This window comes from Cellulosimicrobium sp. BMG9.23, from assembly GCF_059159985.1.
Genome location: NZ_JBZGBZ010000012.1, coordinates 110,441 through 167,399, shown reverse-complemented (window position 1 = coordinate 167,399; position 56,959 = coordinate 110,441). Strand labels below are relative to the sequence as shown.

The window sequence follows — 56,959 nt, the reverse complement described above, 5'->3', positions numbered from 1 at the left end:
GAGAAGGCGGGCTACACCGCCCGCATCACGACCCGCCGCGCTCTCACACCGCCCGACCGCGGAACTACTTCGCCAGACCACGGTGCCACCTCACCCGACCGCGGTACTACCTCGGCGACGGACCCGGGCGAGCCGACCGCCGCAGCCGCGCCTCCGCCGTCGGGCACGACGGCCCGTGCAACCGCCCGTGGCGAGACGGCCGCAGAGGCGGGGACGGGGGCGGCGTCGGAGGCGAAGGGCGTGGTGGGCCTGGCGGGAGCGACGCGAGGAACGAGCGGCGCGGAGGGTAGCCCGAGCCCCGACGCCGCCCCCGTCCGCGCCGACCCGACACCGACACCGACACCGACACCGACACCGACACCCGACACCTCCGCCCCGACGCGCGACCGCGGCACGGATCTCCTGCGCCGCCTGCGGGTCGCGTCGCTCCTCACCGTCCCGGTCCTGGCCCTGTCGATGATCCCCGCCTTGCAGTTCCCGGCGTGGCAGTGGGTCGTCGCGGTGCTCGCGCTCCCGGTCGTCACGTGGGCGGCGTGGCCGTTCCACCGGGCGGCGTCCCGCGCGGCGCGCCACGGGGCGTCGACGATGGACACGCTCGTGTCGCTGGGCGTGGTCGCGGCGACGCTGTGGTCGCTGTGGGCGTTGCTGCTGGGCGGTGCGGGCGAGATCGGGATGCGCATGCAACCGTCGCTCATCCCGTCGCGCGACGAGATGGGCACGCCGGAGCTGTATTTCGAGGTCGCGGCGGTCGTCACGACGTTCCTCCTCGCGGGGCGCTACGCCGAGCACCGGTCGCGGCGCCGCGCGGGCGACGCGCTGCGGTCGTTGCTCGAGCTGGGCGCGAAGGACGCCGAACGCGTCCTGCTCGCCGCAGACGGCACGCCGCGGACCGGGCCCGACGGCGCGCGCGTGACCGAGCGGGTCCCGGTCGCCGCGCTCGGGGTCGGGGACGTGTTCGTGGTGCGGCCGGGCGACAAGGTCGCGACGGACGGCGTCGTGCTCGAGGGGTCGAGCGCCGTCGACACGTCGCTCCTCACGGGCGAGCCGGTGCCGGTCGACGTGGCCCCGGGGGACGACGTGACGGGCGCGACGGTGAACTCGTCGGGCAGCCTGCTCGTGCGCGCGACGCGTGTGGGGGAGGAGACGACGCTCGCGCAGATCGGGCGGCTCGTGTCGCAGGCGCAGACGGGCAAGGCCCCGGTGCAGCGCCTCGCGGACCGCATCTCGGCGGTGTTCGTGCCGATCGTGCTGGTGCTCGCGGTCGCGACGCTCGTCGGCTGGCTGCTCGCCGGCGCCGGGACGCAGTTCGCGTTCACCGCCGCCGTGGCGGTGCTCATCATCGCGTGCCCGTGCGCGCTGGGGCTCGCGACGCCGACGGCCCTGCTCGTCGGGACGGGTCGCGGCGCGCAGCTCGGCGTGCTCATCAAGGGTCCGGAGATCCTCGAGTCGACGCGGCGCGTGGACACGGTCGTGCTCGACAAGACCGGCACCGTCACCCAGGGTGCGATGGCGCTGGAAGCCGTGGTCGCGCCGTCGGGCACGCTGACGCTGCGAGACGTGTCAGCAGACGGCCGGTCCATGGCGCGTCCAGGCGCTGACAGGTCGTCCGACGCGGAGGCGCTCGACGCCCTGCGCCACGCGGGCGCGGTCGAGGCGCTCAGCGAGCACCCGATCGCCCGCGCGATCGCCGCTGCCGCCCGCGACGTGTCAGCGCTCGGCCGGGCCGTGGGGCGGCCGGATGCTGACAGCTCCGACGCCCCGATCGGGGCCGACGGCGTCCGCATCGGTTCCCTGCAGGCGTTCGACTTCCGCAGCACGGCGGGCGGTGGCGTCGAGGCGGTCGTGCGGATGGCCCACTCGGGCCTCTCGCTCGACTCCGGCGCGGCGGAGGGGCTCAACGCGCGGCGCGTGCTCGTCGGCCAGCCGGCGTGGCTCGCGGGCCAGGGCGTCACGACGTCGCCCACGCTCGACGACGCCTTCGCCGACGCCGAGCGCACGGGGGCGAGCGCCGTCGTCGTGGCGTGGGGCGGCGTGGCCCGTGCGGTGCTCGTGCTGCGCGACCCGGTGAAGCCCACGTCCGCCGAGGCGGTGCGCGAGCTCCAGGAGCTGGGACTGCGGCCCTACCTCCTCACCGGCGACGGCGAGGGCGCGGCCCGCGAGGCGGCGCGCGCCGTCGGGATCGCGGAGACCGACGTCATCGCGCGCGTCCTCCCGGACCAGAAGGTCGACGTCGTCGCACGCCTCCAGCGCGAGGGCCGCGTCGTGGCGATGGTCGGCGACGGCGTGAACGACGCCGCCGCGCTCGCCACCGCGGACCTCGGGCTTGCGATGGGCACAGGGACGGACGTCGCGATCGAGGCGAGCGACCTCACGCTCGTGCGCGGCGACCTGCGCAGCGCCGCGACGGCGATCCGGCTCTCGCGCCGGACCCTGCGGATCATCCAGCAGAACCTGTTCTGGGCGTTCGCGTACAACGTCGCGGCGATCCCGCTCGCCGCGGCGGGGCTGCTCAACCCGATGATCGCGGGGGCGGCGATGGCGGCGAGCTCGGTGCTCGTCGTCGGGAACTCGCTGCGTCTGCGTCGCGCGGGCGCGAGTTAAATCTGCAGCTACTTGATGCTCATCCCTTTATGCGCCGAGCTGGCAGAACGCGGAAGGTACGTACCGATCTTGAACTTCTTAGTCTCAAGCTTTTCGATGTATTTCCTGCAGCGATCGATGAACCATTGGCCATCACCGATCTCGGGGTCAGGATGCGACCAGGGGTGCAGTTCAGCAAAGCGCATTCCCATTCCCGCGAGGACCGCGTCTTCCAATCTTGTCAACTGCCCTTGCAGTCGGCCATGTATAGCACGGCTGATCTTATTCGGATCATAGGGCTCGATACACTCGTCGACCTGCTCGATCGTGTTAAACCCAAGTTCCTTCAGCAGTTTTGCCGTCCAACTGTAACTCCAAACGCTGATCCGCCCGTCCGATCCAAACTTTCTATCCAGATATGCCCGCAACGAGTCTGGCGTCACTTCGACGCCCTCGAATTCACCTGAGTCGATTGACTCGCGCGCCTCAACCTGAAGGCGTTCGTGAGCATTGGCCATCGCTTGAAACTCGCGGTCGCCGATTTCGATCATGCCCGCAAGGGCCATAAATCGACGCCGAATCTCTTCTGGTAACAGCCCGACTGATTTGTATTGAACGTCGTGCTCAATCTCTGCCCACGCGTGCTGGAGAATCGTGCGAACTTGTATCTCCGCTTCGAGAGATGAGTAGTCCGAGTATTCGGGCAACTGGCGACGCGGGGCATCGAGTTTGACGATGTAGTGCATGCTCTCATAACCAAGGTGACCACCGCCCGGCCTTGCGAAGGATGATCTGTTTGCCCTCTCGAGCACCTCAAACTGCTCTCGAATTATCTCGTCAACCTCCTCGACATCCTTAAGGAAGAAAGTGATGACCCGACACCCCGAAAGATCCTTTACCTCGGACATCGGATCGGAGTACTTCGGAGCACCGGCGTCATCCTCGCGAGGACGCACAGCTTTAGCGACAAAAGATTCCACAGATTTTGGCCGCGCTTCGATGGAATGAGCCTTGACACCGTGAGATTCGATCGCCTTTGCAAGTATCGACCTGATGGTGGCCGAGAATTCTGCGTATCTCTCGAAGACTCTTCGGTATGCATTCTCTGCATGCATACCGTGGGTTTCGAAGTCGAATTCGGGATCGCCGTTGTTACTACTCGCCATTGAGATGCTCCCTCGGGTGTCCCATGGACATTACACAGGAGGCGTGCGGTCAACCAGTACATGAGGAGGTGAAGTACAAGTCTGGCGCTGACCGGCATGGCTCGTGGCCCTCTGCACCAGGCTGCATTGTCGGTAGGACCGCGCGTTGCGCGTACGTGCTCACCAAGGTCAGGTTCAGGCGGCGAGGAGCGCGACGTCGATCCGGGCGAGGCGGTCGGGGTCGCCGACGACGTCGATCTCCGTGACGAGCCCGTTGACGACCGTGAGGCGCAGCGCGACGGCGAGGCGGCCCTCGTGCAGCATGACGAGGCCGGGCTCGCCGTCGACGAGGGCCACCGCGGTGAGGCGCGCGCGCTCCGCCGAGGCGAGCGCTCCGAGCGCGACGGGGTGCGCACCGCGGACCTGGACGGGCCGGCCGGACGGCAGCGCGCCGGCGTCGGCCCGGAGCACGACCTCGGGTGCGAGCAGCGCGACCAGACCCTCGAAGTCGCCGGAGCGCGTGGCCGCCAGGTACGCCTCGACGACGCGCCGACGTCGGCCGACACCCGCGTCGGCGGGCGGCCCGCTGCCCCGGACGCGGCGACGTGCCCGACTCGCGAGCTGGCGCGTCGCCTCCGTGGTCCGGCCGACCACGGGCGCGATCTCCTCGAACGGCAGGTCGAACATGTCGTGCAGGACGAAGGCGAGGCGCTCCGCCGGGGCCAGGGTGTCGAGGACGACGAGGAGCGCGAGCCCGACCGAGTCGGCGAGCACGGCCTCCCGCTCCGGGTCGACGGCGTCCGTCGGGGCGAGCAACGGGTCGCCGCCACCGCGCGGCGAGGCCTCGGGCGCGTCGTCGAGCGGCGCCTCGCGCCGCCGGTCCCGCGCGCGCAGCATGTTCAGGCACACGCGCCCCACGACCGTCGTCAGCCAGCCCTGCAGGTTCTCGACGTCGTCGGCCCCGCTGCGGTGCAGGCGCAGCCACGCCTCCTGCACGGCGTCGTCGGCCTCGCTGGCCGACCCGAGCATGCGGTACGCGACCCCGCGCAGGCGCGGGCGCTCCTCCTCGAAGCGTTCTGTGAGCCAGGTCACGTCGTGCACGGTCACGTTCCTCTCGTCGTCGGGGTCAGTCCGGTAGACCCGCGAAAAACCGCGGACCTGACCGGGAGGGTCCCGGGGATCCGTCCCCCCGCCCTGCCGACGATGACGAGAAGGAGACCATCATGACCGCTCCCCTGCTGGTGACCGGCGGTACCGGGACGCTCGGACGTCGTGTCGTCGCCCGTCTGCGCGACGCCGGGTACCCGGTGCGCGTGCTCAGCCGACAGGTCCCGAGCGTCGCCCCCGACGGCGACGCGTCCGTCGACCCGATGGTCGAGCACGTCGCCGCCGACCTCTCGACGGGCGAGGGGGTCGACGCCGCGGTGGCCGGCGTGGCGACGATCGTGCACTGCGCCGGGTCGACGACCGGCGACGAGGACAAGGCCCGCACCCTCGTCGAGGCGGCCCACCGGGCGGGCACGCGCCCGCACGTCGTGTTCGTCTCCGTCGTCGGGTCGGACCGCGTGCCGATCGTGAGCCGGGTCGACCGCGCGATGTTCGGGTACTTCGCGGCCAAGCTCGGCGCCGAGCGGGTGATCGAGAGCTCCGGCCTCCCGTGGACGACGCTGCGCGCGACGCAGTTCCACGACTTCGTGCTCGCGCTCGCCGAGCCGCTCGCGAAGATGCCCGTCGTACCCGTCTTCCGGGGCGTGCGCTTCCAGCCCGTCGCCGCCGACGACGTCGCGGACCGGCTCGTCGAGCTCGCCCTGGGCGCGCCCGCCGGCCGGGTCCCCGACCTCGGCGGCCCGACCACCTACCCGATGATCGACCTGGTCCGCGACCACCTCCGCGCGACGGGACGCCGCCGACTCGTCGTCCAGGTCCCCGTCCCCGGCGCCGCGGGTGCCGCCTACCGGAGGGGTGCCAACCTGGCGCCCGACCGCGCCGTCGGGCACGGGACCTGGGAGGAGTTCCTCGCGGACCGCTTCCCGTCCTCGCCGGATCCGACGACGGCTCGCACCGGACAGCACGCGCGCCGCTGACGACCACGTGCTGGGCGACCGCCGAACACGGGATCAGCGACCGGATCTGGACGATTCCGGTGGCTGATCCCGTGTTCGGCGGCGAACCGGGCGGCGCTCGGCGCAAGGCGGGTCAGCGGAAGCGGCGGCCCTCGTCGCGGCGGTAGGCCCCGACCGCGAGCGCCGCGAACAGCACCGTCCACCCGATGAGCACGGGCCACGCGAGCCCGTACGCCGGCTCGCCCGTGAGCGCCTGGACCAGCAGGTCGCGGCCGGCGCGCGTGGGCGTGGCCATCGAGATCGCGTCGAGCCAGTCGGGGAAGAGGAACGGCGGGAGGAACAGGCCGCCGGCGAACGCGAGCGGGAAGAGGATCACCTGGACGACGGGCAGCGCCGCCTTCGCGGACAGCGAGTACCCGATCGCCATGCCGAGCAGCACGAAGGGCACGGAGACCAGCAGCACCGTCCCGACCCCGGCAAGGAGCTGCGACATCGTCACGCTCGCGTCGGTGAACAGCCACGCGATGAGGATCAGCGGCACGACCCCGAACAGCGAGAAGATCCCACCGTTGAGGATGCGGGCGATCATGCGCGGGGCGGGACCGGCGGGCAACGACCGCACGAACGGGTCGAACGGGAGCTGGCGGTCCTCCGCGACGCCGAGCCCGTAGGTGAACAGGCTCGCCGAGCAGATCGCGAACAGCCCCAGCGACGCGACGGCCGTGGTCGCCGCGACAGGGTCCTGCGCGACGGCACTCTGCGGCACGACGAAGAAGAACATCGCGAGCGCCGGGAACAGCAGGTTGCCGAGCACCGCGATCGGCACGCGGACCGTCTCGAGGAACTGGTAACGCAGGTGCAGCCAGGTCAGCCGCAGCGGTCCGGGCAGGGCCGCGCGGCCGCTCGTCGTGCCCGACGCCGGGCCCTCGCCCGGGCGGGTCGTGCTCGCCGTCGTGCTCATCGTGATCCCTCCACCGAGTTGTCAGCCGCTGCTCGCACCGCCGGACGGCCTGGCGCTGACACGTCTCGCGCGACCATCTGCTCGAACGCCTCCTCGAGGCTCGCGCCCCGGATCTCGAGGTCGTGGAAGTCCACGCCCGAGGTGACGAGCTCGCGGACGAGCGCGTCGGCGTCGGGCGTGTACAGCTCCTGCCGGCCGTCGCCCGCACGCTCGGCCCGGACCACGCCGGGCCACCCCGCGAGGTCGGTCGCGGAGCCCACGACGACGCGGCGCAGCGACACGCGTCGGAGGATCGCGTCGAGCGAGTCGTCGGCCCGGACCACGCCCTCGTCGATCACGACGACGCGCTCCGCGAGCGCCTGCACCTCCTCGAGGTAGTGGCTCGTGAGCAGGACGGTCCCGCCGTCGGCGTGGTACGCGCGGATCGCGTCCCACAGCGCCTGGCGCGCGCCGACGTCGAGCCCGGTCGTCGGCTCGTCGAGCAGGACGACGCGCGGCCGGCCCACGAGCGACAGCGCGACCGCGAGGCGACGCTTCTGCCCGCCGGACATCGCGCCCGTCTGACGGCCCGCGAGGTCGGTGAGGCCGAACTGGTCGAGCAGCTCGGCCGTCGGGACGGGGTCGGGGTAGTGCCCGCCCACGAAGTCCACGACCTCCCGGACCTTGAGCGTCGCGGGCAGTCCCGTCTCCTGCGGCGTGATGCCGAGCGAGACGCGGTTGCGGGCGTTGCGCGGGTCGCCGTCGAACAGACGGACGGTGCCCGTGTCGGGCTTGCGCTGCCCGCTGATCAGGGACAGCAGCGTGGACTTCCCGGCGCCGTTGGGCCCGAGCAGCCCGACGAGCTCGCCGGCGCCCACGGTGAGCGACACGTCGTCGAGCGCGACGACCTGCCCGAAGCGGCGCGTCACGTGGTCGGCGACCACGACGGGTCGCTGGTCCTCCGTGCCCGACGACGCGGGGGCGGGTCGTGCGGTGGCCGCGCCCGACGGCGCCCCACCGGTCTCGGCTGGTCGGGTCCCGGGCGGTGCGCCGGGCCCGGTGCGTGGGGTGCTCATGCTCCGGCTCCTCTCAGGAGGGTGTTCAGGGCGGTGGTGTAGTCCTCGAACGCGTCGCGTCCGCGCCGCGTGAGAGCGAGGTAGGTGGCCGGCGTGCGGCCCTCGTGGGTCTTGGTGACGCGGACGTAGCCCGCGTCCTCGAGCTTGCGCAGGTGGGTGGACAGGTTCCCGGCCGTCATGTCGAGCAGCTTCTGCAGCTTGGGGAAGGACAGCTCGTCCCCGGCGCCGAGCGCGGCGAGCGTCGCGACGACGCGCAGGCGGGCGGGGGCGTGGATGACCGCGTCGAGCTCGGTGTCAGGCATCGACCGCCTCCCCCGTCCCGGCCGAGGTGCCGACGCAGCGGGCGGCGATGCTGCGCCGTCGGGCGCGCAGCCCGTGCTCGATCCCGGCCATGACGAGGAAGCCCCCGCCACCGAGCGCAGCCATGACGAGATAGGTGAGCGGGAGCCCCGCGAAGGTCGCGACCGCGGCGACGAGCAGGATCCACACGCCGAGGGTGAAGAACCGCACGTCCTGGAACGCCGCCGCACCCCCGAGATACAGCAGGCCCACGACGACGCACGCGAACGCGTTGCTCGCGAGCGCCATGACCTCCTCGGAGGCCCCGGCGCGTCCGAGGCCGCCGAGGACGAGCCCGAACGCGAGGAACCCGAGCATCCACGACCAGCCGTACATCGCGCCGGTGCGCGCGCTGACGCCGCGGGTCCCGGCCGTGCGCGTCACCGAGTGGACGATCGTGAACGCGACGGCCGAGATGATCGCGCCCGAGAAGACGAAGAACGCCCACGGCGCGGCCTGGCCGTCGGTGTCCGCGCTCAGGTAGAGGCAGAGGTAGCCGACGACCCACGCGAGGCCCCACGCGAGGAACAGGAGGCGGCCGTCGGGCTCGGTCGCGGCGCGCGCACGGTCCTGCTGCTCCTGGATCATCCGCAGCATCGCCGCGGGGTCGAGCGCGGACGCCGCCTCACTGCTCGGTTCGTCGTGCTCGCTTGCCATGTCGCTGTCCTCGCAGAGTAGTTTGTGCTGCAAACCTGTTTGTAGCGTTCCACACACGCGACCGGATGACAACCCCCTCAGGCGTCGAACACGACATGGAGGTCGCCGACGGCCGCAGAACGACTGTCACGTCGTGCTCGGCGACCTGGCGTGCTGCGTGGACGGTCGTCGACTGGCCCGACGTCGACAAAATGTGATATCACTTTGCTATACATCCACGAGCGGCCCGCCGGCCGCGAGAGAGGCGGACACCGTGACCGAGAGCGCAGCACCCCCGCAGGACTCCGTGGGCGGCGAGCCCGTGGGCCGCCCGGTGGGCCACGCCGGGACCCGGGTCGACGTCACCGAGCGTTCCGCCTGGTCGCTCGGGGCGGGCGCCGCGGCCGGCCTCATCGCACTCAGCGCCCTGCTCGTCCTCGGCGGCGTCGGCCTCGTCGTCGCGGCGGCCGCCGAGCTCGGCAGCCCCGGCGTCCTCATCACCGTCGGCATCGTCCTCTTCCTCGTCGGGATCTTCCTCCCGACGGGCGTCGCCGTGGTCAACCCCGGCGAGACGCTCGTCGTCCAGTTCTTCGGCCGGTACCTCGGCACGGTGCGCCGCACGGGCCTCGTCGCGACCGTCCCGTTCAGCACGCGCCGCCGCGTCTCCGTGCGCGTACGGAACTTCGAGACGAGCGAGCTCAAGGTCAACGACGCCGACGGCAACCCGATCAACATCGCGGCGATCGTCGTGTGGCAGGTCGCGGACACCGCCAAGGCGAGCTTCGCCGTCGAGGACTACGACGACTTCGTCGTGGTCCAGTCCGAGTCCGCGCTGCGCCACGTCGCGATGTCGCACCCCTACGACGACGCCGACGCCGGCGAGGAGTCGCTGCGCGGCGCCACCGAGCTCGTCTCGGCGGAGATCGCCGCGGAGGTCGCGGAGCGCGTCGTCGTCGCGGGCGTCGAGGTCATCGAGGCGCGCATCTCCAACCTCGCCTACGCGCCCGAGATCGCCCAGGCCATGCTGCAGCGCCAGCAGGCCGGCGCGATCATCGCCGCCCGCTCGCGCATCGTGGAGGGCGCGGTCTCGATGGTCGAGGACGCGCTCTCCCGCCTCGAGGCCGACGACATCGTCACGCTCGACGACGAGCGTCGCGCCACGATGGTGTCCAACCTGCTCGTCGTGCTGTGCGGCGACAGCCGCGTGACCCCGGTCGTCAACACGGGGTCGCTGTACCGGTGACGCCCGCTCCGCCCGAGCGGCGGCCGGACGCGCCCGGCGACGGCGAGGGTCCGTCGTCGGGCAGCGGCGTGCCCGACGACGCCACGGCGGACCGGCCGCGCAAGCCCTCCCGCAAGTCCGTGCTGCTGCGGCTCGACCCGGCCGTGCACGACGCGCTCGCCCGCTGGGCGGCCGACGATCTGCGCAGCGTCAACGCGCAGATCGAGATGCTCCTGCGCCAGGCGCTGGCCGACGCCGACCGGCTCCCCCGCGACGTCCGTCCGGTCCGCCGCCCCGGTCGCCCGCCCCGCGACACCTGACGTCGTCGCCGAGCACGGGATCAGCCACCGGATCCCGCCCGATCCGGTGGCCAGTCGCGTGCTCGGCGGTGGGCAGACCCGTGCTCGACGGACACCCGGCGTCCAGCGGACGTCGAGGCCGCACCCGGGCGACGGTGCTATAACCGGACGGTGCCCACCCCTGATCCGACCGCGGTGCCGGTCGCGACGGCGACCGCCGTCCCGACGACCGTCGCTCCGGCGCGCCCGGACCGCGCGACGCGCCGCCGCATCGGCGCCGAGATCTGGATCGTCCTCGGCCTGAGCCTCGGCAGGTCCGCCGTCTACGCGGTCATCAACATCGTCGCGCGGCTCACCGCGGACACCCCGCTGCGCGACCAGTCGACGAGCCTCAACGTCAGCCAGTCGGCGCGGCCGTACCTCGACCTCACGTACCAGCTCGTCGGGATCTTCTTCGCGGTCCTGCCCGTCGCGCTCGCGCTCTACCTGCTCAGCGCGCGCGGCCGGTCCGCGGTCCGCGCGATCGGGCTCGACGGCGCCCGCCCCCTGCGCGACGTCGGCTGGGGGTTCGCGCTCGCCGCCGCCATCGGCATCCCGGGACTCGCGTTCTACCTCGCCGGACGGGCCATGGGCATCACCGTCGAGGTCCAGGCCGCGGCGCTCAACGCGGCGTGGTGGACCGTCCCCGTCCTGGTCCTCGCGGCGCTGCAGAACGGGCTGCTCGAGGAGGTCATCGCCGTCGGCTACCTGTACGAGCGGACGCGCGACCTCGGGTGGGGACGCGTGAAGTTCGTCGTCGCGAGCTCGCTCCTGCGCGGCTCGTACCACCTGTACCAGGGCATCGGGCCGTTCGTGGGGAACGTCGTCATGGGCGTCGTGTTCTCGTGGTTCTACACGAGCCGGTGGGGACGGCACCGGGTCATGCCGCTCGTGATCGCGCACACGCTGCTCGACGTCGTCGCGTTCGTCGGGTACGCGCTGCTGCCTCTCGAGTGGAAGCAGTCGCTCGGACTGGCGTAAGGCCAGGGCTCTACGTCGGCGACCGGCGCTCTACGTCGGCGACCCGGCAGAGCTCTCGACGCGGGTCAGTGGCCGGGCATCTCCAGGCAGCCGCCGTCCGCGATCGGCCCGCCCGCCTCGAGCGTGACGCCGTCGGGGCCGACCGCACCGTAGACGCAGCCGCCCGGCACGCCGACCCCGACCCCGACGTGCGTCGAGGCCTCGGACGCGAGCGCAGACCCGTCGTGCACCTGGACGTGCTCGAAGCCCGCCGCGACCAGCGCCGAGACCACGTCGTCCTGGTCGACCGCGTCCCCGGAGACGAGCGGCTCGAGCGCAGCCTGCACGTCCGGCAGCGAGAGCGCCGCCTGCTCGTGGCCGGACGACCCGACGCGCTCGCGGTACGCCTCGTTCGAGAGGTCGAGCCCTTCCGCGGAGACGCCCGGACGATCGGCCGACGGGGAACCTGACGCCGTCGGGGTCGACGCCGGAGCCGCCGTCGGGGTCGCCGTGGGGGTCGACGCCGGCGCGGACGTGCCGGCCTCTGTCGAGGTGTCGTACTGCTCGGCCCAGCCGCTGACGAGCACCTGGTACCCGACGACGGCGACGACGAGGACCACCAGCCCGAGCCCGACCACCCCCACGACCACCCCGGTGACAGCGCGCCCGATCCGCTCGGAACGATCGGTCCCGCCGCCCTGTGGTGTCGTCACGCGGCGAGTCTCGCGCGCGGCGGCCCGGACCGCGCGCCACGCCGCAGGACCTCACCGAGATCTCCACACGGCAGCGACCGCAGGCCGGCGGCAGAGCTTCGAAGCCGCAGGCCGGTCACGGGCGTCGAGGCCGCAGACCGGTCGCGCGCGACGACTGCCCCGCCCCCCGGGCGTACCGCGATCCGTCAGCTCCGGGACCCGTCAGCCCCGGTCGGCGTAGGCCCCGAGCACGGTCCGCGCGACGTCGGCGAGCAGCGCGTCGTCCGGCTCGGCGTCCGGCGCGGCGCGGTCGGTGAGCACGGCGAGGACGATCGGCGCGCCGTCGGGCGGCCAGAGGACCGCGACGTCGTTCCGCGACCCGTAGCGGCCGGCGTTGCCGGTCTTGCTCCCGACCACCCAGCCGTCGGGCGCGCCGGCCCGGACCGTGCCGTCCCCCGTCGTGCTGCCCGTGAGCCAGCCGACGTACTCCTCCCGGACGCCCGGCTCCAGCTCGTCCCCGAGCGCGAAGGCCGCGAGGCCGTCCGCGAGCGCGCGCGGCGTGCTCGTCCGTGCGGGCTCGCCGGGCGTGAACCGGTTGAGCTCGGGCTCCCAGGCGTCCACGAGCGTCGTCGCGTCCCCGAGGTCGACGAGCGCGGCCTGGAGCGCCTCCGGTCCGCCGAGCCGGCGCAGGAGCGCGTTGAACGCGCCGTTGTCGCTCTCTGAGACGGCGGCCGCGCCCAGCTCGCGCACCGTCGCGTCCGCGCCCACGAGCGACTCGGTGACGGGCGACCACCCCGCGCCCGACACGTCCTCGGGCGTGACCGGCACGGGCTCGTCGAGGACCTCGACCGACTCGCCCCGCAGCACGAACCCCGCGGCGAGCGCCTTGATCGTCGAGGCGTACGCGAAGCGCTCTTCGGCCCGGTACCCGACCAGGTCGCCCGTCGCGGTGTCGACCGCGTAGACGCCGACCCGCGCGTCGTAGGTGCTCTCGAGCGCCGCCAGGTCGGCCGCGACCACCGTGCCGAGGTCCACCGGCTCCGGGCTCGGCTCGGGCTCGGTCGTCGCCGAGTCCGACGGCGACGCGCTCGGGGAGGTGGCCGACGGCGCGGCGTCCGGCCCGGCCGGTGCCGCGCCGCATGCCGCGAGCAGCAGCACCCCGACCGCGGCGGCGAGCGCCGCGACGCGGCCGGACGGCGTCGGGCGGGGGTCGACGGACGTCACCGCAGCTCGGAGCACGGGGCGAGCATGTCAGACGTTCCCGGCCAACCCCTCACCGCGTGCCCTGCGTACCGGTGTCCGCCTCCGGTGTCCGCCCCTCACCCCCGGGGACCGTCGGGACCGCCGGGTCGCTGGTCGGCTCGGCACTCGGCTCACTGGACGGCTCGGCGGACTGCCCGGCGGTCGGCTCGACGCTCGACGAGGGTGCCGGACCCGCGGTCGGCTCGGTGGTCGGCTCGGTGCTCGACGAGGGCGCCGGACCCGCGGCGGGAGGCGCGACGTCGGGCCGTGCGGCGGCCGCGCCGAGCACGGACCCGCCCGTCACGACGACGCCCGCGGCGACCGCCTGGGAGCGCAGGTCCGCGAGCTCGCGCGCCACGGCACGCACGGCGAACCCGGACACGACGTGGATCGACCCGGCGACGAACGCGTACAGCGCAAAGACGACCGTCACGAGGCGCAGCACGTCGAACGCGTCCAGCGGACGCGTGACGAGCAGGATCCCGAACAGCACCGACACGATCCCGAACGCGAGCATCCACGCCCACCCGAGGTCGCGGTTGCGGGCCAGGGCCGCGGCACCGGCGATCGTCGTGATGCCGAGCACGAGCACCCACACGGCGAGGACGTAGTAGAGCGCCGTCGGCGTGAGGTCCGGCCAGAACGCCACGACCACGCCGAACACGACGTTGACCCCCGCCTGCGCGAGCCACCACGCCGACCCGACCTGCTGCCGGTGCACGAACCCCTGGACGGCGACCAGCACGCCGTCGGCCACGAGGAACGCGCCGAGGACGAGACGCAGCGTCTCGAGCTGCTCGAGCGGCTCGATCATGAGGAGCAGGCCCAGGACGACGAGCAGGATCCCGCGCACCACGGGCAGCCACCACACCCTGCGGAACGGGTTGCGCTCCTGCACGGCCGCCTCCGCGGCGGGGACTCCGCCGGCGGCCACCCCACCGGCGTGCGCCGGGTCGTCGCCCGCCGTCTCGCGTGCCGACCTGTCGTGTGCCATGCCGACCTCCCGCTCCGAGCCGCCCGATGCGCCGCCGATCGCCGCCCGGGGCCCGCCCGATCGCGGCGACGGACGGCAGGATCCCCTCCATGCTAGGGAGGGCTTGCTCACACTCGCGCGTCCAGGCCTGCCGCGTACCGGTCGCCGCCCGGATGAAAGGGTCGAATCGCCCGGAGGAATCGGCCAAATACCGCGCCCGCGGCGGCGCCCCGCCCTAGACTCGCAGCCATGCCCGTGACTTCCCACGAGACGCCTGAGGGCCGCCCGGCCACCGGGTCCGTCGTGGAGGTCGGCAGCCTCGCCGAGAGCCCGCGGCCAGATCTCCGGCCGCAGACCGGCGCGTTCGAGGCCCTCCTCGCGCGTCCCGCGCCGGTGGACGAGGGCACGGTCCGCGTCGTCGACACCGCGGAGCAGCGCGTCCGGCACCCGAGCGACCTCGTCAACCTCGTCCTGTGCGCGGTCGGCGTGGCGCTCGTCATGCTCATGTCGGTCTTCGCGCACGGCACGACCGAGGGCGTCGCGGAGGACGTGCAGAACTTCTCCGACATCCTCGCCCGCGTGCTGTTCGTCCCCGTGGCCGTGCTCGAGGGGCTCGTCACGCTGTTCGTCCCGACGGCCGTCCTCATCGAGCTCGGGGTCCGCCGGCTCGGGCGGCAGGTCGTGGAGTCGATCGTGGCCGCCGCGCTCGGGCTCCTGCTCGGCATCCTCGTGACGCTCGCCGTGACGGCGTGGGGTACCGACGAGCTCGTGCGCGGGCTGTCGATCTTCACGCAGGGCGAGTGGCGGCTCACGATCCCCGGCTACGTCGCCGCGCTCGGCGGTCTGCTCACCGCGGCAGGGACCCGCACGAGGCGCCGGACCGTCGCGTGGTCGTGGAACCTCATCTTCGTCGCCATCGGCGTCGTGCTCGTCACGGGCCAGGTCTCGCTGCCCGGCATCCTCATCGCGCTCCTGCTCGGGCGCGTCGCCGGTCTCGCCGTCCGGTACGTGTCCGGCGTGCGCAGCGAGCGCGCGTACGGCCCGGAGCTCGTCGCCGGCGTGCGCCGCGCCGGTTTCTCCCCCGCCGCGCTCGTGCGCGTGCGGGACGTCACCGACGACGACGAGCTCGCCGAGGCGGCCGACGACCCGATCACCGAGGTCGACGCCGAGGGCCACATCACCTCCGAGGTCCACGTCGGCGTCCTGCGCGCGCCGGGTGCGGGGCACGACGCCGGGACGGTCCTCACCGCCGACGCCGCCCTCGCGCGGCACCACCTCGGCGGCACGGCGCCCGGCGAGGAGACCGCGGGCGGGCGTCCGGACGAGGCCGGGGACCCGGCCCGGGCGGGCGAGGCGGCGCCGTCCGACCCGGCCGCGATCGCGCTCACGCGCGCGGGCGACAACCGCGTCTACGCGATGCTCGGCGAGGACGGCGGCCGCCGCGACGTCGTCGTGCTCGACGGCGACCGGCAGGTCGTCGGCTTCCTCACCCGGTTCTGGCGCTCGCTTCGGCTGCGCGGCCTCGAGGGCCGTACCGCGATCTCGCTGCGCGCCGCGGCCGAGCGGACCGCGCTCCTCACCTACGCCGCCCGCGCGGCCGGCATCCGGACGCCGCGCCTCCTGGGCGTCGCCGAGGCGGCGGACTCGATGGTGCTCGTGCAGGAGCACGCCGAGGGCGCCGTGTCCCTGCGCGACCTGCCCGCCGACCGCCTCAGCGACTCCGTGCTCAACGAGGCGTGGCGCCAGCTCACGCTCGCGCACTCCGCGGGCATCGCGCACCGGGCGCTCACGTCCGACGTGGTGCTCGTCTCGCGGGAGCCTGCCACCGGCGCCCCGCAGGTCTGGCTCACGGGGTGGGACCAGGGCGACATCGCGTCGTCGCAGCTCGCGCGGCGCATGGACCTCGCGCAGATGGTCGCGCTGCTCGCGCTGCGCGTCGGCGCGCGCCGGGCCGTCGAGTCCGCGGTGAGCGTGCTGCCCGACGACGACATCGCCGCGATCGGGCCCCTGCTGCAGTCGATCGCGCTGCCCCCGAGCACGCGCGAGGAGATGCGACAGGACAAGGAGCTGCTCAAGGAGCTGCGCGCCGCGCTCGTCGAGCGGCTGCCCGAGGCGGACGTGGAGCCGCAGCGCATCACCCGGTTCGGCGCCCGCACGGTCATCACCCTCGCGCTCGCCGTCGTCGCGGTGACCGTCATCGTCACGAGCATCAACTTCGCCGAGATCACGGAGGCGGTCTCGCAGGCCAACCCGTGGTGGGCGGTCGTCTCGTTCGCGCTCGGCGTCCTCACGTGGGTCGGCGCGGCCCTGACCTTCGTCGCGTTCTCCCCCGTCCACCTGCCGATGATCCGGGCCACGCTCACGCAGGCTGCCGGTTCCTTCGTGGCCCTGGCGGCGCCCGCCGGCATCGGACCGGCGGCGCTCAACCTCCGCATGCTGCAGAAGCGCGGGATCTCGACGCCGGTCGCCGTCGCGACGGTGGGCCTGGTCCAGGTGTCGCAGTTCGTCGTGACGATCCTGCTGCTCGTCGTCCTGTCGATCTTCACGGGCGACGGCGGCCTCGTGCAGCTCCCGTCGACGACCGTCCTGCTCGCGATCGGCGGCGTCGCCCTCGCGGTCCTCGCGACGCTGCTGGTCCCGGCCGTCCGCAACTGGGTGCTCGCCAAGATCCGGCCCACGCTCCAGCAGGTGTGGCCGCGCCTGTCGGAGCTGCTCGGCCAGCCGGGCCGGCTCGCGCTCGGGTTCGGCGGCAACGTCGTCATGACGCTCGGGTACGTGCTCGCGTTCGACGCCGCGCTCGCCGCGTTCGGCCAGGAGCTCTCGCTCGTCGACGTCGCCGTCATCTACCTCGTCGGCAACGCGGCAGGGGCGGCCGTGCCCACCCCCGGCGGCCTCGGCACGATCGAGCTCGCGCTCACCGCCGGCCTCACCGCCGCGGGGGTTCCCGTCGCGCTCGCGACGTCGGCCACCGTGCTGTTCCGCGTCGCGACGTACTGGGGGCGCATCCCGTTCGGCTGGGCCGCGATGCGCTACCTCCAGAAGAAGGGCGATCTGTAGCCCGCGGTCAGGCCTTGGGCTCGTCGGCGACCTGGACGTCCACGTGGTAGTCCGTGCCGTCGACCTCGGACAGCGTGACCGTCAGGTCGAAGAGCGTGCCGGTCACGGGGTCCGTGAGCTCGCACTCGACGATCTCGCCGTCCACGAGGTCGATGCTCTCGTCGCCGCAGTCGACGTCCGACTCCCCGATCTCGGCCAGCGCGCGCTCGGCGTCCGCCGCGATCGTGGACGCGGGCACCGTGAGGTTGGCGCTGAACGAGCAGGCGCTGAGGACACCGGCGCAGAGCACGGTGGCGGGCGCGAGCAGGAGCGCGCGGACGGGACGGACGGACGTGCTGCGGTGCATGGATCCCCCAAGATCGGTTGATGTCGGGCCCGAGCATGGCGGACGGGGGCGACATGCCGCCACCTTCCACGATGGGGAGAGCTCCCCGTCCGGGCGGTCCGCGCCAGGTCCGGGACGTCGGACCCGGTCGGCTCCGCACGCCGACTCGGTAGGCTCACGGCGCACCCGTCGACAGCGAGGCCGACGGGCTCGGTGATGCTCGGCGATGTTCGGTGTTCGGCGATGTTCGGCGATGTTCGGCGATGTTTCGACGAGGCGAGGAGCCCGCACGTGAGGATCGGTGTCCCCCGCGAGGTGAGGGACGGGGAGCGGCTCGTCGCCGCGACCCCGAGGACGGTGGAGCGCCTACGCGCGCTCGGGTACGAGGTCGTCGTCGAGCACGACGCCGGGGCGCGGGCCACGTTCGCCGACGCCGCGTACGCGGAGGCGGGAGCGTCGGTCGTCGACGGCACGACGGCGTGGGGCGCCGACGTCGTCGTCGCGGTGAACGCACCGACCGACGACCAGGTCGCGTCACTGCGCCCGGGGGCGACGCTCGTCGCGATGCTTTACCCGGGCAGCCGGCCCGCGTTTGTCGAGCACCTCGCCGCCGCCGGCGTCACGGCCCTCGCGCTCGACGCCGTCCCGCGCATCTCGCGCGCCCAGGCGCTCGACGTGCTGAGCACGCTGTCCAACGTCGCGGGCTACCGCGCCGTCGTGGAGGCGGCCCAGGAGTACGGCGGGATGTTCGCCGGGCAGGTCACCGCCGCCGGGAAGACGCCGCCCGCGAAGGTGTTCGTCATCGGCGGCGGCGTCGCCGGGCTCGCGGCCGTCGGCACGGCGTCGAGCCTCGGCGCACAGGTGCGCGCGTTCGACGTGCGCACCGAGGCGGCGGAGCAGATCGAGTCGCTCGGGGGCGTCGCCGTGCGCGCGCCCGAGGCGCAGCAGCACATGAACGCCGACGGGTACGCGCGTCCGCTCACGCCCGAGCAGGAACAGCATGCGCTCGAGGTCTACGCGCGCGAGGCGGCCGACGCGGACGTCGTCATCACGACGGCGCTCGTGCGGGGCGTCGCTCCGCGCACCCTCACCGCGGCGGCGGTCGCGGGCATGCGCCCCGGGAGCGTCGTCGTCGACCTCGCCGCGTCGGGCGGCGGGAACTGCGAGGTCACCGTCCCGGGCCGGCGCGTCGTGACCGACGGCGGCGTCGTCGTCCTCGGGTGGACGGACCTGCCCGGACGGCTCCCGCAGCACACGTCGCAGCTCCTCGGGACGAACGTGGTGCACCTGCTCGAGCTGCTCACGCCCGGGAAGGACGGCGTGACCGTCCTCGACCTCGACGACCCGGTGCAGCGCGGGATGACCGTCGCGCGGGACGGTGAGATCCTGTGGCCGCCGCCGCCAGTGGCGGTGAGCGCGGCGCCGCCGCCCGGAGAGGCGGTACCGCCCGAGGACCCGGCCGTGGTCGCCGAACGGGCGGCCGCCGCGGCGGCACAGGCGGAGCAGCAGCGCGCGCTGCGCGGTCGCCGGCGCCTCGTCGGGGCCGCGCTCGCCGCGGTGCTCGTGACGCTCGCGCTATCGTTCGCGCCGCCGTCGCTCGTCGGGCACATGACGGTCTTCCTGCTCGCCGTCGTCGTCGGGTACTACGTCATCTCGCACGTGACGCACTCGCTGCACACGCCGCTCATGGCCCAGACGAACGCCATCTCCGGGATCATCCTCGTCGGCGCGCTCCTGCAGATCGGCTCGGACGACTGGCTCGTCACGACCCTCGCGTGCGTCGCCGCGGCCGTCGCGAGCATCAACATCTTCGGTGGCTTCCTCGTGGCGAACCGCATGATCCGCATGTTCCGACGGGATGCACCGGCGGGTCCGGCAGCCGGCACGAGCGCCAGCGCGGGGGCGGTCCGATGACGCCCACGTCCGTCGCGCAGGCCGTCTACGTCCTCGCGGCGCTGCTGTTCGTCCTCAGCCTCGCGGGCCTGTCCCGGCAGGAGACCGCGCGGCGCGGCAACGTCGCGGGCGCCGTCGGCATGGCGCTCGCGCTCGGCGCGACGATCGTGCTCGCGCTCGACACGAGCCGGCGCCCGGCCCTCGTCACGGGGCTGCTCATCGCGTGCGTGCTCCTCGTCGGCGCGGTCGTCGGGACGTGGCGGGCGCGACGCGTCGAGATGACGCAGATGCCCGAGCTCATCGCGATCCTCCACAGCTTCGTCGGCCTCGCGGCCGTGCTCGTGGGGTACAACTCCTACCTCTCGGAGGGACACGACCCGGCGCACCTCGTCGAGGTGTACCTCGGCGTCCTCGTCGGCTCCGTGACGTTCACGGGGTCCGTCGTCGCGTACCTCAAGCTCTCGGGGCGGGCCCGGTCCGCGCCGCTGCAGCTCCCCGGACGGAACCTCCTCAACCTCGCGGCGCTCGTCGCGAGCGTCGGTCTCCTGGTGTGGTTCGTCGGGGCGCCGTCGGTCTGGCCGCTGCTGCTCATGACCGTCGTCGCGCTCGCGCTCGGCTGGCACCTCGTCGCGTCGATCGGCGGCGGCGACATGCCCGTCGTCGTCTCGATGCTCAACTCGTACTCCGGCTGGGCCGCCGCGGCGGCCGGCTTCATGCTGAGCAACGACCTGCTCATCGTCACCGGCGCGCTCGTCGGGTCCTCCGGCGCGATCCTGTCGTACATCATGTGCCGCGCCATGAACCGGTCGTTCGTCTCCGTGATCCTCGGCGGGTTCGGCACGGAGGAGGGCACCGTCTCGGCGTCCGCAGGCGAGCAGGGCGAGCACCGCGAGACCCACGCCGACGACGTCGCACGCCTCCTCAGGGACGCGCGCACCGTCGTCATCACGCCGGGCTACGGCATGGCCGTCGCGAAGGCGCAGTACCCCGTCGCGGAGCTCGTCGAGCTGCTGCGGTCGCGCGGCGTCGACGTGCGGTTCGGCGTGCACCCGGTCGCCGGACGTCTGCCGGGCCACATGAACGTGCTGCTCGCCGAGGCTCGCGTCCCGTACGACGTCGTGTTCGAGATGGACGAGGTCAACGACCGCTTCCCCGACACCGACGTCGTGCTCGTCATCGGCGCCAACGACACCGTGAACCCCGCCGCGCTCGACGACCCCGGCTCACCCATCGCCGGCATGCCCGTGCTGCACGTGTGGGAAGCGCGCGACGTCGTCGTGTTCAAGCGGTCGATGGCCACCGGCTACGCGGGCGTGCAGAACCCGCTGTTCTTCCGCGAGAACACGTCCATGCTGTTCGGCGACGCGAAGGACCGGGTCGAGGGCATCGTCGCCCACCTGCGGGTGGGGTGAACCCAGGGTCGCTCACGCGGGCGACAGAGCGCTCAGCGCTCATCGAGGGAGAGCGCGACGCAGCACGGTTTCCGCGTGGCGGAGCACAGGACCGTCGACCATGCGGCCCTCGAACGTGAAGACGGTGTCCGGCCCGCCGGGATTTGCAGCGGCGGCGTCGAGCAGGGCCCGGGCGGACTCGACCTGCTCGGCCGTCGGAGCGTACGCGGCGCGGATCACCGGGACGTGGCTCGGGTGGATGCACGCCGTCGCGGCGAAGCCGCTCGCCGCGGCGTCCTCGGCCTCGGCGCGCAGCCCGTCCAGGTCCGCGATGTCGACGTGCACGGCGTCGATCGCCCCCTTTCCCGCCGCGCCCGCCGCGAGGAGCACCGACGCGCGGGCATGCCGCGCGACGTCCCGGTAGGAGCCGTCCGCGCGCCGGCTCGACGTGCCCCCGAGCGACGCGACGAGGTCCTCCGCACCCCACATGAGCGCGACGACGTCGTCCCGGCGCGCCAGCTCGGGCGCCGCGAGGACCCCCGCCGCGGTCTCGCACAGCGCCACGACGCGGACGCCGGGGAGCGTGCTCGCGAGAACGGGCAGCGACGCGAGGAGCTCCGGCCCGGCCTTCGCGACCATGACCGTGCGCAGCCGTGTGTCCGCGAGCGCCGCGACGTCGAGCGCGTGCTCGCGCGTCCCGACGGCGTTGACCCGCACGATCGTGCGCGCGGGGTCGAGGGTGGTGGACGCCTCGACGACGGCCCGGCGCGCGGTGTCCTTCGCGGCGGGCGCCACGGCGTCCTCGAGGTCGAGGATCACGGCGTCCGCGCGGTCCGCCGCCTTGGCGAACCGGTCGGGCCGGTCCCCGGGGCAGAACAGCAGCGCGGGCCCCAGGGCGAACGGTTCCCGCGCCTCGGGCGGGGGTGTCGCGTCGGTCCCGTGCCCGACGGCGCCGCTCACCACGCGCCCTCCTCGTCACCGGCGGCGAGACGCGGGTCGGTGCCGGTGCCGATGCGCGTGCCCGTGCCGGTGCCGGTCCCGGTCCGGGTGCCGGTACTGGTGCCGAACCCTGGGTTGTGCGGCGCTGAGGGCTCCGATGGCCGCACAACCCGGGGTTCGGCAGACCCCGACTGCCCCGCGACCCCGGGCTCGGCAGACCCGGCCTGACCCGCGAGCCCGGCTTCGGCCCCGGCCCCGGTCTCGGCGGACGAGGGCGGGTCGGCCGACCCCGCGCCGTCGGGCACGACGACCGCCGCGTGCGCCGCGCCGTCGGGCACGACGGCGGCATCGTGGGCCGCGCCCGTCCAGAACAACGCCGTGCGGACCGCCCGGGCGACGAGCTCGCCCCGCTGGTTGAGCCCGCGGTGCTCGAGCGTGACGACACCCTGCCCGGGGCGGGACCCGGACAGCCGCTTGTCGACCACCTCCGTCTCGGCGTAGAGCGTGTCGCCGTGGAAGACGGGCTTCGGGAACTCGACCTCGCGGAAGCCGAGGTTGGCGACGATCGTGCCCTGCGTGACCTGTCCGACCGACAGCCCCACGAGCGTCGAGAGCGTCATCATCGAGTTCACGAGCCGCTGCCCGAACGGCTGCGTCGCGGCCCACGCGGCGTCGAGGTGGAGCGCCTGGTGGTTCATGGTGAGCGTGGAGAACAGGACGTCGTCCGCCTCGGTGAGCGTGCGACCGGGGCGGTGGCGGTACACCACGCCCGGCTCGAGCTCGTCGTAGTACAGGCCCCGCTGGACCACCTCGCGCATGCTGCTCCTTCTCTCCTCCGCCGAGCACGGGGTCATCGACACCCGAACACGGGGTTGTCGACCGTTTCTCGCCGGATCCGGTGGCCGACCCCGTGTTCGGCCGTCGACCGTGGTCAACCCTCCAGGCCCAGGCTCCTCGCGATGACCATGAGCTGCACTTCGGTGGTGCCCTCGCCGACCTCGAGGATCTTCGCGTCACGGTAGTGCCGCGCGACCGCGTTCTCGTTGAGGAACCCGTACCCGCCGAAGATCTGCGACGCGTCGCGCGCGTTCGCCATCGCCGCCTCTCCACCGACGAGCTTCGCGACCGACGCCTCCGTCTTGAACGGCTTGCCGTGCACGAGCTTCTGCGCGGCGTCGAGCCAGGCGAGCCGTGCGGTGTGGACGCGGGCCTGCATGCGCGAGAGCGTGAACGCGACGTGCTGGTTCTCCCCGATCGACCGCCCGAACACCACGCGCTGCTTCGCGTACCGCAGCGCCTCCTCGAGACAGCCCTGCGCGGCCCCCGTCGCGAGCGCGGCGAACGCGATGCGGCCCTCGTCGAGCGCGCGCAGGAAGTTCGCGTACCCGCGGCCCCTCTCGCCGAGCAGGTTCTCCGCCGGGACGCGCACGTCGGTGAGGGTGAGGGGGTGCGTGTCGGACGTGTGCCAGCCGACCTTGTCGTACGCCGGACCCACCTCGAACCCCGGCGTGCCTGCGGGGACGATGATGCTCGACAGCTCCTTGCGGACCGCGCCACCCGGCCCGCGCGTCTCGCCCGTGACGGCCGTAACGGTCACCAGGCTCGTGATCGGGGTGCCGGAGTTGGTGATGAACTGCTTGGACCCGTCGATCACCCACTCGTCGCCGTCGAGGCGTGCGGTCGTGCGGGTCCCGCCCGCGTCGGACCCCGCCTCGGCCTCGGTCAGCCCGAACGCCGCGAGCGCCTTCCCCGCGAGCAGGTCCGGCAGCCAGCGCTCCTGCTGCGCGCGCGTCCCGTGCCGGTAGATCGGCACGATCCCGAGCCCGACGCCCGCCTCGAGCGTCACCGCGATGGACTGGTCGGCGCGCGCGAGCGCCTCCACGGCGAGGCACAGCGACACGTAGTCCTTGCCCTGGCCGCCGACGTCGCGCGGGAACGGCAGCCCGAACAGCCCGAGCTCGCCCATCTGCGCGATGATCTCCATCGGCAGCCGCCGCTCGGTGTCGTACCGGTACGCGGCGGGCGCGACGACGCCGTCGGCGAAGTCCCGCACGACCTGGTACAGCTTCGCCTGCTCGTCGGTGAGCAGGGTGTCGACCTCGATCATGGTGCTCCCTGGGTGTCGGAGGTGGTGGCCGACGCGGCGGGGTGTGCCGCGACGGCGCGTAGGTTCCCGTCGTCCGGGACTGTCGCGGCCGGCTCGTCCGCCACCGGCTCGTCCGTCGGGGATTCGTCCGTCGCCGAGTCGTCCGTCGCCGATTCGTCCGGGGCGGACCCGACCGGCGAGGGCGACGTCGCCGGCTCCACGACGGCGACCACCTGGTCACGGCGCACGAGGTCGCCGGGACGCACGGTGACGCGCGCGACGCCGTCGTGCGGCGCGAGCACGGGGTTCTCCATCTTCATGGCCTCGACCGTCACGAGCACGGCCCCGGCGGTGACGACGTCGCCGTCCGGCGCAGTGGCCACGACGGTCCCGGGCATCGCGGCCCGGACCTCCGGGTCCGTCGCCGCGGCCGTCCCCCCGCGTGCCCGACGGCGCTCGGCCCGGCTCCGCGCGGCGCGCTCCGCCCGGTCGGGGGCAGCGAACGCGACGACCCGCCCGGCACGGTGGAGCCACACGACCGAGGGCTCCCCCGCGGCGGCGGGCTGCGACGCGAGCCGCACCCGCTCCCGGGTGCCGTCGACCGTGAGCCACCACGCGCCGTCGTGCACGGTGTCCCGGACGAGGGACGCCCGGACGTCGCCCGCCCGGGCACCGCCCACGCCTGTCCCGGCCTGGGGGCCCGCCGCTCCGCCGTCGGCCGCTTCGCCGTCGGCCGCCACGAGATGCACGACGGCGTCCCTCGCCGTCCCCGTCACCCGCACCTCGTGGTCGGGCCCACCGGCGGGACCGGTCGCGTCGCGCAGCCTGACGACGCGCGCCGCCGCGGGCGCGTTGAGCCGCCACCCGTCCCCGGACCGCCACGGGTCGTCCTCACCACCGCCGCCGAGCACGTGGTTATCCACCGGATCAGCCCCGATCCGGTGGCCAACCCCGTGCTCGCGAAGAACAGCCGCGTGCTCGGCCACGTACATCGCCGCCGCGACCAGGTCGCCCGGCGATGCGCCGGACGAGGTGAGGGGGTCGGGGGCGCGCGCCCCGTCGCCAGCGGAAGGTGCCCCGACATCGGAGGTGAGGGGGTCGGGGGTGTGGGCGCCGTCGTGGTCAGGCCTGGCGGGAGCGGGCGAGGAACGAGCCCGCGGATGGTAGACGGCGCCCACACCCCCGACCCCCTCGCAGGACCCGACCACGTCACCGGCCCCGGCCCCGGCCCCGGCTACAGCACCAGCACCGAGGAACCGGTCGATCAGACCGGTGTCGAGCCACCCGGCCCGGACGTCCTCGTCCGCGAGCAACGACCGCAAGAACCCGACGTTTGTCTCGACCCCCAGCACGACGGCCCCCGCCAGCAACCCGTCGAGCCGCTCGATCGCCTCGGCACGCGTCCGTGCCCACGCGACGGCCTTCGCGAGCATCGGGTCGTAGTGCCCGCCGACGACCGACCCGCGCTCGATCCCGGAGTCGAGCCGCAGCGGCGACGTGTCGACCGAGAGACGGGGGCCGGACGGCGCGCCCGCGTCGTCGTACGTGAGGACCGTCCCGGTCGCGGGCAGGAACCCGCGCGCCGGCGACTCGGCGTAGATCCGCGCCTCGACGGCGTGGCCGCGGAGCGCGACGTCGTCCTGGCGCAGCGGCAGCTGCTCCCCCGCCGCGACGCGCAGCTGGAGCTCGACGAGGTCGAGCCCCGTGACCATCTCGGTCACGGGGTGCTCGACCTGCAGGCGGGTGTTCATCTCGATGAAGAAGAACTCGTCGGGCGACGCGGCGGGGACGAGGAACTCGACCGTCCCCGCGCCGACGTAGCCGACGGACCGCGCGACCTCGCACGCGGCGTCGCCCATCCGCGCGCGCTCGGCGGCGGACAGCAGCGGCGACGGCGCCTCTTCGACGACCTTCTGGTGGCGCCGCTGGAGCGAGCACTCGCGCTCGCCGAGGTGGATCACGTTCCCGTGCGCGTCGGCGAGCACCTGGACCTCGATGTGCCGGGGCGCCTCGACGAGCCGCTCGAGGAGCAGCGTGTCGTCCCCGAAGGACGACGCCGCGACGCGACGCGCCGAAGCGAGCGCGGCCGGCAGGTCGGCCGCGGACCGCACCACGACCATCCCCTTGCCCCCGCCCCCGGCGGACGGCTTGACGAGCAGCGGGAACCCGACGTCGGTCGCGGCGGCGACCAGTGCGTCGTCCGGCATCCCCGGCTCGCCCGCGCCCGGGACCACGGGGACGCCGCGCGCGGCGACGATGCGCTTGGCGGCGAGCTTGTCGGCCATGGATTCGAGGGCGTCGACGCCCGGCCCGACGAACGCGATCCCGGCGCGCGCGCACGCCGTCGCGAGGGCGGGGTTCTCGGAGAGGAAGCCGTAGCCGGGGTGGATCGCGTCCGCGCCGGTCGCGACGGCAGCGGCGACGACGGCCTCGACGTCGAGGTACGACCGGGTCGCCGCCGCCGGTCCGAGGCGCACCGCGACGTCGGCCTCGCGCACGTGGCGCGCCCCGGCGTCGGCGGCGGAGAACACCGCGACCGACCGGATGCCGAGGCGGCGCAGCGTGCCGATCACGCGGCACGCGATCTCGCCGCGGTTGGCGACGAGGACGGTGCCGAACGGACGAGCCGTCGAGGCGGCGTCGGTCGGGGTGAGGTGCATCGTCACGGGCCTCACATCCGGAACAGCCCGAACCGGGGACCGGCATCGAGCGGGGCGAGCGGCGTGCGTGCGCACACGCCGAGGGCGAGGCCGAGCACGCGGCGCGTGTCGGCGGGGTCGATGACGCCGTCGTCCCAGAGCCGGGCCGTGGCGTAGAACGGGTTGCCATGCTCGTCGTAGTCCGCGCGGATGCCGTCGGCGAACGCGGCCTCCTCGTCCGGGTCCCACGTCTCACCGCGCGCGGCGAGCTGGTCGCGCTTGACAGTCGAGAGCACCGACGCGGCCTGCGGCCCGCCCATCACGGAGATCCGGCTCGCGGGCCAGGACCACAGGAACCGCGGCGAGTACGCGCGCCCGCACATCGAGTAGTTCCCCGCGCCGAACGACCCGCCGACGATCACGGTGAGCCTCGGGACGCGCGTCGTCGCGACGGCCGTGACCATCTTCGCGCCGTCCTTCGCGATGCCGCCCGCCTCGGCGTCCGTGCCCACCATGAAGCCGGAGATGTTCTGCAGGAACAGCAGCGGGATGCCGCGCTGGTCGCACAGCTCGATGAAGTGCGCGCCCTTGAGCGCCGACGCCCCGAACAGCACGCCACGGTTCGCGAGGATCCCCACGGGGTGGCCGTGGATCCGCGTGAACCCGGTGACGAGCGTGTCGCCGTACTCGCGCTTGAACTCGTGGAACCGGCTGCCGTCGACGATGCGCGCGACGATCTCCCGCGGGTCGTACGGGGCTTGTACATCGGTGGGGACGGCGCTGTACAGGTCCTCTCCGGGGCCACCACGGCCCGGCGCGCCGAGTTCGGCGGTGGCGCGTGCGCCGTCGGGCTGCCCGACCGTGCCGACCGTGCCGATCGCAGGAGGCTCGCTCGGCTCGACGGCCCACGCGGGCGCCGGGTCGGGCGGGAGCGTCGCGACGATGCGGCGCACGGTGTCGAGCGCGTCGTCGTCGTCCTCGGCCAGGTGGTCGACGACCCCGCTGCGCCGCGCGTGCAGCTCGCCGCCGCCGAGCTCCTCCGCCGTGACGACCTCGCCGATCGCGGCCTTCACGAGCGGCGGCCCGCCGAGGAAGATCGTGCCCTGGTCGCGCACGATGACGGTCTCGTCGCTCATCGCCGGCACGTAGGCGCCGCCCGCGGTGCAGGACCCGAGCACGGCGGAGATCTGCGCGATCCCCGCGGCGGACAGCTGGGCCTGGTTGTAGAAGATGCGCCCGAAGTGGTCGCGGTCGGGGAACACCTCGGCCTGGCGCGGCAGGAACGCGCCGCCCGAGTCGACGAGGTAGACGCACGGGAGCCGGTTCTCCAGCGCGATCTCCTGCGCGCGCAGGTGCTTCTTCACCGTGAGCGGGTGGTATGTGCCGCCCTTCACCGTCGCGTCGTTGCACACGACCATGACCTGGCGCCCGCTCACCACGCCGATCCCGGCCACGACGCCCGCGGCCGGCCACACGCCGTCGTCCACGCCGTGACCGGCGAGCGGCGCGATCTCCAGGAACGGGCTGCCCTCGTCCAGCAGCCGGTCGACACGGTCCCGCGGGAGGAGCTTGCCGCGCGACACGTGGCGGTCGCGCGCCGACGCCGGTCCGCCGAGCGCAGCGGTGGCCGTGCGCTCGCGCAGGTCGGCCGCGAGCGCGCGCTGCGCGGCGTCGTTCACCCGGGCGGTCTCCGAACCCGGGTCGACGGCGGTCGTCAGGACGGTCACGCGAGTCCCCCCTCTCCCTGCCGAACCCCGAGTTGCGCGGCAGGATCGCCGTCCAAGGCCGTCGAACCCGGGGTTCGACGGGTCGGAGAGCCCAAGAGCGCGAGGCCCGGGTCCTCCAGGAGCGCGCCGAGATCGGCGAGGAAGCGGGCGCCCTGCTCGCCGTCGACCACGCGGTGGTCGAACGAGAGGCTGAGGGTGACGACGTCGCGCAGGGCGACCTCGCCGTCGTGCTCCCACGGCCGCCGTCGGACCGCGCCGAGACCGAGGATCGCCGCCTCGCCCGGCACGAGGATCGGCGTCCCGGCGTCGACGCCGAACACCCCGACGTTCGTGATCGTGATCGTCCCGCCCGTGAGCCGCTCGGGCGGAGTGCGGCCGGCGCGGGCCGTCGTGACGAGCTCCCCGAGCGCGTCCGCGAGCGCCGGGAGGTCGAGCGCGTCCGCGTGCGGGACGTGCGGGACCACGAGCCCGCGGTCCGACGCGACCGCGATGCCGAGGTGCACGTCGCGGTACCGCCAGATCTCGGTCGCGCCGTCGGGCAGGTCGTGCCACGCGCTGTTGAGGTCGGGATGGCGCTGGAGCGTGACGCACAGCGCGCGGGCGACGAACGCGAGCACCGTGAGGCGGCTGTCCCGCGCGAGCCGGTGCGTGCGCAGGCGGTCGAGCAGCTCGACGCTGCGCGTGACGTCGACCGTGAGGAAGACCGTTGCGTGCGGGGCCGTGAACGCGCTCGACACCATCGCCGCGGCCGTGTGCTTCCGCACGCCGCGCACCGGGACGCGCTCCGGCCCGGCGCCGGCATCCCCCGTCACCGAGCTGCGAGAAGTGGTCCCGGGCACGACGCCGCGAGCGACCGTTTCCCGCATCTCGGCAGCCGGGCGTCCGAGCTGCGGCGGAGCGGCAGCGGTCCGCCGCGCACCCGGGTCGTGCGGCGAGCGGGGGGCCGGTCGCTCAGCATCCCTCGCCGGATGCGCGACGTCGCGGCGGCAGCTCACCGCCGCGAGGACGTCCGCGCGCGTGATGAGACCATCCGGCCCGGTGCCCTCGACGCGCTCGATGTGCACGCCGAGCTTCTTGGCGAGCGCGCGCACCGGCGGCGTGGAGCGCGGCCGCTCGACGACGGTCCGCCCACCGTCCGAGGGCGCGGCGGCGGGCCCGAGCGACCCCGCGGCGTCGGGCGCGGACGAGTCGCCGAACCCCGGGTTGTCCAGCAGATCCGCGCCCGATTGCCGCACAACCCCGGGTTCGGCACCCCCGGTGGCACGACGACGATGGCGCGCCGGGCGGCCCGTGCTGTCCGGCCGCGCGCCGTAGCCGACGAGATTCGGTTCCACGACGTCCCGGACGTCGGAGTCGTCACCGACAACCTCGGCCCCAGACCCGCTGCCCAACCCTGGGTTGTGCGGCGATCCGGCCTCCGAAGGCAGCACAACCCCGGGTTCGGCAGCGGGAGGTGACGCCGCGCCGTCCGCTGGCTGGTCGCCCAGGGTCGCGGGGTCGTCCACCTCGAACGTGACGATGGGGTCGCCGACGTTCACCGTCTGGCCCTCGGCGGCGTGCAAGGTCGCGACGACGCCCGCGTAGGGCGAGGGCAGGTCGACGAGCGCCTTGGCCGTCTCGACCTCGGCGATCACCTGGTTGAGCTCGACGCGGTCGCCCGCGTGGACGTGCCAGGCCACGATGTCGGACTCGGTGAGACCTTCCCCGAGGTCGGGCAGGCGGAACTCGCGCGTCGTCATCACCGTGCCACCTCCTCGAGCACGCCCGGCACCCGGCCGAGCACCCGGTCGACCCCGTCGAGGATGCGGTCGAGGTCCGGCAGGTAGTGGCCCTCGAGCCGCGCCGGCGGATACGGCATGCCGTATCCGGTGACGCGCACGGGCGCGGCCTCGAGGTACTCGAAGCAGCGGTCGGTCATGGTCGCGGCGACCTCCGACCCGAGCCCGGCGTGGCGCGGCGCCTCGTGCGCGACCACGAGGTGGCCGGTCCGGCGCACGGACGCGGCGACCGTGTCGTGGTCCATCGGCGACAGCGACCGCAGGTCGATCACCTCGACCGACACCCCGTCGTCGGACGCGGCGACGGCGGCGTCGAGCGCCGTCCCGACGAGCCCGCCCCACGTCACGAGCGTGACGTCGCGGCCCTCGCGCAGCACGTGCGCGCGGTCCATCGGCGGCGCGAGCGCGAGCGGGATCTCCTCGACCTCGCCCTTGAGGTGGTAGCGCCGCTTGGGCTCGAAGAAGATCACGGGGTCGTCGCACGCGACCGCCTGCCGCATCACCGTGAACGCGTCCTGCGGGTTCGCGACCGACACGACGCGTAGCCCCGCGACGTGCGCGAACATCGCCTCGGGCGACTCCGAGTGGTGCTCGGCCGCGCCGATGCCGCCGCCCACCGGGATGCGGATCGTGATCGGCAGCCGCACCCGGCCACCCGTCCGCGCGTGCATCTTCGCGAGCTGCGACACGATCTGGTCGAACGCGACGAACACGAAGCCGTCGAACTGGATCTCGCACACCGGGCGGTACCCGCGCATCGCGAGCCCGACCGCCGTGCCGATGATCCCCGACTCCGCGAGCGGCGTGTCCAGCACGCGCCGCGGCCCGAACTCGGCCTGCAGCCCGTCGGTCACGCGGTACACGCCGCCGAGCCGGCCGACGTCCTCGCCCATCACGACGACGCGGTCGTCGTCGGTCATCGCCCGGTTCAGCCCGGCGCCGAGCGCCTTCGCGAGGGTCAGGGTGCTGGTCATCGCGCCGCTCCTTCCTGCGTGCCCGTGCCCGACGACGCGGCCGCAGCCGGTCCCGTCCCGTCGTCCCTCGCGGGTCCCCCCGTGCCCGACGTCGCGGCGTCGGGCTGGTCGCCCGGGCCGCCGTCGTCCCCGGGTGCGTCGTCGAACGACGCGAGGTAGCGCGCGTGCTCGACGCGCTCGCGCGCGAGTGGGACGTGCGGCTCGGCGTACACGTGGTCGAACAGCGACGACGGTGACGGGTCCTCGAGCGCGACGCACCCGGCGCGCAGCTCGGCGGCGGCGGTGTCGGCGACGCCCTGCACGCGGGCTGCCTCCGCGTCGTCGAGCACGCCGACGCCTCGCAGGTACGCCGCGTAGCGAGCGACCGGGTCGCGCCCCGCCCACAGCTCGAGCTCGGCCGCGTCCCGGTAGCGCTTCGGGTCGTCCGCCGTGGTGTGCGGGCCCATGCGGTAGGTGACGGCCTCGATCAGGGTGGGGCCGCCGTCGTGCCGCGCCCGGTCGAGCGCCGCACGGGTCACCGCGAGGACCGCGAGGACGTCGTTGCCGTCGACGCGCACGCCCGGCATGCCGAAGCCCCGCGCGCGCTCGACGAGGGGGACGCGCGACTGGAGCTCGACCGGCTCGGAGATGGCCCACTGGTTGTTCTGGCACAGGAACACCACCGGCGAGCGGTACGTCGCCGAGAAGACGAAGGCCTCGTTGACGTCGCCCTGGCTCATCGCGCCGTCGCCGAAGTACGCGACACCGACGGGCAGCCCGTCCGCCGGGTCGACGCGGCCGGCGTCGACGTCGAGCTGGACGCCCATCGCCCACCCGGTCGCGTGCAGGGCCTGGGCACCGATGATCACCTGCGGCGACGCCATGCCGATCGCGTACGGGTCCCAGCCGCAGACCGTGACGCCGCGCCAGACGCGCACGAGGTCGACGGGGGACGCACCGCGCACCGACGCGACGGCGTGCTCGCGGTAGGACGAGAAGACGAAGTCGTCGGCGCGCAACGCCCGGGCGGACCCGACCTGCGCCGCCTCCTGGCCGAGCAGCGGCGGCCACAGGGCCAGCTCGCCCTGGCGCTGGAGCGCCGTGGCCTCGGCGTCGAGCCGGCGCGCGACGATCATGTCCTCGTAGAGCCGCAGGAGCGTGGACCGGGCCGCGTCACGTGCCGCGTCGTCGACGGCGTCCGGGTCGAGGTCGGCGAGCCACCGGTCGTGCTCCGGGTCGGGACGCCGCGAGCCGTCCTCGTCGAGGAGGCGCACCGTGCGCGGGCCGACCGGGGTCGTCGTCTCGTCGTTCGCTGCTCGTGCGTCGTGCGGGATCTCCGCCCGGTGACCGTCGTGCTCTGTCGGCAGGGTCTCCACCGTCGAGCCGGTCCGCACCGCAGGTTCGCTGGCCACCATGCCACCTCGCCTTCGAGTACTGCTGGGAGCCGGACCTCGGCGTCGAGGCCCGGATGCACCGAACGTAAACCCGGGCACGCACATGGCTCCACCGACGCCCGACACGCTGAGCAGTGTGAGCGCCGTCACGTTGCTAGGGTGAGCAGCATGCACAGCGCCGACGCTGTCGACCTCGACCTCCTCCTCGCGCTCCGCGACGACCCGCGGGCCACGATCGTCGCGCTCGCCGACCGCCTGCGGCTCTCGCGCAACACCGTCGCCGCCCGGCTCGCGCGCCTCGAGGCCGAGGGCGCGTTCCTCGAGCTCGACCGGCGCATCGACCCGCACGTCCTCGGCCACCCGCTCACCGCGTTCGTCGAGGTGCAGCTGCGGCAGAAGGAGCTCGCGCGCATCGTCGAGGACGTCGCGCGCATCCCGGAGGTCGTGCAGGCGCACGGCCGCAGCGGGACCGCCGACCTGCGCGTCACCGTCGCGTGCCGCGACACCGACCACCTGTTCCGCATCGACGCCGCGATCCTCGCGATCGACGGCGTCGAGCGGACCGAGACGTCGCTGTCGATGGGCGAGCTCATCCCCTACCGTCTGCGCCCGCTCATCGAGAAGCAGCGCCGGGGGTCGTGAGGCCCGCCTGGACGTCGTCTCACGGCACCGGCCACCGGCCCTGACCCCGAGCGCTACTGTCTGCCCCGTGGATCACCGCTCGGATCGTCCGCTGCTCTTCCTCGACGTCGACGGGACCGTGATCCCGACCGCAGGCGTCCAGCTGCCGTCGACCCTCGACGACTGGAACGCGACATGGCAGAGCCCGTCGAACCCTCACCTCGGGACCATCACGGTCGCCCATGGTCCACGGTTGAGGCGGATGCCCTGCGACATCGTCTGGGCGACCGCCTGGATGCACGATGCGAACAGGATCGTCGCGCCGCTGCTCGGATTCCCCGACCTCCCCGTCGCAGACCTCGGCGAACTGCCCGGGATCGACGACCCGACCTGGTCCGAGAACGACGAGACGGCCGAGCTGAGCTGGAAGACGCGAGCACTCGTCAGGCTTGCGTCAGGCCGTCCCTTCGCCTGGATGGACGACGAGCTGACCGACGTCGATCGGGCCTGGGTCCGCGCGAACCACAGCGGACCAGCACTGCTCCACCGGGTCGACCCGCGCTTCGGGCTCACCGCGACCGACGTCTCCGCGCTCGAGGTCTGGCTCGGCTCGCTCTGAGCGTCCGTCGGACCGCCACCGTCACATCGGCGGTCTACCCCTCCGTCGCCAGGCGGACGCAGAATCCCGACAGGACGATCCCGCTCGCAGCGTCGAGCGCTCGGCGCACGGTCCTGCGCAGGAGCCTGCGGCGGAACGTGCTGACGAGCGCGACGACGGTCAGGCACCAGATCGTGCCGATGAGGGGCACCGTCCAGGCGTGGGCCAGCACCGTCGTCCACGAGGCATCCGTCGGGACGAACTGCGACAGCAGCGACAGGTAGAAGACAAGAATCTTGGGGTTCGTCGCATTGCACAGGAAGCCTTGTCGATACGCCAGCCACGGGCTCACACGCTGGCCCTCTTCGGTGGACGGATACACACCGCGCACCGCGCTCCTCAACATCCCGAACGCCAGCCACGCGAGATAAGCCACCCCGGCCCACCTGAGCACCGTGAAGAGCGGTTGCGCCCTCACGATCAGTCCGGCGAGCCCGACCGCCACGAGAAGGCCCTGCGCCGCTGCGGCGGAGCTCACGCCGGCCGTCGTGAGGACTCCTTGCCGCCGACCGCCGCTCAGCGTGTTGCGGACGACGAGTGCGAAGTCCGCGCCAGGAGACAGCACCAAGGCGACGACCACGACGACGAACGGCCACGTCACGTCCGCACCCTATCGGGCCGCGCTCCGCGGCACTCCGGTCCTCCGGGCACGACGCGCCGTCGTGCCGTCGTGCACGCCCTGGAGCGCCATCGAACATGACCTGGCGGTCGCCAGCCGTCGGATGACGACCCTCATGTCGTGTTCGGCGTCGTGCTCGACGCGTCCGAGCCGGCCACATCGGCGGCCTTGACCCAGGGGCCGAGATCCCGCATCGGGACGCCGTCGCGCGCCGGCACGACCCGGCGGTCGACGCCGTCGATCCGCACGCGCACGGGTTCGGCTCTCGGCGCGCGGTCCGCGACGACGTCGTACGACACGACCCTGCCGTTGCGCCACCGCACGCTCACCTCGTAGCCGCCACGCGCGCGGAGGCCGGTGAACGACCCCTCGGCCGACCACGCCGCGGGCAGGGCGGGGAGCAGGTGGACGAACCCGTCGTGGCTCTGGAGCAGCATCTCCGCGACCGCGCCGGTGATGCCGAGGTTGCCGTCGAGCTGCATCGGCGGGTGCGTGGCGAGCAGGTTCGGCAGGGTGCTGAACCGCAGGAGCCCGCGCACCATGGACCGGGCGCGCTCCGCGTCGCCGAGGCGGGCGAAGAGCGCCGCGCGCCACGGCCACGTCCATGAGCGACGGCTGTCCCCCGACACCGTCGCCTCGTCGAACGGCACCCCGTCCCGCTCGCCGCAGCGGGCCTTGAGCGAGACGAGCGCGGCGGCCCGGAGCTCCGGCGTCGCGACGGTGATCTGCCGCCCCGGGAAGACGGCGAACAGGTGCGACGTGTGCCGGTGGAGGTCCTCGGGGTCGTCCCGGTCCTCCTGCCACTCCTGGAGCTGCCCCCACCGCCCCACGCGGTTCGGCGCGAGCCGCGCCAGCAGCCCGGCGACGACGGCGCGGTGCTCCCGGTCGGCGTCGAGCGCCACCGCGCAGTCGAGGTAGTTCTCGAACAGGTCGCGCACGATCTGCTGGTCGTGCATCACGCCGTCCTCCCGGGGACCGTGCTCGGGCGACCAGCCGTCGGGGGCGACGAGCGCGCCGTCGGACCGCTCTACGAGCCGGTCCTCCCAGAACTCGCACACCTCGCGCAGCACCGGATACGCCGTGGCCTCGAGGAACGCGCGGTCCTGGGTGAAAGCCCAGTGCTCGAAGAGGTGCTGCGCGTACCAGGCGCTCGCGACGGTGTTCCACTCCCACGCGTTGCCGCCGAAGATGCTCTGCGACGTACGCGCGGTCCAGCCCCGGGTCCCCGCTCCGAAGGCGTGGCGCGTCGCGACCCGGCTCGGCACCGCGACCTGCTCGACGAACGCCGCGAGCGCCTCGTGCGTCTCGGGCAGGTTCGTCGTCTCCGCGCCCCAGTAGTTCATCTGGACGTTGATGTTGGTGTGGTAGTCGCACGCCCAGGGCGGCTGGTTCTCGTCGTTCCACAGCCCCTGCAGGTTCGCGGGGAGGCCGCCCGGGCGCGACGACGCGAGCAGCAGGTAGCGCCCGTACGCGAACAGCGTCTGCTCGAGCGACGGGTCCTCGCCGCCGTCCGCGTACCGTGCACGACGGCGGTCCGTGGGCAGGGCGAGGACGTCCGGCGCGGAGGTCCCCCAGTCCACGTGCACGCGCGACATCGCCTCCGCGACGTGGGCCGTGTGCTCGGAGCGCAGCGCCTCGTACGGCCGCGCCGCCGCCGCGGCGATCGCCGCGCCGACGACCGGCACCGGGTCGTCGCCCCGCCAGCCGTCGGCCGCGCTCAGGCGGTAGTCGGTCCGGGCGTCGACGAGGAGCGTCAGGCTCGTCGCGCCGACGACGCGCAGCCCCGTGCCGTCGGCGGTCACCTCCGCCGTCGGCTCCGGAGCGGCCGTGCCGACGCTGCCGACTGTCGGACCCGTCGCGACGACCTGCACGGCGGCCGCGTGGCGGAGCCCGTTGGCGAGCACGCCGCGGAACGCGAGCCGGCGGGCCGTCGAGTCGACGGTGGTCGGGGCGTCCTCCTGGGCCGAGTCGAGGGTGATCGTGGCGGTGAGGCCCGACGGCGCGTCGGTCGTGCAGCGCAGGACGAGGACGTCCGCGACGTGGCTCGCGAAGGCTTCGCGCCGCACGGTCCCCGCCGGCGTCGCGAACGTCGTGGTGTGGATCCCGACGGTCGGGTCGAGCGCGCGCCGGTAGCCGGTGGACGCCCCGACGTCCGAACCCTCGAAGGCGACGCGCAGCGCGCCGAACGCGCGGTACGAGCCGAAGCCTGTGACGCCGATGTCGAAGGCGTCGTCGGGCACGCCCGCGAGGGCGTTGTCGTAGCCGTTCGTCCCGCCCCACAGGCTGTGCTCGTTGAGCTGGACGACCTCCTCGGAGATCCCGCCGAACAGCGTCGCCCCGAGGCGCCCGTTGCCGATCGGGAGCGACTCGGAGGACCAGTCCGTGGCGGGCGCGTCGTACCAGAGCGCGGCGGGCGAGAGCGCGACGGGCGCTCCGGCCGGCGACGACTCACGGGCGAGGGTCACAGAACCTCCGGGGCGCCATTGGTCGGGTGTTTCCCCGACCAAGCTGGGGCGGGGAGCCGGTCGGGACGATGTCGAACCCCGGGTTGTGATGCTGTCGACGTCCAGAAGGAGCGACAACCCCGGGTTCGGCATCGTGCGGTCTCCATCCTCACCCATCAATGATCAGATGTATACGTCACGGCCGTGGGATGCGGAGGTGATCGTCGGATCCGGCGACGCTCAGCGCAGGTCCCGGACGTAGGCGGCGGCGCCGTCGTACGCGGCGATCCGCCGCTCGTAGTACGTGGCGATGATGAGGAGAAGACCGCCCGCCGCGGCGAGGGTCAGCATCCAGGGGCCCGCAGAGATACGCGTCCCGAGCTGGGAGACGAACACGACGAGGATCTCCACCGGGAGCACCGCGACGCCGAGGAGGAACGGCGCGGCGAGGTGCTTGCGCGTCCCGACCAGCACCGCCGCGAGGGCGAGCACCACGACGAGCATCGCGCGCCAGGTCCGCGCGTCGGTGTAGGTCGCGAGGACCGACGGGCCGAGCGTCGCGAGGATCCCCGGCGCGAGCAGCGCCCACGACCCGACCCGTCCGAGGGGCCACGCCCGACGCCCGGCACCGGCCGCACCACCCGTACCGCCGACCGGATCGGCGCCCGATCCGGTCGCCGCGCCGCTCGCCACGACGCCAGCGGGCCCGGTCCCGGATGGCGCGACGCCGGAAGCGACGGGCACCGACGACGCGACGAACGCGAGATAGCCCGCGACAAGCAGCCCGGCGCCGAGCGGCAGCGAGAACACCTCGACGCGCAGCTCGCGCGGCGACCAGGCACCGATCGCCGCGGCGAGCGCGAGCAGCCACGTGAACCAGGCCGGCGGCAGGTCGTCGAGACCTCGCAGAGCGCGTCGGACACCGACGACGACGAGCGCGACGAGCAGCACCTCGACGACCCAGACCGCGGCGATCGCTCCCCACACGGGCCGCACGTTCGCCACGACGCCGACCACGACGAGCACGAGCGCCGGGGCTGCGGCCCAGCTCCGCACGCGCTCGCGCCACGCCCCTCGGGCGACACGTGCCGCGAGCAGCCCTGCGCCGGCTGCGCACGCCGCGCCCGCGAACGCCCACGCGGATCCGAGCACGAACAGCGCACCGCCGCCCGGCGCGTGCGCCACGTGGAGCGACTCGACGGTCCCGGCGCTCGCCGCCAGGACTGCGAGCCCGCTGAGCCGGGCGACCGCGGGACGCGCCCAGGCAGGGGCAGGTCGTCCCCGTGACGCCAGCGCCGCCGCCCCGACCACGAGCAGCCCCGCGGCCGCCACCAGGCAGGTCGCCCGCACGTCGCCCGCGCTCGACCGTGCGACGAGCACGACGAGCGACGGCGCGACGAGCAGCGCGCCGCCCGCCGTCGCGAGGTCCCATCCGCGACGTCCGCGCCGCGCGAGGAGCACGCCGACGACGACGGCCGCGACACCCGGCGGCGCCGTGTACGCCTCGACGAGACCGACGCCCGCGTCCGCGAGCGCCGTCCAGACCGCGACGGTGGTCAGCGCCGCGGCGAGCCACCACGCCGCGAGGCGGCCCGGGGTGCGCGCGACGAGCGCCGCGCCGACGGCGAGGAGCAGCAGGACCGCCACGGCGACGTCGGGCCCCGCGGCAGGACGCGCGTACGCGAGCCCGACGGCGATCGTCCCCGTGACCGCGGCGCTCGCCTCGAGCACCTCCCGGAGGCCGCGCGCGTCGCCCACCCTCGCGCCGACCGCGTGCCCGACCCCGCGGGCACCGGCCGCGACCGCGGCGACGAGCGCCGCGACGACGGGCAGCACGACGGGCGACCCGCTGCCGGGGACGAGCATCGCGCCCGCGCTCACGACCGCGACGGCGGCCGTCGGCAGGGCGAGACCTGCACCGCCGAGCCGCAGGGCCGGTGCCGTGCCCGGACGCCGGGTGCCGACGAGCACGACCTCGAGCGCGAGCATCGTGAGGCACGCGACGACGGACCACCAGCTGCGCGCGGTCGCGACGGTCGCGACCCCGACGAGGAACGGCACGGCGGTCACCCCGAGCACGGCCCACCAGGTGTCGCGCCCCACGCGCGGGACGAGCGTCGTCGCGAGCGCCACGACGGACGCCACCGCGGACACCGTGCAGAGGGCCGCGACGCCGTCGAGGCCGGACCAGCCGAGCGTCACGCCGAGGACGACGAGCCCGTAGGCGTACGCGGCCGCGACGAGCGGCGCGTGCGCAGGACGCGGGACGGCTCCACGCACCGCGAGGAGGAGCGCCCCGACCGCGACCGCCCCGACGGTCGCCGTCGGGCGCGACGACCACGACCCGACGAGGAGGAGACCGGTCGCGGCGAAGACGCCCACGATCCCGACGGCCCGCCAGCGGGCGACCTCGCCGCCCGCCGTCGCGACACGTCGTCGGGCGCACGCCACGAGCAGCAGGGCCGCGAGCGTCGCGAGCAGCACGAGGGAGGACACGCCCGCGAGCCGCGGGTCGAGCACGAGGCCGAGCACGAGCACGAGGGCGAACCACGGCGCGGTCGCACGGCCACCTGTCGTGACGGGGCTCGCGGTCCGGACGGGGCCTGCGACGGTGCCGGGTCTCGCCGCCGTGCCGGGAGCCGCGGCCGCGACGACGCTCTGGCTGCCGAGAGACAGGCGCCCGGCGACGAGCGCCACGACGAGCAGCGCGAGCACGCCGACGTGCACCCCGGTGACGAGCGGCCCCGCCCAGAACACGGTCCCCGGGCCTTCGACCGAGTCCGTCCACCATGCGTCGCTGCCGAGCGGCGTCGTCCCGAGCCGCGCGTCGGTCCCGCTGGCCGCACCCGCGACGACGTCGAGCGCGCGCGCCGGCAGTCCGAGGAGCGCGCCCGTGCCGAGCAGCAGGACGGTCAGCCCGCCGCCGAGCAGGAGGTCCGAGCGGGACCGGGACGCCAAGGGCGTACCGCCACGGAGCGCCGTCGCGACGCGCGGGTCGCTCACGGCGACGATCGCGAGCCAGCCGAGGGCCGCGCACGCGGGGATGAGCCCGACCCGGAGCAGGTCGTCGGTCACCCCGAGCAGCCCGGTGGCGAGCACGGCCGTCACGCCCGTCGCGGTGAGCCACGCGCGCTCGTGCGTGACGAGCCGCAGCACGACGGCGGCGAGCGCGCACGCGAGCACGAGCCCCGACGCCGCGGGACGTCCCGGTGTCCCCGGTGTGTCGAGGGCCGTCAGCGAGACCAGGACCGCCAGCGGGAAGAGGACCGCGCGCACGACCTGCGACAGGCGGCGCTCGGGCGCGAGCGTCGAGCCGAGCCGCGGTCCCGTGCGTCGTGCGACGACGCCCACCGCAGCGGACACGAGGCTCGCCGCGAGCAGGCCCAGCACCCAGGCCCACGCGCGCAGGCCGGCGGCTGCCACGAGGAGCGGCACCACGGGGGCGAGCACGACGGCGCTCGTCACCCAGGCGCGCACGCGCGCCCGGTCCCCCACGACGCCGAGCACGACGACAACGATCCCGAGGACCAGCGCCCGGGCGAGCGCGGGGTCGACGCCGGCGAGCAGCCCGGCCTGGAGCGCGAGCTCCGCGTCGACGAGCGCGAGCACGACCGCGAGCGCCGCGACTGCCTCCGCCGACGACCGCAGCCCGGTGCGGCGCAGCAGGACCGCCACACCGAGCGTCAGGACGGTGACCACCCCGGTCGCGACGGCCCGCAGCGCGAGGGCGTCGCCGAACGTGAAGAACACGAAGACCACCACGGACACCGCGAGAAGTCCCGCGCCGGCCGCTGCCAGGACCGGCTGCAGACCGATGCCGGCCGCGGGCGCGGATCGAGGTCCGGGCCTCGGCATGGGCGAGTACCCGGGAGCCGGCACGTACCCCCGAGCGGGCGCGGGCCTCGCCGGCCCCTGACCCGGCACCGGACCCGGCACGGGTCGCGGCGCTGGACGCGGCACGACGCGTCGACCGGGAGCGGCACCGGGAACGGGCGCGGGAGGGGAGCCGGTCGTCGACGCGGTACCGGCGCGTGGCCCGGGCACGACGGCGCGTGGCCCGGGCGGCGGGGCGTATCCCGCGGGGCTCGCGTGCTCGCGGGCCCACGCCGCGGCGTCGGGCTGGGCGGCCCGCAGCGCGTCGAGAGCGTCCTGGCGCCGTCCGAGCGCGTCGGCGGCCTCGCGCGACGCGCCGTCGATCGCGAACGCGAGCGGCCCGACGAGGTCGAGGCGGCAGTGGTCGCAGCGGGTGGAGCGCAGGTGCGCGGCGCACGCGGGGCACGAACGGGTGTCGGGCAGCCGCGCCAGCGCGACGTCGACCCACGGCTCTCTCATGCGCACATCCTGGCGAACCTGGGAGCCCGCTGGGGCACTGTCCACAGCGGGAACCGTGGCAGTCTCGTGAAGACCGCGGCGGCGACGCCCTGTGTGGCCCGCCGGACCCTGCCGAACCCCGGGTTGTGCGTCACTCGGACGTCGACATGCCGCCCAACCCGGGGATCGGCAACCTCGCCGGCTGCCGCCCCGGCAACCTCGCTGGCTGCCGCCCCGACAACCTAGCCGGCCGCGGCCTCGACGACCTCGGCCGGCCCACGATCGAGGGCCACCGACGCCGGACCCGGCACCGCGATCGCCGCGATCGCCGTCGTGATCGGGATGGCGAGGACGAGGCCGATCGATCCGACGAGCGTGCGCACGACCTCCTCCGCGATCTCCCCCGACGTGAGGCTCGTCGCGAGCGACTGGTCCGACAGGTACACGGTCATGAGCAGCGGCAGCGCGGCGCCGACGTACGCGAACGCGATCGTGTAGACGGTCGAGGCGATGTGGTCGCGGCCGATCCGCATCGCCCGTGTGAACAGCTCGGCCCGCGTCGCGAGCGGCGCGACCGCGCGCAGCTCCCACACGGCGGACGCCTGCGTGATGGTCACGTCGTTGAGCACGCCCATGCCCGCGAGGACGAGCCCGCACAGGACGACGCCCTGGATGTCGAGCGACGGCGCGTACTGCGGGATCCACAGCGACTCCTCGGACGTGAGGCCCGTGATGTTCGACGCGCCTGACCCCCACGACCCGAGCAGCGCCGTGAGGGCGAGGCCCACGAGGGTGCCGAGCAGCGCCGTCGACGTCCGGGCCGTGAACCCGTGCGCGACGTACAGGACCACGAACATCACGAGCGACGACGTCACGAGCGCGACGCCGAGCGCGTCCTGGCCGGTGAGCAGCGCGGGCAGCGTGAACCAGCCGATGACGGCGAACGCGCCCGCCAGACCGGCGAGCGCCGCGAGCCCGCGCCACCGCGCGACCGCCAGCACGACGAGCGCGTACGCGGCGGCGAGGATCCCGATCGGCAGGCCGCGCTCGAAGTCGAGGAACACGAACGGCGTCCCGCCGCCGGCCTCCGCCCCGGCGATGAACAGGACCCGCAGGCGGTCGCCCTCGTCGAACCCGTAGGCGAGGTACTCGGGCGGCGCCTGCACGGTGATCTCGTCGCCCCCGACGTCCTGGCCTCCGGCGCGCGAGCCGTCGTCGAGCCGCGCGAGGACCGACGACGTCTCCTCGTCCACCGGCCCCGTGACCGTCGCGCGCAGGACCGAGCTGCCCTCGGCGGCGACGGGGATCCGGGCGGGGACGTCGGACGCCGCGGGCCAGAGCGCGACGAGCCCCGTCAGCGTGGCGAGCAGGAGCGGCACGAGCAGCGCGGTGAGCGTCAGGCGCACGCGCCGGGTCGCGGGGCCGTGGGCGTGCACGGGTCCCTGCGAGGCGGACGGGGCGCGCGCCGCGCGGCGGGTGGTCGGAGCGGTCACCGCACGATGCTGGCACGAACCGGTAGCATCCGTGCGCCGCGTGCGCTCGCGCGCCCTCATCTGATCTCAGGAGAACCGCAATGGCCACCGTCGACTACTTCCTCTCCGGCGACCACGACGCCGCACGCCACCACCTCGCCACCGCGCTCCACGAGCAGGGCTTCACCGTGACCACCCTGCGCAGCGGCCAGTGGTCGGTGGAGCGGGGGAGCAAGAGGAAGACGTTCTGGCTCGGCGCCTTTGCCGGGAAGAACCAGCACCTCGTGTTCACGGTCGACTTCATGCAGCAGGACGGCGCACTGGTCGCCCGGATCCAGCGCCCCACCGGGCACGGGGCGATGGCGGGGGCCATCGGCGTCGCGCGCTCGAACAAGGCCTTCACGGAGGCGGACCAGGCCGTGGGCACGCGTCTCACGCAGGCCGGGATCCTCGCGAACGTCGTCCACGCCTGACCTGCCTGCGCGGCGCCGCGCAGCCACGCAGCCACGCCCCGCGCGCGGACGACGAAGGCCCGGTTCCCTCGCGGGAACCGGGCCTTCGACACGCTGACCGACCGGCGACGGCTCGGTCAGCGGGACGTCACTTGGCGACGGCCTTCTTGAGCAGGCTGCCGGCGCTGATCTTGACGCCGAAGCCGGCGGGGATCGAGATCTCCTCGCCCGTGCGGGGGTTGCGGCCCGTGCGGGCGGCACGCTCGACGCGCTCGACGGACAGGAGGCCCGTGACCTTGACGGCCTCGCCCTTGCCCAGCGACTCGATGAGCACCTCCTGGAAGGCGTTGAGGGCCTTCTCCGCGTCCGCCTTCGACAGGTCGGCCTTGCTGGCGATGGCCGAGACGAGCTCGGACTTGTTGAGCGACATGCGAATCCCTTCCTCGGTTCACGACGCGCGGTGGTCACCACGCGTCGTCACGGTCTCAGTGTGCCAGCCGAGAGGCCGTGCACCGGGGACAACACTAGGGAACACGCGGAGTTTCGCGCGACTTCTGGCGCCCCAGGTGGCGTCGAAGGTCTCTGCGGTCAGCCGGCGGCCTCGCACACGAGCCCCTGCTGGAGGGCGTCGAGGTTCGCCCGCATGGTCTCCAGGTAGTCGGATTCCTCGTCGGTGTGCCCCTCGAGCGGGTCCAGCATGTCGGTGCCGACCCCGAGGTCGTCGGCCAGCGTCTGGGTGACCTTCGGGCTCACGAGCACCTCGAAGAACAGCGTCTCCACCCCGGCGTCCTCGACGACGCCACGGACCTCGCGCAGCCGCGCGGGCGACGGCTCCGCCTCCGGGTCGATCCCCGAGATGCCGACCTGGACCAGGTCGTACCGCTCGGCGAGGTAGCCGAAGGCCGCGTGCGAGACGACGAGCGTCGCGCCCGCGCACGCCGCGAGTCCCGTCGCGTACTCCTCGTCGAGCGCGACGAGGTCGGCCTCGAGCGCCTGCGCGTTCGCGGCGTAGTCGTCGGCATGGTCGGGGTCGACCGCCGAGAGCTCTTCGGCGACCTGGTGCCCGACCGTCGCGAGCCGTGTCGGGTCGAGCCAGAAGTGCGGGTCGAGGGCGGAACCCTCCGGCGCCGCGGCGGCCGAACCGTTGGGCCCGGCCTCCAGGCCCGCCGCCTCGGCCGAGTCGAGCACGTGCTCCGGGTCACGGGCGGCGATCGCCTCGTCGGTCGAGGGCTGCATCCCCGACAGGAAGACGACGAGGTCCGTGCTCCCGATCTGCCGCACCTGCGCAGGTGACAGCTCGAGGTCGTGCGGCTCGGCCGCAGGGGGCGTGAGGTTGCTGACGGCGACGTGGTCGCCGCCGACGCGCTCCGCGACGTACTCCAGCGGGTAGAAGGACGCGAGGACCTCGACGTCGTCGGCGCCCGCGTCCGCGGGCGTGCAGGCGGCCGTGAGCGTCAGGGCGAGGATCGCACCGGCGGCGAGGGCGGCGCGGCGGCGGGGGCGGGTGCGCGCGGCGCGCGTGCGGCCGCGGGGGTCAGGGCGGGTCATGGGGGTGCTCCGTGGATCGGTGGCCGTCCGGCGAGGGGCGGGGCCGCGCCGGGGGACGTGGACGGCCGCGGCACCCGGTCGACCTGACCGGGTACCGCGGCCGCGCGGTGCTGGGGAGGGCGGGGCGAGGTTCAGCCCGCGGGCGTGGTCTCCTCGTCCGCGTGCTCGTGGTCGTGGCCCTCCTCGGAGTGGTCGTGGCCCTCCTCGGCGTGCTCCTCCTCCGAGTGCCCGGCGTCGCTCTCGCCGTGGTCGGCCGAACCGGCCTCGACGTCGCCGGAGACGCCGTTGATCTCGTTGGGCTCGACGTCGAGCTCGACCGTGTTCCAGACCTCGCCGGTCTCGATGTCGACGGCGTGGATCGCCTGGTTCTCGGGGTCGGTGACGTACGCAGAGCCGTCGAGCATGAAGATCGCCGGTCGCGGCGACTGCCACTCCTCGGGCTCCTCCCACGCGTCGACCACCGGGATCGAGCGGACGAGCTGCTTGGTCGCCGGGTCGATGACGTGGATCTGGCCGTCCGTGCCGAGCACGAGGGCCTCGCCCGCGTCGCCCCGGGCGAGGGAGCGGAACGTGTAGCTCGACGGGAGGTCGACGAGGGCCAGCTCGCCCGTCGCGGTGTCGGTCAGCGAGACGCGCGTGGGGCGCTCCAGCTCGGCGTCGGGGTCGGACTTGTAGTCGCCGAGGACGACCGTGGACTCCTCGCTGCCGGCCTGGTTGCCGATGCGGCCGTAGGCGTCGGGGCTCGCGACCTTGGTGATCGTCCCGTCCTTGTAGACGAGGACGCCGTCCTCGCAGCCGATGAGCACCGCCTCGTCGGCGGCCACGGCCTCGCCGTGGACACCGGGGCACTCGTCGGACGCTGCGATCTCGGCGCCCTCCGCGTCGAGCACGCGGATGCCGGTGCGCGCGTCCTCGGTGCCCTCGGAGACGACGAGCGTGCCGTCGGACAGCGCGACCGCGACACCGTGGTGCGCCTCCGGCGTCGCGAGCTCGCGTGCCTCGCGCGACTCGTCCGCGACGTCGCCGGAGTCGAAGACCGTGATCTCACCGGTGCCGTCGTCGAACAGCGCGGTGCGTCCGGCGTGCACGACGGCGTGGCCCGGCGTCTCGGCGTCGAACATCACGTCCGTGAGCTCGGGGTCCGCCGTGTAGTAGTGCGAGTGGTCGCCGTGCGGCTCGGCCCAGGCTCCGCCGTCGAGCACCTGGAAGCCTCCCGCCGTCGAGACGAGCAGGTGGCGGCCGTCGCCGGCGCCGTTGAGGCGGTTGAAGCCGTCGAGCTCGAAGTCCTCGAGGACCTCGAGGGTCTGGGCGTCGAGGACCTGGATGCCGCCGTCGTAGGTGACGGCGAGACGCGGGGTGCGGGCGGCGGCCTCGGCGGGCTCGTTCGCGGCTTCCTCCGCGGCCAACGAGCTCGTGGTCTCGGCGGCGGGCTCGCCGGACGAGCAGGCGGCGATCAGAGCGAGCGGGAGGAGCATCGCGAGCGCAGCGAGCGGTCGGGTGCGGTGGCGTGCGGTGTGGGTCATGCGGTGGTCGGGCTCCACGGCGGTGGGCGCGCGGAACCCACTCCTTTCCGGTGGTCAGGGATGCCGGTCGCCCGGCTCGGCGTCACCCTAACAGTAATTAGAACCGTTCTCATTCTCGTCTGTGCGGCTCATCTGTGCGGCTCGCCTGAAGGTCGACCGACGCACGAACGGCTCGAGCGATGCACCGGTGGGTGCATCGCTCGAGCCGTGGCGCATGGCCCGCGCCGGTCAGCCCTGGCGGGCCTTCCAGCGCGGGTTGAGCCGGTTGATGACGTACGTCTTCCCGCGGCGCCGCACGACCTAGGCGCCGGGCTTGTCCTTCAGCGAGCGCAGCGAGGCGCGGACCTTCATCGCCCGCCCCCGCCCTGCGTCGCGCCGCGGGCGCCGTAGCGCTGGCGGAACCGCTCGACACGGCCCGCGGTGTCCACGACGCGCTGCGTACCGGTGTAGAACGGGTGGCTCGCGCTCGAGATCTCGACGTCGACGACGGGGTAGGTGTTGCCGTCCTCCCAGGCCACCGTCTCGCGCGGCACGCCCGGTCCGCCCGGGTGGTTCCCGGCGAGCGTCGACCGCGTGAGGAACGCGAGGTCGGCCGACTTGTCGCGGTAGACGACGGGTCCGTACTGGGGGTGGATGTCCTTCTTCATGCTTGCCTCCGTACTGCTGGCGTGACGGCGGCGGCCGTCACCAGCTCGACTTCGTGACTCCGGGCAGCTCGCCGCGGTGCGCCATCTGACGCATCCGCACGCGCGAGATCCCGAACTTCCGCAGATAGCCGCGCGGGCGGCCGTCGCCGACGTCGCGGTTGCGCAGGCGCGTCGCGCTCGCGTCGCGCGGCTGGCGCTGCAGCTCCGCGACCGCGGCGGCCTTCTCGTCGGACGTCGCCGTGGCGACGACGCGCTTGAGCTCGGCGCGCCGCTCGGCGTACCGGGCGACGACCGCCGCGCGCTGCTCGTTGCGCACGATCTTCGACGTCTTGGCCATCAGCGCTCCTCGCGGAAGTCGACGTGCCGCCGCGCGACGGGGTCGAACTTGCGCAGCACGAGCCGGTCGTGGTCGTTGCGGCGGTTCTTGCGGGTCACGTAGGTGAACCCGGTGCCGGCGGTGGAACGCAGCTTGATCACGGGACGCAGGTCCTGGCGGGTGGCCATCAGAGCTTCTCCCCTCTCGCGAGGATCTCCGCCACGACGACGTCGATCCCCTTGCGGTCGATGGTCTTGATGCCGCGCGTGCTCACGCGCAGCGTGACGTGGCGCCCGAGCGAGGACGCCCAGTAGCGCTTCTTCTGGATGTTGGGGTCGAAGCGTCGCTTCGTCCGCACGTGGGAGTGCGAGATCGAGTGGCCGAACCCGGGCGAGGTGCCGAGCACCTGGCAGACGGCGGACATGGTGTTCCTTCCTGGACGATGCCGAGACGATAGGTACTGAGAATCGTTCTCGTCAAGGTGTAGAGTCCAACGCACCCGTCCACCCGGATGTTCCCGGCCAGAACTGGAGCCCCTGCATGACCACCGATCACCCGGACCTGCTCGGCACCCGCCTCCCGCTGAGCGTCCTCGCGACCGTCGACCCCGTCCTGCGCGACGCGGCCGTCTTCGGGCTCGCCGTCGGAGGGGAGGGAACCGTGGTGCTGCGCCACGACATCCTCGCCCTCGACGGCGAGCTGCGACGCGTCGTCGTCGACGCCACCGGCGTGGTGGAGGACGTCCGCGTCCCGCTCGAGCACGCGTGCCTGTCGTGCGCGGTGCGCGAGGACGCCGTCCCCACGCTGCGCCGCCTCGCCGACGACGGCCGGTGGGACCACGTCGTCCTCGCGCTGCCGGTCGGCGCCGAGTCCCTCCCCGTCGCGCGGGCGCTCGCCGGCGCGAGCACCCCGGGCGGTGAGCTCGAGCGCCTGCGCCTCGCGACCGTGCTCGCCGTCGTGGACGTCGAGCAGGCGGAGCACGACCTGCTCGGAGACGACCTCGTGGACGAGCGCGGGATCGCCCTGACACCGGACGACGAGCGGGCGGTCGGCGAGGTGCTCGCCGCCCAGCTCGAGCACGCGGACCTCGTGGTCACCACGGGCTCGATCGAGGCGGCGCCCACCGGTTCCGGTCTCGTCGACCGCCTCCGCGGGGCCGGGACCCGCCGGATCGACGGGCTCCACGCCCTCGACGCCGCAGACCTCGCGGGTGGGGTCCACGACCCCGCCGCGGCCGAGCGGCGCGCGCACCCGCTCGGCGCGCGTGGCGAGCGCGGCGCGCGCGGCGAGCGGCGCCCCGGCGACCGCGCGAGCGACCCGGGCGACCGGAGCTGGACCCTCGAGCTGCGCTCGGCGCGCCCGTTCGACCCGGAGCGGCTCCTGCGCCGCATCGAGGACCTCGGGACCGGCCGGCTGCGCTCGCGCGGCGTCTTCCACGTCGCCAACCGGCCGGACTCGCTGTGCGCCTGGGAGGGGGCCGGCGGCCAGCTCTCCATCGGCGGGCTGGGCACGTGGGACGACGCGAGCACCGCCGAGGGCGTGCCCGTCCGCCCGCACACGCGGATCGTCGTCGTGGGTGCCACGGACCCGGGCACACAGGGTGACGAGCGCGACCGGCTGCTCGACGCGTTCGGCGAGGTCCTCTCGACACCCGACGAGCTCGCCGACGGCGGGCTGCGCTGGCTCGGCCGGGAAGACGTCCTCGCGCCGTGGCTCGGCGCGCGCAGCGAGGTCTGACCCCAGCCGTCCTGCCGGTGCGCCGGCGTCCCGGGCCGACGAGGTCCCCGAGGCGGTCGACGACGGCCGTCGTGCCCGGACACGACGAACCGGTGGCGGTCCGCCACGTGAGCTCCCCCCAGCGGAGCTCTCGTCGCGGACCGCCACCGGTCCGGGTGTCGTCGCGTGACCCGTCGCGACGACGTCCCCCACCTGCGAACGAGGGCCGGCGCGCAGGTTCGGGACACCGAACGAGAGTGACCTGTGTCACATCGCTGCGCGGGACAGGCGTCCGCGCATGCCCTCCTGACGGCCGAGAACGTCGTCGTGGCCCGTCCCGACGTGGGGACGGGCCACGATCACCTGGTCGGCGCGCGCGGCGGTGCGGCCGTGCTGCTCATGTCGTCCTCAGACCACCCGGTCACGGCGAGCACGCACCACCCAGGCACCGCCCGCGCCCGCGAGCACGGACGCGCCGACGACGCCCGCGACCAGCGGTCCGAGCGGCGTCGGGGGCGCGCTCGCCGGCAGCGGTGCCGCCGCCGGGGTGCTGAGCGTGGCGGCGGTCGCGACGAAGGTCGGTGCCGGGTGGGCGCCCGCCGGGTCCGTGTCGCTCCAGTCGTAGGACGCGCCCGACGGGCACTCCTGCACGGCGGGGAAGACGAACGCCTGGCCGATCTCGCCGGTGACGCGGACGTCGACGGTGAACGCCGCGCGCTCGCCGTCGGCGACCGGGGCCTCCTCCCCGGACCACGCCACGCCGTCCGCTCCGATCTCGGACGTCCAGCCCGCGGGCTGGTCCGCCGCGAGCAGCTCGACACCCTCGGGCATCGTGACGCGGAGGGCGTCGGTCGGCTCGCCGTCGCACCCGTGGTCGAACGTGAACGTGATCCGCGCGGTCCCGTCGCCGCGCGGCTCGACGGTCTCGAGGAGCACGTGGGCGCCGGCCGGTCCGGCCACCGCGACGCCCGCCACGGCGAGCGCGAGCACGGTGCCCACCCGGGCGAGCGTCCGACGGGCTGCGCCCTGCGAGCGCGGGGTGTCCGTGGTCATGACGCCACCTCCAGGGGGATCTCGACGATCGGGCTCTCGTACTTCGACGTCCGCACGTTCACGGTGACCGTCCACGACCCCGCGAGAGGGAGATCGAGCGGCGCCTCGTAGGTCCCCGGCCCGGTGCGCACGAGGGTGTGCGCGAACGGCCCGAGCGCGGGTTCGGCAAGCGTCGTCGTGACCACGGGGTCCGCGACGGGCTCGAGCGGGGCCCCGTCGGCGTCGAGCAGGACGAGCTCGAGGGCGTTGACCCCGACGGCGCCCGGCGTGACCCGGGCCTCGAGCGTCCCGTCGCCGAGCGGCCGGGTCTCCTCGACGACCGTCGGCCCGGCGTCGTCCGCCACGGGGACGGTCGCGACCTCGTCGACGGGGCTGCGCGAGACCAGCACGCCGGTCACGGCGAGGACGACGACGAGCAGTCCCGCCTCGAGCGCGATCGTCCGGCCGAGCCGGCGCGACGCGACGTCGAGCTCCACCTCGGCGGTGCTGGTCGTGCGGCGCGGCGTGCCGCGCGTCGTGCGGCGCTCCGCCCGGGCGGCGAAGGACGGGACGAGCCGGTAGCGGTTCCACGCCGCGACGGCGACGATGCACAGCGCGACGCCGACCTTGACGAGGAGCGCCTGCCCGTACGCCGTCGACACGAGCGCCTCGACGGTGCCGACGATCCGCCAGCCCAGCACGACGCCCGTCAGCGCGAGGGCGAGCACGACCCACGCGCCGAGCGCGGAGAAGCGCGTCACGGTCACCGCGGCACGCCGCTCGTCGACCTGGGACGACCGCGCGAGCATGAGGGCCAGGCCGACGACGCCACCGAGCCACACCGCCCCGGCGACGACGTGCAGCACGTCGGCTGCGACGACGAGCGCGGCCGGCCCGAACGTGCGCGTGTGCCCGACGAGCACGAGCGCACCCAGGGCGAGGGCGGAACCCCCGAGCGCGACGCCCGCCGGCCAGTCGGCACGGCTCTCGCGCGCCGCGCGAGGCGCGAGCAGCGCCGCGCATCCGAGGCCGACGATCCCGAGCGCCGCGACGAGGGCGGTGTCGGACGTCAGGCCCGTGCGCCACGTCGCGGCGTCGAGCACGGCGTCCAGCCCGCCCCCGGCCTGCCACGCCGGCGTGAGCGGCACGCTCAGCACGAGGCCCACGACGCCGACCGCCAGCCCGACGAGCCGGGCACGCTGCAGCCGTGACCGCAGCCGCGGCATGGCCCCGGGCGTGGCGTGCAGGACGAGGAGCTCGAAGACGACGAGACCGGCGACGAGGAACGTGCCGAGGTAGACCGCGGCCTGGTCGGCCGCACGCACCGCGACGAGCGCGCCGCTGGGCTCGGCGACCTGCGCCTCGACCGTCGTCGCGCTCGGTGCACCCACGGAGAAGCTGAACGCTCCGGCGACCGGGTGCGAGTCGAGCGAGACGACGCGCCAGCTCACGACGTACGTCCCGTCGTCGAGCGTCTGCGCGGGGGTGATCACGAGGGCGTCGTCGACGGCCGAGGCGTCGACCGCGACGTCCGACCCGTCGGCGGAGAGCACCGTCGTACCGCCGTCGACGGCCCGCACGGGCTCGTTGAAGGTGATGGTGACGGCGTCGGGCGGCGCGTCGAGCACCGTCCCGTCCCGGGGGTCGGTGTCGACGAGGACGGCGTGCGCCGCGGCCGGGCCGCTCGTGAGGATCACGAGCAGGAGCCCGGCCACGGCGCCGACGACCAGCGCCACCACCCGGTGCAGCACCGGGAGGCGGGTCGTGCTGGTCATCGTCGTGTCAGCCCTGGGTGCTGCGGCGCGAGCGCGCGAACGCGAGCGCCCCGAGGACCAGGCCCGCGGCGCCGAGCGCGAGGGCCACCCAGGAGACGACGGGCGTGCCCGCGTCGTCCGTGTCCGCCGCCGACGACGCCGCGCTCCCGTCCTCGGACGCCGCCTCCGCGGCGACGTCCTCGGTCCCGGCCTCGGCGGCGTCCGCGGCTTCCGCCGCGGTCACCTCGAACGACGGCGCGGGCGACTCGAGGTCGTCGCTGGTCTGGCCCTCCGCGGGGATCTCGACCCACGCGGTCTCGCCCTCCTCGCACGTCTGCACGGTGGGGAAGTCGAGCGTCTCGCCCGCGGCGTCGGGCAGCTTGAGGGACAGCTCGAACGAGTCCCGGTACCCGTTCGGGACCGGGGTCTCGGCGGTGTACACGATCTCGGCGACACGCTCCGTGTACTCGCCGCCGTGCCCGTCGTCCACGGGCGTCTCGAGCTCCTCCATGACCTTCTCGACGGCCCAGCCGGGGTGGATCTCGGGCGCGACGGACAGGATCTGCTCGGGCATCTGGATGGCGATCTCGGTGGTCGCCGACTCGCCGCAGCCGTGCCCGAAGGCGAACGTCAGGACGGTGTAGGAGTCGGCGGTCGTGGTGCTCGGCGTCACGGTGACGTGGGCGGACGCGACGGTCGCGCCCGCGACGACGAGACCGGTGGCGAGGGTGGCGGCGCCGACGGCGCGCAGGGACTTTCGCATGGGAGTGCCTTTCGGGGAGATGAGGGTGCGCGCGCGGGCACGACGTCGTGACCCGCCAGGGCGCGCGGGAACGGGACGCCGCGACGGGCGTCCGGGGTCAGGCGGACGCGGGCGGTGCCCGGCCGCCGACCGCCCCGGGGACCGGGGGCCGCCGCACGGACGGCAGCACGCGGCGCGGCAGGGGCCGCACCGGCAGGACGACGGCGCGCGGCGCCTCCGGCACGCGGCGGCGGGTGAGCCACGTCCACAGCCGCCACAGCACGGCGTCGCCGTGACGGAGCACGAGCGCGACGACGACGGTCGCGACGGCGTGGGCCGCGAGCATCGTCACCGTCGCGGCCGGGCCGTCGTGGGCGTGGGCGGACGCGGTCGCCGTCGGCGACAGCTCCGCGGAGCGTTCGAGCACGACGTGCATCACGACCTGCCCCACGCCCAGCAGCGCGAGGAGACGCGGGAGCCCGACCTCGCGGCGCGTCAGCGGGCGTACGGCGACGGTGCTGAGCGCCGCGAGGACGAGCAGGGGGACGACGTCCGGGCGCGACCCGCCCGCGAGGTCGTGCGAGAGGAGCGAGAGACCCACGACGACGGCCGCGAGCACGAGACCGCGGGCGGCGCGCAGCGGCCCGGAGCCCGGGGACGTCACGACCGCACCCCGACGACGCGCGACACCGTCGACCGGTCGCGCTCCGTCCTCGTCGGGGTCGTCATCGACCAGTTCCCTCCGCTGGGCCGTGGGTCGCCTCGTCGCGCCCGTCGTCCTGCTTTCGCCGAAAGTACCGGCGCTTCTGATGCACGTCAATCAAAAGTGGAGCGACATCTCGACCGTCGCAGGACGAGGTGTGTGACACCGCCCGCCGTGGGTCAGCCGCGCGGGTCCTCGGCTCGGTCGTCACCGCTGGCACCGGTGTCCCCGCCGGCCTCGGCGTCGCCGCTGCCGCGGCGGCGCAGCACGAGGACCGTCGCGACGCCCGCGACGGCGAGCACTGCGACGGCCCCGATCACGATCGGCAGCGCGCTGCCGCCGTCGTCGGTCGATGCCGCGTCCGAGGCGTCGGTGTCCACCGTGCTGCCGGTGTCCTCGGTGGCGTCGGAGTCCTCGGCGCCTTCGGTGTCCGCCGTGCCGTCGGTGGCGTCGTCCGTGACCGGCGACGACGCGCTGCCCTCGGGCGTGGCCTCCTCGGCAGGAGCGCTCTCGGACGGCGCGGGCTCGGCCGCGGGCTGCTCCGCGACCCCGAAGGCGAGCGTGCCCTCGATGGGGTGGCCGTCGGACGAGACGACGCGCCACGCGACGGAGTACGTGCCGCCGGTGAGGGCGGCCGGGTCGAGCGGGAGCGTCGCGGTCGACCCGTCGATCGTCGGGGCGCCCTGCGCGACGACGGTCCCGGCGGCGTCGGTCACGACGACCTGCGGCTCGACGGCGAGGGGCTCGGTGTTGAAGCTCAGCGCGATCGCGGCGGGCGGGGCGTCGAGCTGTGCGCCGTCGGCGGGATCGGAGCCCACGAGGCGGTCGTGGGCCTGCGCGGGCAGGGCGGAGACCGTCGCGAGCGCCACGGTGAGAGCCAGCGCCGCGAGCAGCGCGAGGATCACGGTGACGAGCGCGGCGGCCGGTCGGGGTGCGGTGCGAGAAGAGGTGCTGAGAGTCATGGGAGGTCTTTCCGTCCGAGGTGCGGCGGTGCCGCAGGCTGTACCCGGGGTCCGGCGTGCGCCGGCACGGCCTCGTCGGGAGTCGCGCGGTCGCGCGAGCGGAGGGTCTAGGCAGGGATCCCGACGAGCCGGACCATGGCCGGGGGCCCGCGCGTCGGCGTCGTCCCGGGGTAGCGCGTCGAGGCGCCGCGTGCCGGCGCGGACGACACTCCGGCCTCATGGCGGGCCGGGGCCACGACGACAGGCACGGGCAGGGTCGCGCGCGGCGCGAGCCACGCCACGAGCCGATCGAGCGCGCGCTCCCCGCGCGCGAGCACGACCGCCAGTACGAGCGTCGCGACGGCGTGGGCGACGACCATCCACACGCCCGGGCCCGCCGGGGCCCCCGACCCAGCCGACGACGCGAGGTGGGCCGACGACGCGAGGCCGGCTGCGGCGTCGGGCACGACGGCGCTCGGGGAGCACACGAGGACCGCGCCGTGCCCGGCATGGCTCACGCCCGGGGACGGACCCGCAGGGACGCAGGTCGCGGCGCCGTGACCGAGCGTGTCGAGCGCGACGTGGAGCCCGAGCTGGGCGGTGCCGAGGACCGCCACGAGCCGCGGCACCGTGAAGCGGACGCGAGCGGCGGCCATCGTGCCCGCGAGCGTGAACGCGGCGAGCGCGGCGAGGACCAGCGGGTCCGGGAGGTGACCTCCCGCGACGGCGTGCGCCGCGGCGCCCAGCGCCAGCACGAGGGTCGCCACGAGCGCTGCGCGCGTCACGCGCAGCGGACCGGCGACCGGGGAGAGCACGAGGCCACCCTAGCCGCTCGGGTCAGGCGGGGGCACCGTCCCCCCGGCCCGTCGCGCGGGCGTCGGAGGCGTCCGGGGCACCTCGCCCGCCACCCCGCGCTGCGCCCTCGGCGTCGCCGGCAGACTCGGCGTCGGCGCCCTCGACACGGCCCTCGACCTCGGCGTCGGGGAGCGCCACCGCGCCCGGGTACGACCCGATCAGCGCGCGCGCGGGCAGCAGCCGGTCGAGCCCGACGAGCACGAGCCCGAGCACGAGGAACCCGGCGCCGTAGAGGACGACGTTGACGAGCAGCCCCGCCCAGCCGAGCGCGTCGAGGTCGACGAACCCGTAGGGGTACTCGCTGCCCGGGCTCACGAACCCGCGGATCGTCGTGAAGGCGAAGTACGCGAGGGGGTAGAGGAGCCACTGCGCCGCGGTGAGGCCGCGCAGGCGCTTGTGCGGAGTGAGCAGCAGGAAGTCGGCGACGACGGCCAGCGGCAGGACCTCGTGCTCGATCTGCCCGTCCGTCAGCCCGAGGAAGACCGCCGGGGCGTCGGGGTCCTCGGGCGCGAGGACGAACCACGCCACCAGGCCCGTGATCGCGGCGAACAGCGTCACGGCGCCGGTGAACCACGCCGGGGGCTGTCGCTGCCGCAGGAGGGACGCGATCCCGGCCCACGTGAACGCGACCGCGACGAGGAACCCGGTCTGGTTCGTGAAGTAGACCAGTCCCTCGACGTCGCCGTCCCGCCAGATCGCGCGCGTGCCGACGAGCGCGAGGACGACGAGGAAGAGTCGGAAGATCCCGACGACGACGTGCATGCGAGCTCCTTCGCGCGCGGTCCGTTCCCGAGCCGGTCCGGTCGCTCGGGGGCGACCGTCCGCACCTCGGAGCCTAGTCCCGCCCCGAGCCGTCCCCGCGCACCGGCGCAGACCGGGCGAGGTGACGCTTGCCCAGGTCAATGGTCGCCGGGGCGATGATGGACCCATGACGACCTCATCGCCCACTCCCCCCGCCCACCCCGCCCGGACCGCCCCGCGCACCGCGCGCGGCACCGTCGCCGTGACGAACGGGTACGTCGTACCGGTCACGTCCCCGCCGATCGAGGGCGGGACCGTGCTCGTCGAGGACGGCATCATCACGGCCGTCGGCAGGGACGTCGCGGTGCCCGACGGCGCGCGCGTCCTCGACGCGCGCGGCCGGTGGGTGCTCCCCGGCTTCGTCGAGGCCCACGCGCACATGGGCGTCATGGAGGAAGCCGAGGGCTGGGCCGGCAACGACACGAACGAGATGACCGACCCGAACGGCTCGGCGCTGCGCGCGATCGACGGGATCAACGTCGAGGACGAGGGCTTCCGCGACGCGCTCGTCGGCGGCGTGACGTCCGCCGTCGTCAAGCCCGGCTCCGGCAACCCGATCGGCGGGCAGACCGTCGCGATCAAGACCTGGGGCGGGCGGACGGTCGACGAGCAGGTGATCCGCCAGGCCGTGTCCGTGAAGTCGGCGCTCGGCGAGAACCCCAAGCGCGTCTACGGCGATCAGAAGAAGACCCCCTCGACGCGCCTGGGCGTCGCGAAGGTCATCCGGTCCGCGTTCGTGGACGCGCAGAACTACGTCGCGAAGCGCGACGCCGCCGAGGCGAAGGGCGAGCCGTTCGACCGTGACCTCGCCAAGGAGACGCTCGCGCGCGTGCTCGCGGGCGAGCTGTTCTGGGACCAGCACACGCACCGCGCGGACGACATCGCCACGGCACTGCGTCTCGCCGACGAGTTCGGCTACCGGCTCGTCCTCAACCACGGGACCGACGGCGCGGCGATCGCCGACGTGCTCGCCGAGCGCGACGTGCCGGTGATCTTCGGGCCGATGTTCACGTCGCGGTCCAAGGTCGAGCTCCGCGACCGCGCCATCGCGAACCTCGGCGTGCTCGCCCGCGCGGGCGTGCGCGTCGCGATCACGACCGACCACCCCGTCGTGCCGATCAACTTCCTCGTGCACCAGGCGTCGCTCGCGGTGAAGGAGGGTCTCGACCGCGACGTCGCGCTCCAGGCGCTCACGGTGAACCCGGCGCAGTTCCTCGGGCTCGACGACCGCGTCGGCGCCCTCACGCCGGGGCTCGACGGCGACGTCGTGGTGTGGTCGGGCGACCCGCTCGACGTCACCGCCCGTGCCGAGCACGTGCTCGTCACGGGAGTCGAGGTCTACACGTGGGACACCGCGGCGAACGGTGGGCGCGGGGTCGGCCGGGTCGTCGAGCGCTCGGAGCGCTTCGCGCGCTG

Annotated in this window: 48 protein-coding genes and 2 pseudogenes (2 of these 50 cut by a window edge); 13 read left to right on the top strand and 37 right to left on the bottom strand. The window is 74.3% G+C overall.

From position 1 onward, the window contains the following. Window positions 1–2,601, top strand: the 3' portion of a protein-coding gene (locus AC4H2G_RS20385) for a heavy metal translocating P-type ATPase (protein WP_494367571.1). Its footprint begins 144 nt before the window's first position; the window shows 2,601 of its 2,745 coding nt (coding positions 145–2,745); the start codon falls outside the window, past its left edge; it ends in the stop codon at window positions 2,599–2,601. Window positions 2,602–2,609: 8 nt separating this feature from the next. Here the strand turns inward: AC4H2G_RS20385 and AC4H2G_RS20380 are convergent, their stop codons facing one another. Beyond that, entirely contained in the window at window positions 2,610–3,746 is a 1,137-nt protein-coding gene (locus AC4H2G_RS20380; RefSeq protein ID WP_494367559.1) for a GTP pyrophosphokinase, read from the bottom strand. Between the two features lie 174 nt (window positions 3,747–3,920). After that, complete coding sequence (locus AC4H2G_RS20375) at window positions 3,921–4,832, bottom strand: sigma-70 family RNA polymerase sigma factor (RefSeq protein ID WP_494367558.1); 912 nt, start codon at window positions 4,830–4,832, stop codon at window positions 3,921–3,923. A 116-nt stretch (window positions 4,833–4,948) separates the two neighbouring features. On the opposite strand from AC4H2G_RS20375, the gene AC4H2G_RS20370 reads away from it, so the two are divergent. Beyond that, a complete protein-coding gene (locus tag AC4H2G_RS20370) occupies window positions 4,949–5,809 on the top strand; it encodes an SDR family oxidoreductase (RefSeq protein ID WP_494367557.1) in 861 nt (286 codons plus the stop codon). 112 nt (window positions 5,810–5,921) lie between these two features. Here AC4H2G_RS20370 and AC4H2G_RS20365 read toward each other — a convergent pair whose 3' ends face one another. The 4 genes from AC4H2G_RS20365 to AC4H2G_RS20350 are packed head-to-tail and all read right to left on the bottom strand — an operon-like array spanning window position 5,922 to window position 8,800. Next, on the bottom strand, window positions 5,922–6,749 hold the full coding sequence (locus AC4H2G_RS20365) for an ABC transporter permease (RefSeq protein ID WP_494367556.1): 828 nt from the start codon (window positions 6,747–6,749) through the stop codon (window positions 5,922–5,924). Next, a complete protein-coding gene (locus tag AC4H2G_RS20360) occupies window positions 6,746–7,804 on the bottom strand; it encodes an ABC transporter ATP-binding protein (RefSeq protein WP_494367555.1) in 1,059 nt (352 codons plus the stop codon). Before AC4H2G_RS20360 ends, AC4H2G_RS20365 begins: the two co-directional genes overlap by 4 nt. Then, the gene (locus AC4H2G_RS20355) at window positions 7,801–8,106 is read right to left on the bottom strand and encodes a transcriptional regulator (RefSeq protein WP_494367554.1); all 306 of its coding nucleotides are present in this window, start codon (window positions 8,104–8,106) and stop codon (window positions 7,801–7,803) included. Before AC4H2G_RS20355 ends, AC4H2G_RS20360 begins: the two co-directional genes overlap by 4 nt. Beyond that, window positions 8,099–8,800, bottom strand: a complete 702-nt coding sequence (locus tag AC4H2G_RS20350) for a hypothetical protein (protein ID WP_494367553.1) — start codon at window positions 8,798–8,800, stop codon at window positions 8,099–8,101. The genes AC4H2G_RS20355 and AC4H2G_RS20350 overlap by 8 nt, the downstream gene beginning before the upstream one ends. A 253-nt stretch (window positions 8,801–9,053) precedes the next feature. Between AC4H2G_RS20350 and AC4H2G_RS20345 the strand changes: the two genes are divergently transcribed. The 3 genes from AC4H2G_RS20345 (at window position 9,054) to AC4H2G_RS20335 (ending at window position 11,320) form a co-directional block, all read left to right on the top strand. Next, the gene (locus AC4H2G_RS20345) at window positions 9,054–10,022 is read left to right on the top strand and encodes an SPFH domain-containing protein (RefSeq protein WP_494367552.1); all 969 of its coding nucleotides are present in this window, start codon (window positions 9,054–9,056) and stop codon (window positions 10,020–10,022) included. After that, the gene (locus AC4H2G_RS20340; protein ID WP_494367551.1) at window positions 10,019–10,321 is read left to right on the top strand and encodes a type II toxin-antitoxin system antitoxin; all 303 of its coding nucleotides are present in this window, start codon (window positions 10,019–10,021) and stop codon (window positions 10,319–10,321) included. Before AC4H2G_RS20345 ends, AC4H2G_RS20340 begins: the two co-directional genes overlap by 4 nt. A 150-nt stretch (window positions 10,322–10,471) precedes the next feature. Next, entirely contained in the window at window positions 10,472–11,320 is an 849-nt protein-coding gene (locus AC4H2G_RS20335) for a CPBP family intramembrane glutamic endopeptidase (RefSeq protein WP_494367550.1), read from the top strand. Between the two features lie 65 nt (window positions 11,321–11,385). Here the strand turns inward: AC4H2G_RS20335 and AC4H2G_RS20330 are convergent, their stop codons facing one another. The 3 genes from AC4H2G_RS20330 to AC4H2G_RS20320 form a co-directional block, all read right to left on the bottom strand. Next, window positions 11,386–12,012 (bottom strand): DUF6993 domain-containing protein, encoded by a 627-nt coding sequence (locus AC4H2G_RS20330; protein ID WP_494367549.1) that lies wholly within the window; start codon window positions 12,010–12,012, stop codon window positions 11,386–11,388. 201 nt (window positions 12,013–12,213) lie between these two features. Next, window positions 12,214–13,230, bottom strand: coding sequence for a class A beta-lactamase (gene bla, locus AC4H2G_RS20325; RefSeq protein ID WP_494367548.1), 1,017 nt, complete (start codon window positions 13,228–13,230; stop codon window positions 12,214–12,216). A gap of 34 nt (window positions 13,231–13,264) precedes the next feature. Next, a complete protein-coding gene (locus AC4H2G_RS20320) occupies window positions 13,265–14,227 on the bottom strand; it encodes a DUF308 domain-containing protein (RefSeq protein WP_494367547.1) in 963 nt (320 codons plus the stop codon). Window positions 14,228–14,455: 228 nt separating this feature from the next. Between AC4H2G_RS20320 and AC4H2G_RS20315 the strand changes: the two genes are divergently transcribed. Next, a complete protein-coding gene (locus AC4H2G_RS20315) occupies window positions 14,456–17,263 on the top strand; it encodes a flippase-like domain-containing protein (RefSeq protein ID WP_494367546.1) in 2,808 nt (935 codons plus the stop codon). Window positions 17,264–17,270: 7 nt separating this feature from the next. Here the strand turns inward: AC4H2G_RS20315 and AC4H2G_RS20310 are convergent, their stop codons facing one another. After that, entirely contained in the window at window positions 17,271–17,609 is a 339-nt protein-coding gene (locus tag AC4H2G_RS20310; protein WP_494367545.1) for a hypothetical protein, read from the bottom strand. A gap of 270 nt (window positions 17,610–17,879) precedes the next feature. On the opposite strand from AC4H2G_RS20310, the gene AC4H2G_RS20305 reads away from it, so the two are divergent. Together AC4H2G_RS20305 and pntB are read left to right on the top strand one after the other, a co-directional pair. After that, complete coding sequence (locus tag AC4H2G_RS20305) at window positions 17,880–19,502, top strand: Re/Si-specific NAD(P)(+) transhydrogenase subunit alpha (protein WP_494367544.1); 1,623 nt, start codon at window positions 17,880–17,882, stop codon at window positions 19,500–19,502. Then, the gene (gene pntB / locus AC4H2G_RS20300; protein WP_494367543.1) at window positions 19,499–20,893 is read left to right on the top strand and encodes a Re/Si-specific NAD(P)(+) transhydrogenase subunit beta; all 1,395 of its coding nucleotides are present in this window, start codon (window positions 19,499–19,501) and stop codon (window positions 20,891–20,893) included. The genes AC4H2G_RS20305 and pntB overlap by 4 nt, the downstream gene beginning before the upstream one ends. 39 nt (window positions 20,894–20,932) lie before the next feature. Here pntB and AC4H2G_RS20295 read toward each other — a convergent pair whose 3' ends face one another. The 8 genes and pseudogenes from AC4H2G_RS20295 to AC4H2G_RS20260 all read right to left on the bottom strand — a co-directional run bounded on the left by AC4H2G_RS20295 (window position 20,933) and on the right by AC4H2G_RS20260 (window position 32,328). Next, entirely contained in the window at window positions 20,933–21,832 is a 900-nt protein-coding gene (locus AC4H2G_RS20295; protein ID WP_494367570.1) for an HpcH/HpaI aldolase/citrate lyase family protein, read from the bottom strand. A 323-nt stretch (window positions 21,833–22,155) separates the two neighbouring features. Next, a pseudogene (locus AC4H2G_RS20290) lies at window positions 22,156–22,629 on the bottom strand (MaoC family dehydratase); the annotation flags it as partial. A 113-nt stretch (window positions 22,630–22,742) separates the two neighbouring features. After that, the gene (locus AC4H2G_RS20285; RefSeq protein ID WP_494367542.1) at window positions 22,743–23,918 is read right to left on the bottom strand and encodes an acyl-CoA dehydrogenase family protein; all 1,176 of its coding nucleotides are present in this window, start codon (window positions 23,916–23,918) and stop codon (window positions 22,743–22,745) included. Beyond that, window positions 23,915–26,557 carry an acetyl/propionyl/methylcrotonyl-CoA carboxylase subunit alpha gene (locus tag AC4H2G_RS20280; protein ID WP_494367569.1) on the bottom strand — a complete coding sequence of 881 codons (2,643 nt, stop codon included), beginning with the start codon at window positions 26,555–26,557 and terminating at the stop codon, window positions 23,915–23,917. Before AC4H2G_RS20280 ends, AC4H2G_RS20285 begins: the two co-directional genes overlap by 4 nt. A gap of 11 nt (window positions 26,558–26,568) precedes the next feature. After that, a complete protein-coding gene (locus AC4H2G_RS20275) occupies window positions 26,569–28,263 on the bottom strand; it encodes a carboxyl transferase domain-containing protein (RefSeq protein WP_494367541.1) in 1,695 nt (564 codons plus the stop codon). Continuing rightward, on the bottom strand, window positions 28,260–30,002 hold the full coding sequence (locus AC4H2G_RS20270) for a dihydrolipoamide acetyltransferase family protein (protein WP_494367540.1): 1,743 nt from the start codon (window positions 30,000–30,002) through the stop codon (window positions 28,260–28,262). Before AC4H2G_RS20270 ends, AC4H2G_RS20275 begins: the two co-directional genes overlap by 4 nt. After that, window positions 30,002–31,015, bottom strand: a complete 1,014-nt coding sequence (locus AC4H2G_RS20265) for an alpha-ketoacid dehydrogenase subunit beta (RefSeq protein WP_494367539.1) — start codon at window positions 31,013–31,015, stop codon at window positions 30,002–30,004. Before AC4H2G_RS20265 ends, AC4H2G_RS20270 begins: the two co-directional genes overlap by 1 nt. Beyond that, on the bottom strand, window positions 31,012–32,328 hold the full coding sequence (locus AC4H2G_RS20260; RefSeq protein ID WP_494367568.1) for a thiamine pyrophosphate-dependent dehydrogenase E1 component subunit alpha: 1,317 nt from the start codon (window positions 32,326–32,328) through the stop codon (window positions 31,012–31,014). The genes AC4H2G_RS20265 and AC4H2G_RS20260 overlap by 4 nt, the downstream gene beginning before the upstream one ends. A 228-nt stretch (window positions 32,329–32,556) precedes the next feature. Between AC4H2G_RS20260 and AC4H2G_RS20255 the strand changes: the two genes are divergently transcribed. Then, complete coding sequence (locus AC4H2G_RS20255; RefSeq protein ID WP_494367567.1) at window positions 32,557–33,030, top strand: Lrp/AsnC family transcriptional regulator; 474 nt, start codon at window positions 32,557–32,559, stop codon at window positions 33,028–33,030. 67 nt (window positions 33,031–33,097) lie between these two features. Continuing rightward, the gene (locus tag AC4H2G_RS20250; protein WP_494367538.1) at window positions 33,098–33,628 is read left to right on the top strand and encodes an HAD domain-containing protein; all 531 of its coding nucleotides are present in this window, start codon (window positions 33,098–33,100) and stop codon (window positions 33,626–33,628) included. Window positions 33,629–33,662: 34 nt separating this feature from the next. Here the strand turns inward: AC4H2G_RS20250 and AC4H2G_RS20245 are convergent, their stop codons facing one another. The 4 genes from AC4H2G_RS20245 to AC4H2G_RS20230 all read right to left on the bottom strand — a co-directional run bounded on the left by AC4H2G_RS20245 (window position 33,663) and on the right by AC4H2G_RS20230 (window position 42,534). Continuing rightward, window positions 33,663–34,268 carry a LysE family translocator gene (locus tag AC4H2G_RS20245; RefSeq protein WP_494367537.1) on the bottom strand — a complete coding sequence of 202 codons (606 nt, stop codon included), beginning with the start codon at window positions 34,266–34,268 and terminating at the stop codon, window positions 33,663–33,665. A gap of 131 nt (window positions 34,269–34,399) precedes the next feature. Continuing rightward, a complete protein-coding gene (locus AC4H2G_RS20240; protein WP_494367536.1) occupies window positions 34,400–36,751 on the bottom strand; it encodes a glycoside hydrolase family 95 protein in 2,352 nt (783 codons plus the stop codon). A gap of 219 nt (window positions 36,752–36,970) precedes the next feature. Beyond that, on the bottom strand, window positions 36,971–41,062 hold the full coding sequence (locus AC4H2G_RS20235; protein ID WP_494367535.1) for an SCO7613 C-terminal domain-containing membrane protein: 4,092 nt from the start codon (window positions 41,060–41,062) through the stop codon (window positions 36,971–36,973). Window positions 41,063–41,283: 221 nt separating this feature from the next. Next, the gene (locus AC4H2G_RS20230) at window positions 41,284–42,534 is read right to left on the bottom strand and encodes a YibE/F family protein (protein WP_494367534.1); all 1,251 of its coding nucleotides are present in this window, start codon (window positions 42,532–42,534) and stop codon (window positions 41,284–41,286) included. Window positions 42,535–42,614: 80 nt separating this feature from the next. Here AC4H2G_RS20230 and AC4H2G_RS20225 point away from each other — a divergent pair, with 80 nt between their 5' ends. Beyond that, a complete protein-coding gene (locus tag AC4H2G_RS20225; RefSeq protein WP_494367533.1) occupies window positions 42,615–42,986 on the top strand; it encodes a hypothetical protein in 372 nt (123 codons plus the stop codon). Window positions 42,987–43,113: 127 nt separating this feature from the next. On the opposite strand, the gene AC4H2G_RS20220 is transcribed toward AC4H2G_RS20225, so the two are convergent. The 8 genes and pseudogenes from AC4H2G_RS20220 to rpmB form a co-directional block, all read right to left on the bottom strand. Next, window positions 43,114–43,395 carry an HU family DNA-binding protein gene (locus AC4H2G_RS20220; RefSeq protein WP_087470693.1) on the bottom strand — a complete coding sequence of 94 codons (282 nt, stop codon included), beginning with the start codon at window positions 43,393–43,395 and terminating at the stop codon, window positions 43,114–43,116. Window positions 43,396–43,553: 158 nt separating this feature from the next. Beyond that, window positions 43,554–44,513, bottom strand: a complete 960-nt coding sequence (locus AC4H2G_RS20215; RefSeq protein ID WP_494367532.1) for a metal ABC transporter substrate-binding protein — start codon at window positions 44,511–44,513, stop codon at window positions 43,554–43,556. A gap of 131 nt (window positions 44,514–44,644) precedes the next feature. Further along, complete coding sequence (gene aztD / locus AC4H2G_RS20210; protein WP_494367531.1) at window positions 44,645–46,036, bottom strand: zinc metallochaperone AztD; 1,392 nt, start codon at window positions 46,034–46,036, stop codon at window positions 44,645–44,647. 228 nt (window positions 46,037–46,264) lie between these two features. Further along, window positions 46,265–46,387, bottom strand: a pseudogene (gene ykgO, locus AC4H2G_RS20205) (type B 50S ribosomal protein L36). Continuing rightward, window positions 46,384–46,683: a type B 50S ribosomal protein L31 gene (locus AC4H2G_RS20200; protein ID WP_494367530.1), complete on the bottom strand. Its 300-nt coding sequence runs from the start codon at window positions 46,681–46,683 to the stop codon at window positions 46,384–46,386. Before AC4H2G_RS20200 ends, ykgO begins: the two are co-directional and overlap by 4 nt. 37 nt (window positions 46,684–46,720) lie before the next feature. Then, window positions 46,721–47,020: a 30S ribosomal protein S14 gene (gene rpsN, locus AC4H2G_RS20195; protein ID WP_494367529.1), complete on the bottom strand. Its 300-nt coding sequence runs from the start codon at window positions 47,018–47,020 to the stop codon at window positions 46,721–46,723. Then, window positions 47,020–47,187 (bottom strand): 50S ribosomal protein L33, encoded by a 168-nt coding sequence (gene rpmG, locus AC4H2G_RS20190; RefSeq protein ID WP_494367528.1) that lies wholly within the window; start codon window positions 47,185–47,187, stop codon window positions 47,020–47,022. The genes rpsN and rpmG overlap by 1 nt, the downstream gene beginning before the upstream one ends. Beyond that, window positions 47,187–47,423 carry a 50S ribosomal protein L28 gene (rpmB, locus tag AC4H2G_RS20185; RefSeq protein ID WP_494367527.1) on the bottom strand — a complete coding sequence of 79 codons (237 nt, stop codon included), beginning with the start codon at window positions 47,421–47,423 and terminating at the stop codon, window positions 47,187–47,189. The genes rpmG and rpmB overlap by 1 nt, the downstream gene beginning before the upstream one ends. 116 nt (window positions 47,424–47,539) lie before the next feature. Here rpmB and AC4H2G_RS20180 point away from each other — a divergent pair, with 116 nt between their 5' ends. Next, on the top strand, window positions 47,540–48,736 hold the full coding sequence (locus tag AC4H2G_RS20180; RefSeq protein WP_494367526.1) for a CobW family GTP-binding protein: 1,197 nt from the start codon (window positions 47,540–47,542) through the stop codon (window positions 48,734–48,736). Window positions 48,737–49,123: 387 nt separating this feature from the next. Here AC4H2G_RS20180 and AC4H2G_RS20175 read toward each other — a convergent pair whose 3' ends face one another. From AC4H2G_RS20175 to AC4H2G_RS20145, 7 genes are all read right to left on the bottom strand, one after another. Continuing rightward, complete coding sequence (locus tag AC4H2G_RS20175) at window positions 49,124–49,768, bottom strand: DUF1775 domain-containing protein (RefSeq protein ID WP_494367525.1); 645 nt, start codon at window positions 49,766–49,768, stop codon at window positions 49,124–49,126. Further along, window positions 49,765–51,522: a copper resistance CopC/CopD family protein gene (locus tag AC4H2G_RS20170; protein WP_494367524.1), complete on the bottom strand. Its 1,758-nt coding sequence runs from the start codon at window positions 51,520–51,522 to the stop codon at window positions 49,765–49,767. Before AC4H2G_RS20170 ends, AC4H2G_RS20175 begins: the two co-directional genes overlap by 4 nt. A 7-nt stretch (window positions 51,523–51,529) precedes the next feature. Beyond that, entirely contained in the window at window positions 51,530–52,264 is a 735-nt protein-coding gene (locus AC4H2G_RS20165; RefSeq protein ID WP_494367523.1) for a YcnI family copper-binding membrane protein, read from the bottom strand. A gap of 97 nt (window positions 52,265–52,361) precedes the next feature. Beyond that, window positions 52,362–52,907, bottom strand: a complete 546-nt coding sequence (locus AC4H2G_RS20160) for a hypothetical protein (RefSeq protein WP_494367522.1) — start codon at window positions 52,905–52,907, stop codon at window positions 52,362–52,364. Window positions 52,908–53,125: 218 nt separating this feature from the next. Then, window positions 53,126–53,908: a copper resistance CopC family protein gene (locus AC4H2G_RS20155; protein WP_494367521.1), complete on the bottom strand. Its 783-nt coding sequence runs from the start codon at window positions 53,906–53,908 to the stop codon at window positions 53,126–53,128. Between the two features lie 107 nt (window positions 53,909–54,015). Next, window positions 54,016–54,702 carry a hypothetical protein gene (locus tag AC4H2G_RS20150; protein ID WP_494367520.1) on the bottom strand — a complete coding sequence of 229 codons (687 nt, stop codon included), beginning with the start codon at window positions 54,700–54,702 and terminating at the stop codon, window positions 54,016–54,018. Window positions 54,703–54,724: 22 nt separating this feature from the next. Next, entirely contained in the window at window positions 54,725–55,504 is a 780-nt protein-coding gene (locus tag AC4H2G_RS20145; protein WP_494367519.1) for a Pr6Pr family membrane protein, read from the bottom strand. 166 nt (window positions 55,505–55,670) lie between these two features. Between AC4H2G_RS20145 and AC4H2G_RS20140 the strand changes: the two genes are divergently transcribed. Then, a protein-coding gene (locus AC4H2G_RS20140) for an amidohydrolase (RefSeq protein WP_494367518.1) crosses the window boundary here: on the top strand, window positions 55,671–56,959 show its 5' portion. Its footprint extends 1 nt past the window's final position; 1,289 of the gene's 1,290 nt are visible here — the first part of the coding sequence; the start codon lies at window positions 55,671–55,673; its stop codon straddles the right edge of the window (only 2 of its three bases are visible, at window positions 56,958–56,959).

What these genes read in the sequence shown, in the direction of transcription:
- AC4H2G_RS20225 (WP_494367533.1), top strand. Translation starts at nt 42,615, where the DNA reads ATGGCCACCGTCGACTACTTCCTCTCCGGCGACCACGACGCCGCACGC.
- AC4H2G_RS20360 (WP_494367555.1), bottom strand. Translation starts at nt 7,804, where the DNA reads ATGAGCACCCCACGCACCGGGCCCGGCGCACCGCCCGGGACCCGACCA.
- AC4H2G_RS20320 (WP_494367547.1), bottom strand. Translation starts at nt 14,227, where the DNA reads ATGGCACACGACAGGTCGGCACGCGAGACGGCGGGCGACGACCCGGCG.
- AC4H2G_RS20170 (WP_494367524.1), bottom strand. Translation starts at nt 51,522, where the DNA reads ATGACCAGCACGACCCGCCTCCCGGTGCTGCACCGGGTGGTGGCGCTG.
- AC4H2G_RS20215 (WP_494367532.1), bottom strand. Translation starts at nt 44,513, where the DNA reads ATGACCCGCCCTGACCCCCGCGGCCGCACGCGCGCCGCGCGCACCCGC.
- rpmB (WP_494367527.1), bottom strand. Translation starts at nt 47,423, where the DNA reads ATGTCCGCCGTCTGCCAGGTGCTCGGCACCTCGCCCGGGTTCGGCCAC.
- AC4H2G_RS20380 (WP_494367559.1), bottom strand. Translation starts at nt 3,746, where the DNA reads ATGGCGAGTAGTAACAACGGCGATCCCGAATTCGACTTCGAAACCCAC.
- AC4H2G_RS20285 (WP_494367542.1), bottom strand. Translation starts at nt 23,918, where the DNA reads ATGATCGAGGTCGACACCCTGCTCACCGACGAGCAGGCGAAGCTGTAC.
- pntB (WP_494367543.1), top strand. Translation starts at nt 19,499, where the DNA reads ATGACGCCCACGTCCGTCGCGCAGGCCGTCTACGTCCTCGCGGCGCTG.
- AC4H2G_RS20255 (WP_494367567.1), top strand. Translation starts at nt 32,557, where the DNA reads ATGCACAGCGCCGACGCTGTCGACCTCGACCTCCTCCTCGCGCTCCGC.
- AC4H2G_RS20315 (WP_494367546.1), top strand. Translation starts at nt 14,456, where the DNA reads ATGCCCGTGACTTCCCACGAGACGCCTGAGGGCCGCCCGGCCACCGGG.
- AC4H2G_RS20265 (WP_494367539.1), bottom strand. Translation starts at nt 31,015, where the DNA reads ATGACCAGCACCCTGACCCTCGCGAAGGCGCTCGGCGCCGGGCTGAAC.
- aztD (WP_494367531.1), bottom strand. Translation starts at nt 46,036, where the DNA reads ATGACCCACACCGCACGCCACCGCACCCGACCGCTCGCTGCGCTCGCG.
- AC4H2G_RS20145 (WP_494367519.1), bottom strand. Translation starts at nt 55,504, where the DNA reads ATGCACGTCGTCGTCGGGATCTTCCGACTCTTCCTCGTCGTCCTCGCG.
- AC4H2G_RS20165 (WP_494367523.1), bottom strand. Translation starts at nt 52,264, where the DNA reads ATGCGAAAGTCCCTGCGCGCCGTCGGCGCCGCCACCCTCGCCACCGGT.
- AC4H2G_RS20280 (WP_494367569.1), bottom strand. Translation starts at nt 26,557, where the DNA reads ATGCACCTCACCCCGACCGACGCCGCCTCGACGGCTCGTCCGTTCGGC.
- AC4H2G_RS20365 (WP_494367556.1), bottom strand. Translation starts at nt 6,749, where the DNA reads ATGAGCACGACGGCGAGCACGACCCGCCCGGGCGAGGGCCCGGCGTCG.
- AC4H2G_RS20235 (WP_494367535.1), bottom strand. Translation starts at nt 41,062, where the DNA reads ATGAGAGAGCCGTGGGTCGACGTCGCGCTGGCGCGGCTGCCCGACACC.
- AC4H2G_RS20355 (WP_494367554.1), bottom strand. Translation starts at nt 8,106, where the DNA reads ATGCCTGACACCGAGCTCGACGCGGTCATCCACGCCCCCGCCCGCCTG.
- AC4H2G_RS20370 (WP_494367557.1), top strand. Translation starts at nt 4,949, where the DNA reads ATGACCGCTCCCCTGCTGGTGACCGGCGGTACCGGGACGCTCGGACGT.
- AC4H2G_RS20270 (WP_494367540.1), bottom strand. Translation starts at nt 30,002, where the DNA reads ATGACGACGCGCGAGTTCCGCCTGCCCGACCTCGGGGAAGGTCTCACC.
- AC4H2G_RS20175 (WP_494367525.1), bottom strand. Translation starts at nt 49,768, where the DNA reads ATGACCACGGACACCCCGCGCTCGCAGGGCGCAGCCCGTCGGACGCTC.
- rpmG (WP_494367528.1), bottom strand. Translation starts at nt 47,187, where the DNA reads ATGGCCACCCGCCAGGACCTGCGTCCCGTGATCAAGCTGCGTTCCACC.
- AC4H2G_RS20200 (WP_494367530.1), bottom strand. Translation starts at nt 46,683, where the DNA reads ATGAAGAAGGACATCCACCCCCAGTACGGACCCGTCGTCTACCGCGAC.
- rpsN (WP_494367529.1), bottom strand. Translation starts at nt 47,020, where the DNA reads ATGGCCAAGACGTCGAAGATCGTGCGCAACGAGCAGCGCGCGGCGGTC.
- AC4H2G_RS20350 (WP_494367553.1), bottom strand. Translation starts at nt 8,800, where the DNA reads ATGGCAAGCGAGCACGACGAACCGAGCAGTGAGGCGGCGTCCGCGCTC.
- AC4H2G_RS20220 (WP_087470693.1), bottom strand. Translation starts at nt 43,395, where the DNA reads ATGTCGCTCAACAAGTCCGAGCTCGTCTCGGCCATCGCCAGCAAGGCC.
- AC4H2G_RS20155 (WP_494367521.1), bottom strand. Translation starts at nt 53,908, where the DNA reads ATGACTCTCAGCACCTCTTCTCGCACCGCACCCCGACCGGCCGCCGCG.
- AC4H2G_RS20310 (WP_494367545.1), bottom strand. Translation starts at nt 17,609, where the DNA reads ATGCACCGCAGCACGTCCGTCCGTCCCGTCCGCGCGCTCCTGCTCGCG.
- AC4H2G_RS20180 (WP_494367526.1), top strand. Translation starts at nt 47,540, where the DNA reads ATGACCACCGATCACCCGGACCTGCTCGGCACCCGCCTCCCGCTGAGC.